Origin of the sequence: Citrobacter sp. Cf116, from assembly GCF_030336505.1 — a bacterium.
GTDB lineage: Bacteria > Pseudomonadota > Gammaproteobacteria > Enterobacterales > Enterobacteriaceae > Citrobacter > Citrobacter freundii.
On record NZ_JAOWEQ010000037.1, the window covers coordinates 347,731 to 405,401 of the forward strand.

Consider the following 57,671-nt stretch of genomic DNA (forward strand, 5'->3'; position numbering starts at 1 on the left):
CGGTCAGGCCAGAATCGCCTGAGGAGAGAAGATGAAAACGACAGATAGCATTAAAGTCGTACCGGCGCGTTACCCCATGCGCACCGTTGGTGCGGTCATTGCTTTGTTTGCCCTGGCAGTGATTCTCCAGTCCGTGGCGTTTAATCCGCGCTGGGAATGGAGCGTGTTTGCCCGCTGGTTCTTCGATCCGGTGATTTTGTCTGGTCTTGGACAAACGCTGTTACTGACACTTATCGGGACGCTGTTGAGTATTCTCATCGGCGGTCTGCTGGCGCTGGCGCGGCTTTCATCTTCCTGGCTGTTGAATGGACTGGCATGGGGATACATCTGGCTGTTTCGTTCGTTACCGCTGATTGTGGTGCTAATCGTTCTGTACAACTTCTCCTATCTGTACGACACGCTGACGATTGGTATTCCGTTCACTCCCATTCAGTGGGGGAGTTTTGAGACCATCAATGTACTCGGTCAGTTTTCCACTGCGGTGGTTGGCCTGACGCTGGTGCAAAGCGCCTATACCGCTGAGATTATACGTGGTGGATTTTTAGGGGTCGATCACGGTCAGTACGAGGCAGCGGCAGCACTGGGCTTACCGGCAGGGCGACGTACGCTGCGGATTATTCTGCCGCAGGCGCTGCGCACCATTTTGCCTGCTGGCTTCAATGAAATTATCAGTCTGGCGAAAGGGACAGCGATGGTATACGTGCTGGCAATGCCGGAGCTGTTCTACACCATCCAGATGATCTACAACCGCACGCAGGAGGTGATCCCGCTGCTGATGGTCGGCGCGGTGTGGTATCTGGTGATCACCAGCGTCTTAGCGCTAATTCAGCACCTGGTCGAACGTGCGCTGGCACGCAGCGAACGACGTTCAGCGATCAACACAGTCCGGGTGAGTCGTGCAGAAAAACGTAGTCGTCAACGTCCACAGCAGGAGGCCGTCCATGTCCCACTCGCCTGAAGGCCATATTTCTATTACCGGCGTCAGCAAATACTTCGGCCGCCACAAAGCATTGGATAATGTGTCGCTGGAGATCCCTCCCGGAACGGTAACGGTCATTCTCGGACCGTCCGGTTCAGGAAAATCAACACTACTGCGGACTATCAACCATCTGGAACGCGTCGATGAGGGGTTTATTCAAATCGATGGCGATTACATTGGCTATCGTCGGCAGGGAGACAAGCTGTATGAGCTGAAAGAGGCGGAAATTTTGCGCCAGCGCGTTAACGTCGGCTATGTGTTCCAGAACTTTAATTTGTTCCCGCACTTAACGGTGCTGGAGAACCTGATTGAAGCGCCCATCGCGCACGGACTGGCAACGCGTAAAGCCGCCACCGAGCGGGCATTAACGCTGCTTGATGCGGTAGGATTGCGGAATAAAGCCGATGCCTGGTCGCGTCACTTATCTGGCGGTCAGCAGCAGCGTATCGCTATTGCCCGTGCGCTGGCGCTAAATCCGCGCGTCATGCTGTTTGATGAGCCTACATCTGCACTGGATCCTGAGCTGGTGGGCGAAGTCCTGGATGTCATCAAAGCGCTGGCGAAGTCGGGAACCACTCTGGTGGTGGTGACGCACGAGATTGGCTTCGCTCGGGAAGTGGCGGATCAGGTGGTGTTTATGGTCGATGGCAAAATCGTCGAGCAGGGCAGCAGCGAACAGGTGTTGAATCATCCGCGTCATACACGCACCCAGCAGTTTTTGTCGAAAGTGCTTTGAGTTACATTGCGGCACAAGGCTGTGCCGCACGGGGGTTACAGGGTGACGACGATTTTGCCCACCTGACCGTTGGCTTCCATGTATTGATGTGCTTCAACGATATCATCAAAGGCAAAGGTTTTATCAATCAGCGGCTTGAGCTTACCGGATTGCAGTCCTTCAAAGATAAACCGTTTTGCACGTGACAGTTTTTCCGGGTTCGTGGTGATTTCGAAAATCTCATAGCCGCGGAAGGTCAGATGGCGACCGAGTATCTCAATTACCGGAATCGACAAATCACGCGCATCAAGAGAGCCATACTGGAAAAAGAGTCCGCCGGCAGGCATCACTTGGGCAATTTTTGCCACGCCAGGGCCACCGATCGGATCGAAGACCACGCGGGTACCTTTGCCGTCAGTGATCCGGTTAATCTCCGCCACCAGATCCTGCTCCTGGCTGGCGATAACCTCTGCCGCACCAAGTTGCAGAAGCTGGGCACGTTTCTCACTGGTGCGCGTCATCGCAATCGGTTTTGCTCCCCGCATGTTAGCAATCTGAATTGCCGCCAGTCCGACGCTGCTGGAAGCAGCATTGATCAGCACGTTATCACCTGGCTTAATATCCGCATATTCAACCAGCGCACCGAAAGCGGTCACATACATCATCCAGCTCGCCGCTGCTTCCTCGAAGCTAAGATTCTCAGGATGTTTTACGACAGCATGGGCTGGAGCATTGACGACTTCACCGTACATACCATACTCATGGAAGCTGAAAGCCGGGATGACGCTAACGTAATCGCCAGGTGCAAACTCACGCACGTTGTCTCCCACGGATTCAACAACGCCAGAAGCCTCATAGCCCAGACGAGCCGGAAATTTGGGTTGGTAAATATACTGGCCGGTACGATACATAATTTCCGCACGGTTAATGCCGATTGCGCGTACGCGTATCTGAACTTCATCCGCGCGAGGAGCAGAAACTGGCATATCCTGGATTGTCAGGACGTCAGCGTCGCCTGGTTGATTAAAAACCACGACCTTAGACATAGCAAACCTCTGTAAATTGTTCTGTATTGGGTCTGCACAATTTAACGGCTCAGATGAGGGTGAAAAACCGCCGTTGCGGAACTTCACTATTACTTAGATTATAATAATCCCTGTAGGCGCGATTTTTGCTCGGTAAAAAGCGCACACAGCCAGTCAATAAACACCCGAACGCGGGGGGCAAGATGGCGCCTGTCCGGGTAGAGCACGGAAACGGGTTTTGATTCCCCAGCATAATCAGCCAGCACCTCAACGAGCTGGCCCGACTGGATCCAGGGGGCCAGTACCGCGTGCACACCGTGGATGATACCGAGTCCGGATAAACAGCCTGTCAAAAGGATGTCGGAGTTATCAACGCTGATGTGACCTGCGGGGATAAACGACACGGTTTCACCCTCGCGGACGAAGGACCATTCCAGTGCTTCACGATGACGTTCACTGAAAAAGTTAATTGCCTGATGTCGGGATAAATCCTCTGGTGTCTGCGGTACGCCATGTTGTTGCAGATAATCCGGTGACGCGCATGTCACCATTTTTACCTCGCCAAGCCGCCGTGAAATCAGAGAAGAGTCTTGTAACTCGCCAATGCGAATCATGCAGTCGATACCTTCGGCAAGCAGATCGATTCTGCGGTCGGTGGAGGTGAGGACAATCTCAATATCCGGGTAGCGCGACTGGAAATCGTTCAGGGCCGGGACTAATACCGAGTGAGCCAGCGACAGGGGGGCATTCACCCTGAGTTTTCCGCGCGGAGGGCGAGTGGGTGAGAAAGAAGCCATGATGTCATCAACGTCACTGAGCAGGATTTTTGTGCGTTGGTAAAAAGCGTCACCTTCTTCTGTCAGACTCACTTTACGAGTCGTGCGGTTAAGCAACTTTACTCCCAGATCGTCTTCAAGATGTTGGATAGCTTTGGTCACTGCAGGGCGGTGCAGGTGTAACACGTCTGCTGCTCTGGCAAATCCACCTTGCTCAACAACCTGTACAAAAATGTTCATATATTCAAACATACTGGAACGCATTGCTTATTCTCCCCCGGTATTCGACCATTGTTATTATGAAAGTAATAATCACGTCTGCATAGGTTGCCGAATGCTGCTCTACACTTAGGGTTTTAACTTTGGGGATTGCAGCATGATTAAGGTCTATGGGGTACCGGGCTGGGGATCGGCCATCAGTGAAGTGATGCTCACACTGGCGGAGATCCCTTATCATTTTATTAATGTCGACGGTTTTGACAGTGACGGCCCTCAGCGGGAGTTGCTTAAGACGATGAATCCACTATGCCAGGTGCCCACGCTGGTACTGGAAAATGGCAGTGTGATGACGGAAACGGCGGCGATCGCGCTGATGATCCTCGATCGTCGCCCTGAACTTTCACCACCCGTTGGACACGCCGAACGCCAGCAGTTTCAGCGTCTGTTGATATGGCTGGTGGCAAATGTCTATCCCACGTTTACCTATGCCGACTATCCAGAACGCTGGGTACCGGACTCCCCGGCGCAGTTGAAAAAGAACTGCATTGAGTACCGTAAATCCCTCTATATGTGGCTGAACGATCAGCTAAACGCCGAGCCGTACGCATTCGGGGATCAGCTAACACTACTGGACGTATATATTGCTGTTATGCGCACCTGGGGACCAGGGCATGACTGGTTTCAGGACAACACGCCGAATATTAGCGCTATCGCTGATGCAGTTTGTCAGCATCCGAGGCTGCGTACTGTACTGAAAAACAATAAGATTATTTGAATAAAAAAACGCTGTTCCGCAGGAGTGCAAATCCCGGAACAGCGGGCGAACTCCGACGGGCCATTGGACAACGCGTCGCCTCTCTGTTTGCCGATCGTATCGAACAAATTCCACGTGAAGACGATATTATTGATGTCGGATTTCACCTGGTTGAAGAGAGTCCGCATAAGTTACCTGCATCCCAAAACAATAAGGAACCTGTCATGCCGCACGTTGATATCAAATGTTTTCCTCGCGATTTGAACGAAGAAGAGAGGGCCGCGTTGGCGGCGGATATTACCGAAGTCATTATTCGTCATTTACAAAGCAAAGAGAGTTCAGTGAGCGTGGCGCTGAATGAAATTGAGCCGGATGCCTGGCAGGCGGTATGGGATGCGGAAATTGCGCCACAGATGACGAGGCTGATTAAAAAACCCGGCTACAGCATGTGAAAGAGAACGGGCGATTATTGCGCCCGTATTATTCAGCCGCTGTTATGCGTTTCCCGCTGGTGACAAACGTTCCGGCACCAAGATGATGCAGGGTATTGAGTTGGCCATCATCAAACTGCCAGCGTCCTTCCACGAAAGCTCGCTCATCAGCGGCAGCCGAGACCACTTCCCCAAACAGGGTGTCATATTTTTCCTGTGCTGCCGTTGCAGGCAGCAGACGACACTCCATCCAGGCCAGACATTTCGCTTCTATTAACGGTAATCCCAGCACCGGACCTTTTACCACCGGAATACCGTAGCAGTTAAATTTATCTTCCACGCGACCGGAAACGCTGCCCACCGCGTAAGTCCAGTTGGTAGCGGCCACGCCCGGAATAACAATACCGAACTTGCCGCTACGCTCAATCAGTTCACGCGACCAGGCAGTCTTATCAACAACAATTGCAATCCGCGGCGGTTCAAATTCCACCGGCATTGACCATGCCGCCGCCATCACATTGCGCCGCTCGGTATGCTCATCCCGGCTGGTGATCAGTATCGTAGGGCCGTGGTTAAGCAGCCGACTGGCATGTTTTAATTCGATTGAACGGAAATGGCTCATGGATGCTCCTGGGCTGAGAGATAACACACCACAATAGATATAGATATTAACGGTATTAGCGATTTTGTCGCCTCGTCTGGAGGAACAACGCACAAAATCGACGGCGTAAAATTAAAAATGCGTTATAAGTACTGCATTAATCGAACAGGAACTCCCTATGACGCCTTTTTTAACCGTTTATTTTGCCCGTATTGGCTGGTCAGATTCGGCCAGCGTCGACATTGAAACTTTAAAAGCGCTGCATTTACTGCACAACGGCGCGATTCCGTTTGAAAACCTGGATGTATTACTGCCAAGAGAGATGCAGCTTGACGATTTGTCGCTGGAAGAGAAGCTGGTGACGGCGCATCGTGGCGGTTATTGCTTTGAACAGAATGGAGTGTTTGAGCGCGCGTTACGCGAAATCGGTTTTAACGTACGCAGCCTTCTCGGTCGTGTGGTACTGGCAAATCCGTCAAGTCTGCCGCCGCGCACGCATCGTCTGTTGCTGGTTGAATCACAGGGAGAGCAGTGGATCGCCGACGTTGGCTTCGGCGGGCAAACGCTGACGGCGCCGATTCGTCTGCAGGCCGACATTGAGCAGCAAACGCCACACGGCGAATATCGTCTGGTTCAGGAGGGGGACGATTGGATCCTGCAGTTCCGCCATCACGATCACTGGCAATCAATGTACCGTTTTGACCTGGTCGTGCAGCACCAGAGCGATTATCTGATGGGCAATTTCTGGTCCGCGCACTGGCCACAATCGCATTTTCGTCATCATTTGCTGATGTGTCGTCATCTTCCGGACGGCGGCAAGCTGACGTTGACCAATTTTCATTTCACCCGTTATCAGGATGGTCGTGCGGTAGAGCAGATTAATCTGCCCGATGTCGCCAGCCTGTATGCCTTGCTGCAGGAACAGTTTGGACTGGGCGTGGATGACGTGAAGCATGGGTTTACCGAAGATGAGCTGGCGACGGTCATGGCGGCGTTTGATACGCATCCGGAGGCGGGGAAATAGGGGCATCGGAAGTCATGCCGGATGCGGCGTTATCGCCTTATCCGGCCTACGGGAACAATTAAAAATCTATCGCCCATTCGGCGTGAAACAGGATCACTGCCGAACCGGTAATAGTCACTTTTTCCGGCAGGTTTTCACGGATAGCCACCGTCACATCAACAATACCGTCACGCCCGAGCGCGCGGCCCTGATGCCCCTGAACACGTAGCGTTTTTCCGTCATGCGGCATCAACCCATGTTGAACCAGCCACGCGCCCATTGGACCGTTGGCATTGCCGGTAACCGGATCTTCCACAATACCAATAGCAGGCGAGAACATGCGGCCATCGGTGGCGTTTTCGCCCTTGCGAATTTGAAAAGGGAAGAAACCGTTACAGCCAATTTGCTGGCTGATAGCGGTCAGGGCAGGAAAATCCGGGGAAAGGGCGTCGAGGTCCACCTCAGGCTTCAGCGCAATCATTACTTTAGAGTGTCCGGTGGTGGCTACCTGAATGGGTAATCCGGGCAGCATATCGTCTTCGCTCAGGTGCAGTGCATCGATTATCGCGGCACGTACAGCACCTTCCAGCGGAGCTTCGAATCCGGGCTCACCTTGTTCAAGACTGATACGATAGTCATTGTCGCTCACTTCAATATCGACCCGATGACGACCTGCAAGCGAGGTTTGCCAGACGGTGCTGTTGCCCAGACCCAGCACCTTGGCCCGCACGTAATGTGCGGCGACGGTAGCATGCCCACAGATAGGAACTTCGACCGTCGGCGTGAAATAACGAATGCGAACATCGCTGTCGTCACTGGTCAGCAGGAATGCGGTTTCCGAATGACGCAGCTCGCGAGCAATAAGTTGCATCTGTGCTTCGCTCAATCCGTCAGCATGCAACACCACTCCCGCTGAATTGCCGCGAAAGGCTACTGAAGTAAAGGCATCGACGTGATAAACCTGTGGTTTCATTAGCGTTCTCCCTGGGATGGAGAAGCATCATAACGTACAAAAAGCGGGATAGCGATCCAGGCCCGGTAAGCGCTAGCGCTACCGGGCAGCAGAGAAAATTAGCGGCGCGAACGCACTATCTGATAACGGCGGGTAAAGTACTCAAATGGCGCACTCCACACGTGGACCAGTCGGGTGAACGGGAACAGCAGGAAAATGGTCATCCCCAGAACCAGATGCACACGGAAAATCCACGCCACGCCATCCAGATGCGCAGACGCACCGCCCTGGAAGGTCACCACCGACTGCGCCCAACCGACCAGTTTTAGCATTTCACTGCCGTCAGGATGCTGTGCAGAGAACGGGATAGTGGTTAAACCGAGGATGCATTGAATCAGCAGAACGCAGAGGATCAGAATATCGGCGGTCGAGGAGGTTGCGCGAATGCGCGGGTTAGTCAACCGGCGCACCAGCAGGCCAGCGCCACCCACCAGTGTGAGCACACCACAAAGTCCGCCAGCAATCATCGCCATCTGCTGTTTTACCGCAATCGGCAGGAACCAGGCATACATCCAGTGCGGCGTTAACATGCCAAACAGGTGCCCGAAAAAGATCCCCAGAATGCCGATGTGGAACAGGTTTGACCACAACACCATGCCGCGTTTGTCCAGCATCTGGCTGGAAGACGCGCGCCAGGTGTATTGTCCGTAGTCGTAGCGTAGCCAACTGCCGAGGATAAACACCGTACCGCACAGGTACGGATAGATATCGTAAAAAAAGACGTTCAGGTACTGTATCATTTCGGGCCTCCCGCGCTGACGTCGACATACTGAGGTGCCACGTCCTGGCTAAAGCGTCGTTGATAGTTTTGTAACGGTGAACTGTCACAGGCGGTGGCATTATCTTCGATAAACTTCACCTGTTCCTCTTCCCAGACTGCATCCAGCGCCTGTCGGGTATCATCGCGCGTTTCCGCGCCAACCTGCTTAGTGACACTGTCACTCGAAAGAGGACTTCCGGCAAGCTGCAACAGGGCATCAAACAGTTGATACCACGGCGTATCGCGCTGTTTTAAGCGCCCGCCAAGCAACGCCAGAATCGGTGCGACGTTCTGCAGTCCTTCTTTGGCCTCCGCTTCCGGTAACACGCTTAAGTACTCAAGATATAAAGGCAGGTGATCCGGCAGTTCGCGACAGTTTAGCTGCAGCCCGACCTTTTCATACTGCGCCAACAAATCAACCATCGCCTGGCCCCGGTCACGGGACTCGGCGTGCACATGCTCAAACAGCAGCAGTGAGGTGGCTCGACCCCGGTCAAAGATTTCGCACCATTCGGCTTGTTTATCCAGTAACGGCGCATTGAGCAGCTCCTGGCTAAAATCACTCAGGGTGGGGGCATCGCTGGCCACAAGCGCCAGCGCGTCGTCTTTACACTCCCATAGCAGCTCGTCGGGATACTCCATCAGCAGGCCGATAACCTTCAGGATTTGCATTATTCACCCTCCGCTTTATCGCGCACTTCGGTGATGTCGATGGCATCAATACGGCTGCTGTTGAACAGGTTGAATTTGGTGTCGGAACCATGACAACCGTCGCCGAAGGTAAAGCCGCAGCCGTTTTTCTCCGGGAAGGCATCACGCGCCATTTCGCGGTGACTGGTCGGGATCACGAAACGGTCTTCATAGTTGGCGATGGCCAGATAACGATACATCTCCTCGACCTGCTCAACGCTCAGACCCACTTCCTCAATCGCGCGGGTGTCCGTGACGCCTTCTACGGTTTGCGCACGCATATAGTGGCGCATGGCCATCATCCGTTTGAGCGCCCTCAGCACCGGACCGGTATCACCCGCACTGAGCATATTGGCGAGGTACTGAACCGGAATTCGCAGCGACTCAACCGCAGGCAAAATGTTGCCATTGTGCGGCAGTCCGCCCGCGTCGGCGACCGACTGTATCGGTGACAATGGCGGCACATACCAGACCATCGGCAGGGTGCGATACTCCGGGTGCAGCGGTAGCGCCAGCTTCCAGTCCATCGCCATTTTGTAAACCGGCGAGCGCTGGGCTGCTTCGATGACGTTATGTGGAATACCTTGTTTTAGCGCCTCTTCAATCACCGCTGGATCGTTCGGGTTGAGGAACACATCGCACTGACGCTCGTAGAGATCGGTTTCATGCTCGGTGCTCGCTGCTTCCTCGATACGGTCGGCGTCGTACAGCAATACCCCGAGATAACGGATACGCCCAACGCAGGTTTCTGAACACACCGTCGGCTGGCCGGACTCAATACGCGGGTAGCAGAAAATGCACTTCTCTGACTTACCGCTCTTCCAGTTAAAGTAGATTTTTTTGTACGGACAGCCGCTGATGCACAAGCGCCAACCGCGACATTTGTCCTGGTCGATCAGCACAATGCCGTCTTCTTCACGCTTATAGATAGCACCGCTCGGGCAGGTGGCGACACAGCTTGGGTTCAGACAGTGCTCGCACAGGCGCGGTAAATACATCATGAAGGTGTTTTCGAACTGACCGTACATCTCCTTTTGCATCTTCTCGAAGTTACGGTCGCGGGCACGTTTTGAAAATTCGCCGCCAAGCAGTTCTTCCCAGTTTGGACCCCAGATAATCTTGTCCATCCGTTTACCATCTATCAGCGAACGCGGACGCGCGGTGGGCTGATTCTTGCTCTCCGGCGCGCTATGCAGATGCTGATAATCGTAGGTAAACGGTTCATAGTAATCATCGATTTGCGGGATCACCGGGTTGGCGAAAATTTTGGTGATTACGCCCATCTTACCGCCCAGACGCGGTCTTATCTTGCCGTTAACATCGCGAACCCAGCCGCCTTGCCACTCTTCCTGATCTTCCCAGTTTTTCGGATAACCAATCCCCGGTTTAGTCTCGACGTTGTTAAACCACGCATATTCCATCCCTTCACGCCCGGTCCAGACGTTTTTACAGGTGACGGAGCAGGTGTGGCAGCCGATGCACTTATCCAGATTAAGAACCATGCCTACCTGTGAGCGTATTTTCATTTTTTCGCCTCCTGTACCTGATCGCGACCTTCATCATCCAGCCAGTTAATGTTTTTCATTTTTCTAATCATGATGAACTCATCGCGGTTAGAGCCGACCGTCCCGTAATAGTTGAAGCTGTATGCCAGTTGCGCATAGCCGCCGATCATGTGCGTGGGTTTCGGGCAGACGCGGGTGACCGAGTTATGGATCCCGCCACGCATCCCGGTGACTTCCGAGCCTGGGATATTCATGATTCGCTCCTGAGCGTGATACATCATGGTCATTCCCGGCGGCACGCGTTGACTCACCACTGCACGCGCGGTGAGCGCACCGTTGGCGTTGAAGGCTTCAATCCAGTCGTTATCCTCAATGCCCAGCTCTTTGGCATCGGTCTCGCTGATCCAGACAATGGGGCCGCCGCGCGAAAGCGTCAGCATCAGCAGGTTTTCACTGTAGGTAGAGTGGATCCCCCATTTCTGGTGCGGCGTCAGGAAGTTGAGGGCTTTTTCCGGGAAGCCGTTAGGCGGAACTTCGCGCATTTCACTGACGCTGCGGGTATCGATAGGCGGACGATACGCCACCAGACTTTCACCGAACGCTCGCATCCACGCGTGATCCTGGTACAGCTGCTGGCGACCGGACAGGGTACGCCATGGGATCAACTCATGAACGTTGGTATAGCCTGCGTTATAGGAGACATGTTCGCTTTCAAGGCCGGACCAGGTAGGACTGGAGATGATTTTGCGCGGCTGCGCCTGGATATCGCGAAAACGAATCTTTTCGTCTTCTTTGTTCAACGCCAGATGCGTATGGTCGCGTCCGGTCATCGCCCCCAGCGCTTCCCAGGCTTTTACCGCCACCTGACCGTTGGTTTCCGGCGCCAGTGCGAGGATCACCTCAGAGGCATCCAGCGCGGTGTCAATCAGCGGTCGGCCTTTTGCCGGGCCTTCGCGTTTGGTGTAGTTCAGCTTGCCGAGGAAATCGACCTCCGCCTGGGTATTCCACGCAATGCCTTTCCCACCGTTACCAAGCTTGTCCATAAGCGGACCGAGTGAAGTAAAGCGTTCGTAGGTAGCGGGGTAGTCACGTTCCACAACGGCGATATTTGGTGCCGTTTTCCCCGGGAGGAGATCGCATTCGCCTTTGCGCCAGTCCAGAATGTCAAACGGCTGCGCCAGCTCTGCCGGAGAGTCGTGTTGCAGTGGTTGCAACACCACATCCGTTTCTTGTCCAAGGTGTCCCACACATACCTCGGAGAACATTTTGGCGATGCCTTTATAAATTTCCCAGTCACTCTTCGATTCCCATGCCGGGTCGACCGCCGCGGACAACGGGTGAATAAACGGATGCATATCCGAAGTGTTCATATCGTCTTTTTCATACCAGGTAGCGGTTGGCAAAACGATATCGGAGAACAAACAGGTGCTGGACATACGGAAATCGAGCGTGACCAGCAGATCGAGCTTGCCCTCTATCGCCGCGGATTGCCATTCAACCTCTTCAGGTTTAATACCCTCACTTGAACCGAGCGCTTCCCCCTGGATCCCGCTTTCGGTACCCAGTAAATACTTGAGCATGTATTCATGCCCTTTACCGGAGGAACCGAGCAGGTTAGAGCGCCAGACGAAGAGGTTGCGTGGGTGGTTTTTGCCGCTATCCGGCTGCTCACAGGCAAAACGAATATCACCCGACTTCAGCGCTTGGGCAGTGTATTGCGCAGGAGATAACCCAGCTTGTTCTGCCTTCGCTTTGACGGTCAATGGGTTAAGGTTAAGCTGCGGCGCAGAGGGCAGCCAGCCCATTCGTTCAGCACGTACGTTAAAGTCAATCAAATGTCCGCTAAACTTCGACGCATCGGCCAGCGGAGAGAGGAGTTCTTGAGCGGTGAGTTTTTCATAACGCCACTGACTGGAGTGATTGTAGAAAAACGAAGTGCTGTTCATCTGACGCGGTGGGCGGTTCCAGTCCAGGGCAAAGGCCAGCGGCAACCAACCGGTTTGCGGACGCAGTTTCTCCTGACCCACATAGTGCGCCCAGCCGCCGCCGCTTTGTCCCACGCAACCACAGAACACCAGGATGTTAATCATCCCGCGGTAGTTCATGTCCATGTGATACCAGTGGTTCACGCCAGCCCCGAGGATGATCATCGAACGGCCATGCGTTTTGTGCGCGGTATCGGCAAACTCACGGGCGATTTGTTCGATATGACGGCGTGGCACGCCGGTAATTTGCTCACCCCAGGCCGGGGTGTAGGCTTTTACTTCGCTGTAATCTTGTGCGCTATGAACATCATCCAGACCACGGTCGAGGCCGTAATTCGCCAGCACTAGATCATAGACGCTCACCACCGGGCAACGGCTACCGTCAGCGAGGGTAAGATATTTCACCGGTAGTTGACGGACCAGCACCGGTTCTTGTTTTACACTGCGAAAATGTGGGTTTTCGTTGCCGCCAAAATAGGGGAATGCCACGCCGGTCACGTCATCATGCTGACCAAGCAGCGAGAGGGAAAGTTCAGTTTCAGCGCCAGCCGCCAGGGGTTCCAGGTTCCATTTGCCTTTCTCGCCCCAGCGAAAACCGATAGATCCGTTCGGGACAACCAGTTCGCCTTCGCGGTTGAAAGCCACCGTTTTCCACTCTGGATTGTTGCTTTCACCCAGACCATCGACAAGGTCTGAGGCGCGCATCATGCGCCCAGGCACGTAGCTGCCATCTTCGCGGGCATCCAGCAGCACCAGCATCGGCATATCGGTATAGCGACGACAGTAATTGAGGAAATAATCGCTGGGATTGTCGAGATGGAACTCTTTCAGGATGACGTGGCCCATCGCCATTGCCAGCGCGCTGTCTGTCCCTTGTTTCGGTGCCAGCCACTGGTCGCACAGTTTGGCGACTTCCGAGTAATCTGGCGTAATGGCAATTGTCTTGGTGCCTTTGTAGCGAACTTCAGTAAAAAAGTGCGCGTCCGGGGTACGGGTCTGCGGCACGTTAGAGCCCCAGGCGATGATATAGCTGGAGTTATACCAGTCGGCGGATTCAGGAACGTCGGTCTGCTCGCCCCAGGTCATCGGTGACGCGGGCGGTAAGTCGCAGTACCAGTCATAGAAGCTCAGACAGGTTCCGCCCAGTAGCGAGAGATAGCGCGTACCTGCGGCATAGGAGACCATCGACATTGCGGGGATGGGAGAGAATCCGGCCACACGATCAGGGCCGTAAGTTTTCACCGTCCAGACGTTGGCAGCAGCAATCAGTTGATTAAGTTCTTTCCAGTTGGAACGGATAAACCCACCGCGCCCGCGTACCTGCTTGTAGCTCTGGCATTTTTGCGGGTCGTTCATAATGGATTCCCAGGCCAGCACCGGATCGGGCTGGCGGGACAGGGCGTCGCGCCACAATTCGATTAAGCGTTTACGCACCAGTGGATATTTCAGGCGGTTAGCGCTGTAGAGATACCACGAGTAACTTGCGCCGCGTGGGCAGCCACGGGGCTCATGATTTGGCAGGTCAGGGCGGGTACGCGGGTAGTCGGTTTGCTGAGTTTCCCAGGTTACCAGCCCGTTTTTGACGTAGATTTTCCAGCTGCATGAGCCGGTACAGTTAACGCCGTGGGTAGATCGCACAATTTTATCGAACTGCCAGCGCTGACGATAGCTGTCTTCCCAGTCCCGGTTGGTGTGCATTACTTGCCCATGCCCCTCGGCAAACGTATCGCCCTTTTGTTTAAAGTAGCGAAAGCGGTCTAACAGTTTACTCATGACATAACTCCTGCTTCGAATAACGTTGCCTACACAGGCCAAAAGATGACTATTTTTTTTGTGATTTACGGCCGTAAACCAGCCAGGTCACCAGCACGCAGACGATGTAGAACACAAGGAATATTTTCATGGCGCCTACCGGAGATCCGGTCAGCGCCAGCGATGAACCAAACGCTTTCGGGATGAAGAAGCCCCCGACAGCGCCAATTGCGGAGATAAATCCCAGGGCGGCGGCGGTATCGGTTACCGCCTCACGCTGGGCCTGTTCTTCAGTACCACCGTGCAGCTTCACCCGGTAAATGGTGATTTTGCGAAAGATCACCGCAATCATCTGGAAGGTCGAACCGCTTCCCAGACCCGCGGTCAGGAACAAGCCCATAAACACCAGGTAAAACGCGATAAAGCTTCCTTCGCCCGAGCCGGGCAAAGTGAGAAACAGCAGGGCGCTGAACAGTGCCATAAAGATGAAGTTAATTAAGGTGACACGCACACCACCAAACTTGTCAGAGATAACGCCGCCCGCCGATCGCGCAAGCGCACCGATGAAGGGCCCAAAGAACGCCAGTTGCAGAATATTCACGTCAGGGAACTGTGTTTTCGCCAGCATGGCAAAGCCTGCTGAAAAACCGATAAACGAACCGAAGGTGGCGAGATACAGCAGACTTAATAACCACAAATGAAAACGCTTGAGGACCGGTAGTTGGGAGGCAATTGAGGCCTTCGAACTGGCAATGTCGTTCATTCCTATGCCCGCTGCCACGGTCGCTATCAGCAGTAGCGGCACCCAAATCCATGCGGCATTGGCCAGTGACAGTAACGATCCGTCAGCTTGTGGTACGCCCTGCACGCCCAGGAAGGTAAAAATGGGGAGAAAGATCACCAGCGGCGCGATCAACTGCATCACGCTGACACCGAGGTTGCCGAGGCCACCGTTAATGCCTAGTGCGCTGCCTTGCTTCGCTTTGGGGAAGAAAAAACTGATATTGCCCATGCTGGAGGCAAAGTTAGCGCCAGCAAACCCACACATCAGCGCAATGATAATAAATACGCCAAACGGAGTAGCGGTATTTTGCACGGCAAAACCGAGCCAGACGCAGGGAATAACCAGAATGACGGTGCTAAAAATGGTCCAGCGACGCCCCCCAAATATAGGTACCATAAAGGAGTAGGGAACGCGCAATATTGCACCAGAAAGAGAAGGTAATGCCGTTAATAAAAACAGTTGATCGGTGGTAAAATTAAAACCAATTTTATTCAGATTGACAGCAACAGCGCTGAACAACATCCAGACGCAAAACGCAAGCAGCAAGCAACTCACTGATATCCAGAGGTTTCTTCGGGCAATGTGCTTACCTTTGTTTTCCCAAAAGGCAGGATTTTCGGGTTTCCAGTCAGTTAAAAGATAACGATTATTTTTCTCATTTGATGCTGACATATTATTCTCCATGCACATGCCGTTCATGAAAAAGAAATAAACGCATACAGCGCCGCGCGAGTTCTTTTAGAAACTATTGAAAAGTTTTGGGAATATTGACTGAAAGAATAGATAAAAAAGCGCAATAACGCGGCGTGATGAGGGAATTACACGTTGCTTAAGTGTTACCAATTGTAAATATAAAAGATGTATTATTAATTCATCTATAACATCAATTAACTAACTCTAACGTAATCATACGATCCAGGTGGCGTTCGAATGCAGGATCGGCCATTTCCTCAATGCCTAATACATAGATGCCATCCAGACCGCATACCAACGCAATTAAACGCCACGCCACATCGGCAGCATCCGGGCCTGGAGAAAACTCACCGGCTTTCTGTCCCTGAGAGATGATAGCGGCGGTTTCTTCGTGCCACATCCGCATGGTCAGCAGGTAAGCGCTTTTGATTTCCGGATCTTTATCCGCCAGAACCTGCGCTTCACGCCATAGTTTTATATAGGGTTCGAACCCGCCATCTTCGCTGCCCAGCATGGCATGCAGCCGTTCACGGAAGCTGGCGTTTGCGCTGACCAGTTCGGCATCCAGAAGAGTACGGATCAGTTGCACAAAAGCGAGGGATTTTAACTCGCCGGCAGACGTAAAGTGATGATGCACCTGGCCGGTTGACACCTGAGCTTCCGTGGCAATACGCCGCACCGTCATGGCGGTAAATCCTTCCTCAAGCGCGACGCGCATTGCCGCCTGCAGAATCACTTCCCGACGTTCATCCCGATTTAGATAGCTCATCGTTCCTCCCATATCCGTTTAGCACGCAGTCTAACAAAAAGTTGGACATACGTTCAAATTTCCGTAGGATCGCCGAACCTGGACGTGTGTCCAGTTTCAGTTTTGAAGGGAGTTTTATGTTTCGTCAGTGGTTAACGTTAGTGATTATTGTGCTGGTCTACATCCCTGTTGCGATTGATGCAACGGTGCTGCACGTTGCCGCGCCCACGCTGAGTATGACGCTGGGCGCCAGTGGCAACGAGCTGCTGTGGATCATTGATATTTATTCCCTGGTAATGGCCGGTATGGTATTGCCAATGGGCGCGCTGGGCGATCGCATCGGCTTTAAACGCCTGCTGCTGTTAGGTGGAGGCTTGTTTGGTCTGGCATCACTGGCGGCCGCTTTTGCTCATAGCGCCAGTTGGCTGATTGTCACCCGGGCCGTGTTGGCTATTGGCGCGGCGATGATTGTGCCGGCAACGCTTGCGGGGATTCGCGCCACGTTCGCTGAGCAACGGCATCGTAATATGGCGCTCGGTGTCTGGGCCGCGGTTGGTTCCGGCGGTGCGGCGTTTGGCCCACTGGTTGGCGGGATGCTACTGGAGCACTTCTACTGGGGATCCGTATTCTTAATTAATGTACCGATTGTCCTGGTGGTAATGGCCTTAACCGCACGCTTAGTGCCGCGTCAGGCTGGACGTCGCGATCAATCGTTAAATTTTGGTCATGCGATAATGCTGATTGTCGCCATTCTGCTGCTGGTTTACAGCGCCAAAACCGCGCTGAAAGGGCATACGGCGACCGTTGCCATCGCCCTGACGCTGTTAACCGGCGCTTTGCTGCTGTGGCAGTTTGTCCGCATCCAGCTTGCGGCAGCCCGCCCGATGATTGATATGCGGTTGTTCACACATCGCATAATCTTAAGTGGCGTAGTGATGGCGATGACCGCGATGATAACGCTGGTGGGTTTCGAGTTACTGATGGCTCAGGAGCTACAGTTTGTCCACGGCTTAACACCGTATCAGGCAGGGTTGTTCATGCTACCGGTGATGCTGGCAAGTGGTTTCAGCGGACCGATTGCCGGTATGTTGGTTTCACGTCTGGGATTACGTTGTGTGGCGACGGCGGGTATGGCGCTGAGCGCTGTTAGCTTTTACGGCCTGGCGATGACGGATTTCAGTAGCCAACAGGTACAAGCCTGGATGTTGATGGCTTTGCTCGGCTTCAGCGCCGCCAGTGCGCTTCTGGCTTCAACAGCGGCTATCATGGCAGCAGCACCTGCGGAAAAAGCCGCGGCCGCGGGTGCCATCGAGACAATGGCTTATGAACTGGGAGCCGGACTTGGGATCGCTATCTTTGGTTTGCTGTTGAGCCGTAGCTTTTCTGCATCGATTCTGCCGCCAGCCGGACTTAATGCGCAGGAAATGGAACGTGCCTCATCGTCAATGGGGGAGGCGGTACAACTGGCGCACTCGCTCCCGTCGTCACTGAGTGAGGCATTGCTGACGGCTGCCAGAGAAGCGTTCACCTGGTCACATAGCGTGGCCTTAAGCAGCGCCGGCAGCATGCTTATCGTATTAGCGATAGGAATGTGGTTCAGTCTGGCAAAGGTACAACGTTAATAACTAGTGAGCTAAATGACAGGGGTAATCCATCTCTTCGACTTCTTTCCCACTCAGTCGAGCGTATTGCCCCGTCAATCTCCAGAACGCAGGCTGTGTTTCCGTATAGATTTCTGCCGCTAATATCAGGCGGCGGCGATCTACCTCATTAAGTTCCAGAAGTGTCCATGGAATAAAGTAGCGATCGCTGTCCGTCAACGTAAACCACAGTGGGCATCCGCAACCGGAACAGAAGAACCGTTCACCACGATTTGAGGAAGGAAAGTGCGAAGGTTCTACCGATTCTGGTGACATCAGCGGGTGAGCGCTGGCTTCCAGATACATGGCGATGCCGCCAGACCATTTCTGACACAGCGTACAATGGCAGGCATAGACATCCAGCATTTCGACGTCGACGGTAAAATGACTCTGTCCGCAAAGACAACGACCAGTGAATGTCTGCACGGCATACTCCTTATGACCGAGTCTACATCAAGAGAAAAAGCCAGCCCTTGAAGGACTGGCTTTATATTCAGACTACAACAAAATTAGAACTGGTAGTTCAGACCGACAGCCACGATGTTGTCAGTTGACACTTTCGCTGCATTGGTGAAGTTGTTGTCATCCAGCAGGTTGATTTTGTAATCAACGAAGGTGGACATGTTTTTGTTGAAGTAGTAAGTAGCACCCAGGTCTACGTATTCAACCAGATCCTGGTCGCCGTAACCGTTGATGTCTTTACCTTTGGATTTCAGGTAAGCAACGGACGGACGCAGACCGAAGTCGAACTGGTACTGAGCAACTACTTCAAAGTTCTGTGCTTTATCTGCAATACCAGTAACACCGGAGCCACCATAGGTGGTCATGTTGCGGGTTTCAGAGTAGGTGGTTGCCAGGTAGATGTTGTTCGCATCATATTTCAGACCAGCGGCCCATACTTCAGCGTTTTTACCGGAAGCCATGAAACCGCCGTTACCGACAGACTGTTTGTCGGTACGGTCAGATTTCGCATAGGTAGCACCTACGCCAAAGCCTTCATACTCATAAGTGGTAGACAGACCGAAGCCGTCACCGTTAGCTTCTTTCAGGTTGTCACGGTCGTTTTTGCCCTGGTACTGAGCAGCAAAGTTCAGACCTTCAACCAGACCGAAGAAATCGGTGTTACGGTAGGTTGCAACGCCAGTAGTACGGCCAGTCATGAATACGTCAGTCTGGGTCCAGGTATCACCACCGAACTCAGGCAGGACGTCGGTCCATGCGCCGATGTCGTAGGCCACGCCGTAGTTACGACCGTAGTCGAAAGAACCGTATTCAGCGAATTTCAGACCAGCGAATGCCAGACGAGTTTTGTCTGCTTCAGAGCCCTGGGATTCAGAACGGTTGCCTTTGAATTCATATTCCCACTGACCAAAACCAACCAGCTGGTCATTGATCTGAGTTTCACCTTTGAAGCCCAGACGCGCGTAGGTTTTGTCGCCATCGCTGCCGTTGTCGTCAGAGAAGTAGTGCTGAGCGTGAACTTTTCCGTAGATATCCAGTTTGTTTGCGTCTTTGTTATATACCTCAGCTGCGTTTACCGCACCTGCCGCCAACAGGCTAGTCACTGCCACTGCAACTAATTTAAGTTTCATTCTAAATAATCCTTATAATTTTTTCTTGGTGTGTTTCCTAAACCATTGCTAAACGAAGGGGTTCGTCAATGGCAAACTATTTTTAAATGACGCAGTGGCATAAGTTCAATAATAAGTTTCATAATATTGCGAAATATTTGAAGTTGTGTGATCCAGATCTACATAATATAGCTGATTGTATTAATCTTTATATGTGACAAATATGAATGGGTATATTTACGTAGGGGACTATTGTCAGGACTATGATTTAAATGGCGTTAGTTCCGCATGTGTAATATATGCATATGAAGGGATATAGATAACCGCATAATATTTTCGTGTGTTAACTAATTACCATATATTTAACATTTAATTAAACAAATACAAACATAAATCGCAAGTGGAATGAACAATTATTATTCATCAATTTGTCTAAAGTATAGCCGGGTTTTATTTGTTTGTGATAAAACCCGGCTTTTTTTTCAGGCGCGGCGCGTTGCCAGCCAACAAAGTAGCGAACCCGCGCAGACCATCAGTGCGCCCTGCCAGAAAGATAGCGAAAGCGGTGCACTGAGTAACACAGCAGCCAGTGCAGAAGAGAGCACAGGGGTAAAATAGGATCCTACGGCCATGATGGTCACGTTGCCATGCAAAATGCCAATATTCCACGCCGCATAGGCAAATCCTAACGTTAATGCCGCTGAGAACATTTTAATAGTCACCGAAGTGCTGAAAATCATTTCTGGTTGCGGAGTCATAAAATAGTAAATCCACAAACTTGCGGCTGTTAGTAAAACGAACACGGTGATGCCGTTAAAGCCTTTTGCATATTTATTGGTCACCGTGCAATACGTTGCCCAGATAAAAGCGCCGAGAAAGGCGAGAAAATAGCTCAGCGGACTGCTGGCAACATTGCTGATAATTTCATCAAGGTTAAGACCGTTTTCACCACCCAATACCCAACAAACCCCGGTCAATGCGATAATTAATCCAGGGATCACCAGCCAGGTTGTTTTTTGACCATTAAATAAAATAGCAAACAATATCGTCAAACTCGGCCAGAGATAATTGACCATACCGACTTCAATAGCCTGGTGACGAGTAGCCGCATAACCGAGAGCCAGCGCTAAACATATTTCATAAGTAACAAAAAGCACGCTACCAGCGATTAAATAGCGCACAGGAATTTTTCTGATATTCGGAAAGCCGACGGTAAAAATCAGCAACAGACCACTTAACGAAAAAATCATTGCTGCGCCGCCTGCAGGACCCAGTCCTTCACTTACCCCACGCATGAGTCCGACCATCGTGCTCCAGAGCACGATGGCAATGAGCCCAATTAACGTTGCCTTTTGTTTTGTCATTCTGATTGTCTGTCCATGGTACTGGCAAAAATTTAAGCTGAAATTTATAGCACTTTTATACCGTAGCGCGCTAATTAATTGCCTTTCCAATACTCCCTTATGGGTACAAGAGTTAAACAAAGCGCACTATTTAGTAGCGGAACCGTTTCGTTATTGATTTGACGCAAAAAAAATATGGATATAGCTGATAGTTTCGTCGCGAAGTTGTACATGGCATCTTTCAGACTGCCGCGCTGGCGCAATTTGAGAGATTTCCTGTACGAACCCCTGCAAAAAAGAGGAAAGCAATGGACGTCAGCCGCAGACAATTTTTTAAAATCTGCGCGGGCGGTATGGCGGGAACAACAGTGGCCGCTTTGGGTTTTGCACCCAAAATGGCACTGGCTCAGGCGCGAAACTATAAGCTGTTACGCGCCAAAGAGATCCGAAACACCTGCACATACTGTTCCGTAGGTTGCGGGCTATTAATGTATAGCCTGGGAGATGGAGCAAAAAACGCCAAAGAGTCGATTTACCATATTGAAGGGGATCCGGATCATCCGGTGAGCCGCGGGGCATTATGTCCTAAGGGCGCAGGATTACTGGATTACGTGCACAGTGAAAACCGTCTGCGTTACCCGGAATATCGCGCCCCTGGTTCCGACAAATGGCAGCGTATCAGCTGGGATGAAGCATTCACCCGTATCGCGAAGCTGATGAAAACTGACCGTGACGCCAACTTTATCGAGAAGAATGAGCAGGGCGTAACGGTAAACCGCTGGCTTTCAACCGGGATGCTGTGTGCATCTGCGGCAAGTAATGAAACCGGTATGCTGACGCAAAAATTTGTGCGCTCACTCGGCATGCTGGCAGTAGACAACCAGGCGCGCGTCTGACACGGACCAACGGTAGCAAGTCTTGCTCCAACATTTGGTCGCGGTGCGATGACCAACCACTGGGTTGATATTAAAAATGCTAACGTCGTGATGGTGATGGGCGGTAACGCCGCTGAAGCACATCCGGTGGGATTCCGCTGGGCGATGGAAGCAAAAAACAACAATGATGCCACGCTGATTGTTGTTGACCCTCGTTTTACACGTACAGCTTCGGTGGCGGATATCTATGCGCCAATTCGTTCCGGCACGGACATTACGTTCCTGTCCGGCGTCTTGCTGTACCTGATTGAAAACAACAAAATCAACGCTGAATACGTTAAGCATTACACCAACGCCAGCCTGCTGGTGCGGGATGACTTTGCTTTCGAAGACGGTCTGTTCAGCGGTTATGACGCAAACACACGCCAATATGATAAATCGTCCTGGAACTACCAGTTCGATGAAAATGGCTACGCGAAACGCGATGAAACGTTAAGCCATCCTCGCTGTGTCTGGAACCTGCTAAAACAGCACGTTTCCCGCTACACGCCGGATGTGGTGGAAAACATTTGTGGTACGCCGAAAGAAGACTTCCTGAAAGTCTGCGAAGTGCTGGCTTCCACCAGCGCAGCCGATCGCACCACCACGTTCCTGTATGCGTTGGGTTGGACTCAGCATACCGTCGGGGCACAGAACATCCGCACCATGGCGATGATCCAGTTGCTGCTCGGCAACATGGGGATGGCAGGTGGCGGTGTCAACGCCTTGCGCGGTCACTCCAACATTCAAGGGTTAACCGACTTAGGTCTGCTCTCTACCAGCCTGCCGGGCTACCTGATGCTGCCGTCAGAGAAACAGACAGACCTGCAAACCTATCTGGCCGCGAACACGCCAAAAGCGACATTGGCCGATCAGGTTAACTACTGGGGCAACTATCCGAAGTTCTTCGTCAGCTTGATGAAATCTTTCTACGGCAATGCTGCACAGAAAGAAAACGACTGGGGTTTTGAGTGGCTGCCGAAGTGGGATCAGTCCTATGACGTCATCAAATACTTCAACATGATGGATAGCGGAAAAGTCACCGGCTACATCTGTCAGGGCTTTAACCCGGTTGCGTCCTTCCCGGACAAAAACAAAGTGGTGCAGAGCCTCAGCAAACTGAAGTATCTGGTGGTTATCGATCCGCTGGTGACCGAGACCTCAACGTTCTGGCAGAACCACGGTGAGTCAAACGACGTTGATCCTGCGTCGATTCAGACCGAAGTCTTCCGTTTGCCTTCTACCTGCTTTGCGGAAGAGGACGGCTCCATCGCAAACTCCGGCCGTTGGCTGCAGTGGCACTGGAAAGGTCAGGACGCACCGGGCGAAGCCCGCAACGACGGCGAAATTCTGGCCGGTATTTACCACCGTCTGCGAGACATGTATCGCACTGAAGGCGGTAAAGCTGTAGAACCCGTTCTGAAAATGAGCTGGAACTATAAGCAGCCGGACGAACCGCACTCAGAGGAAGTGGCGAAAGAGAACAACGGCTATGCGCTGGAAGATCTCTATGATGCCAACGGTGTACTGGTTGCGAAGAAAGGTCAGTTGCTCAACAGCTTTGCGTTGCTGCGCGATGATGGTTCTACGTCATCATCCTGCTGGATTTATACCGGTAGCTGGACCGAGCAGGGCAACCAGATGGCCAATCGTGATAACGCCGATCCGTCAGGTCTGGGTAATACGCTGGGCTGGGCCTGGGCATGGCCGCTGAACCGTCGCGTGCTGTATAACCGCGCTTCGGCGGATCCACAGGGTAAACCGTGGGATCCAAAACGCATGCTTATCCAGTGGAACGGTACGAAGTGGACGGGTAACGATATCCCGGACTTCAATACCGCGGCACCGGGCAGTGGCACCAATCCATTTATCATGCAGCCGGAAGGGCTGGGGCGTCTGTTTGCTATCGATAAGATGGCGGAAGGTCCGTTCCCGGAACACTACGAGCCGATGGAAACGCCGCTGGGTACTAACCCGCTGCACCCGAATGTGATCTCCAACCCGGCAGCGCGTCTGTACGAGGCGGATAAACTCCGTATGGGTACAAAACAGGACTTCCCGTACGTCGGGACGACCTATCGTCTGACCGAACATTTCCATACCTGGACCAAGCACGCATTGCTGAATGCGATTGCCCAGCCAGAGCAGTTTGTGGAAATCAGCGAAACGCTGGCGGCAGCGAAAGGGATCAACAACGGCGATCACGTGAAAGTTAGCAGCAAACGTGGATTTATTCGTGCAGTTGCCGTGGTGACCCGTCGTCTGCGTACCCTGAACGTCAACGGTCAACAGGTTGAAACGGTTGGGATCCCAATCCACTGGGGCTTTGAAGGAGTCGCGCGTAAAGGCTTTATCGCCAACACCCTGACGCCGAATGTCGGTGATGCAAACTCGCAAACGCCGGAATACAAAGCGTTTTTAGTTAACATCGAGAAGGCGTAAGGGAGGCGAACATATGTCTATGGAAACGCAGGACATCATCAAACGGTCCGCAACAAACTCCATCACGCCGCCGCCTCAGGCCCGTGATTACAAAGCCGAGGTCGCGAAGCTGATCGACGTTTCCACCTGTATAGGCTGTAAGGCCTGTCAGGTGGCATGCTCAGAGTGGAACGATATCCGCGATGAAGTTGGCCACTGCGTCGGGGTGTATGACAACCCCGCCGATCTCAGCGCCAAGTCCTGGACGGTGATGCGGTTTACCGAAACCGAACAGAACGGCAAGCTGGAGTGGTTGATTCGTAAAGATGGCTGTATGCACTGTGAAGATCCGGGCTGCCTGAAGGCATGCCCGTCTGCCGGGGCAATCATCCAGTACGCCAACGGGATTGTCGATTTCCAGTCAGAACACTGTATTGGCTGCGGCTACTGTATTGCCGGGTGTCCATTTAATATTCCGCGCCTCAATAAAGAGGATAACCGCGTGTATAAATGTACGCTGTGTGTCGACCGGATCAGCGTCGGGCAGGAACCTGCCTGCGTGAAGACCTGTCCGACCGGGGCAATACATTTCGGTACCAAGCAGGAAATGCTGGAAATGGGCGAACAGCGTGTGGCAAAACTGAAAGCACGCGGTTTCGAACACGCCGGTCTCTACAACCCGGAAGGTGTGGGTGGTACGCACGTTATGTACGTTCTGCATCATGCCAACCAGCCGGAGCTGTATCACGGCCTGCCGAAAGATCCGCAGATCGATACCTCTATCAATCTGTGGAAAGGGGCGCTGAAACCGCTGGCCGCTGCCGGATTTATCGCCACCTTCGCCGGGCTGATTTACCACTACATTGGTATCGGTCCGAATAAGGAAGTGGACGACGAGGAGGAGGATCATCATGAGTAAGTCGAAAATGATTGTGCGCACGAAGTTTATCGACCGCGCCTGTCACTGGACGGTGGTGATCTGCTTCTTCCTGGTGGCGCTGTCGGGGATTTCGTTCTTCTTCCCGACTCTGCAATGGCTGACGCAAACCTTCGGTACGCCGCAGATGGGACGCATTTTGCACCCGTTCTTCGGCATACTGATCTTCGTCGCGCTAATGTTCATGTTTGTGCGCTTTGTGCACCACAACATCCCGGATAAAAAAGATATTCCGTGGCTGAAAAACATTGTGGAAGTGCTGAAAGGCAATGAACACAAAGTGGCGGATGTGGGCAAGTACAACGCCGGGCAGAAAATGATGTTCTGGTCGATCATGAGCATGATTTTCGTGCTGCTGATTACCGGTATTATTATCTGGCGTCCATACTTTGCACAGTTCTTCCCAATGCAGGTCGTGCGCTATAGCCTGCTGATCCATGCGGCGGCGGGGATTATCCTGATGCACGCCATCCTCATCCATATGTATATGGCATTCTGGGTGAAAGGTTCGATTAAAGGCATGGTTGAAGGGAAGGTGAGCCGTCGCTGGGCGAAGAAACATCACCCACGTTGGTATCGCGAAGTTGAAAGACAAGAAGCGAAAAAAGAGAGCGAGGAAGGGGTTAACTAATCCCTGATGTTCCCTCTACGCAATGGCGCTACATCGGTAGCGCCATTTTTTTGCCAAAAAAACGTCATGTTTCTGTCATCTGCTGAACGTAAGGTGTTGTCTTTCCAATAATAGAAGAGTTAAAAGACAATGCATCTGGTGAAAAAACTACTCGCGGTCAGCGTGTTTCTTTGTGCTTCAGCTCAGGCGCAGAACATCCTCGAATTTCCTCAGCCGGAAAATAACCCGGAAGAGTTTTATGCCGTAACCGAAATCCCGGCAGGTGGAATGATTAAATATGAAACCGACGCCAAAACCGGGTTTATTGTTGCCGATCGCTTCCAGTCAATGCCTGTTGCCTATCCCGCCAACTACGGTTCACTAACCCAGTCTTTAGCCGGTGACGGCGACCCGCTGGATGTTATCTTTTATACTCGTGCGCCGCTGGCTCCAGGGACGTTAATTAAGCTGCGCGCAATAGGCGTCCTGAAGATGATCGACGGCGGTGAAAAGGACGACAAAATTGTCGCCGTGCCGGCCAGTAAAATTGACCCCACTTATGACAACATCAAAGAATTGAGCGATCTGCCCAAGATTGAAGTTCAACGTCTGGAATCTTTCTTCCGCGTGTACAAAGATCTGCCGGAAGGGCGCAAGAAGGTCGAATTAAACGGTTTCAACGACGCCGCTACGGCAAAGCAAGAGATCAAACAGGCCTGGGATGCCTGGAAAGAGAAAAAACCGCAGCAATAAATGGTATGCCGGATGGCAGGCCTACACGCGCATTTTGCTGGTGTAGGCCGGATAAGCTTGCGCCATCCGGCAATAAAGATTACTTCAGTTGTGAGTTCAGACGCTCAATCTCTTTACGCCATTGCGCCTGTAACAGCGGTTTTTGATGTTTCGGCTTGCGGGCGAGATCGTCGGCCAGACGCTGTTCCAGATCGAGGAGTTGTTCCAGCAATCCATCGCTGTCACAGCTTATTTCAACTTTCGCTTCGACCACCGTTTTGGGAACGGTTATCTCCGCGGACGTTTCCCTAATACGTGCATTAACCGCCTCCAGATCGTGCCATTCACTGAGTTCGCCATTGTCGATTAACCAGAACCGGTTACAGCTTTGGCTGATAAGCTGCCGGTCGTGACTGACCAGCAACACGCCGCCGTTATAGCTTTGTAGCGTTTCTGCCAGCGCCTCTTTACCTTCCATATCCAGATGGTTGGTCGGTTCATCGAGCATCAGCAGACTGTAGCGCGCAAGCGTCAGCCCCACAAACAGCAGCCGGGAGCGCTCACCGCCGCTTAATGTACTGACCCTCTGCGTATGACGAATCCACGGAAAACCCGCGCTAATCAGCGCCATCTTGCGAATCTCTGGCTGCGGGGCAAACGCTTCCAGCGCGTCAAACAATGAATCGTTATCGGCAAGCTGATGCAGCGTCTGATCGTAATAGCCCAGCGTAACGCGCGGGTGCAACACCAGTGAAGGCGATGCCAGCTGTGATTGAAACTGTTGCCAGATAAGCCTTAACAGCGATGATTTACCGCAACCATTACGCCCGACAATTGCCACGCGATCGCCGCTTTTTAACCGGATACCGGCAATGGAAAACAGTGTATCTGCGTCGGGAGCAGGGGCTACAGACAGATTGGTCATCTCCAGCAAACGATCTGCACGAAGGGAATCACCCTGCAATGTTAGTGTCCACTGACTTCCTGCCGTCACTTCTGTCTGCACCTCTTTCAGGCGCTGCACCTGTTTTTCCATCTGCTTGGCCTTGCGGGAGAGATCTTCGTTGTCGTAGACCCGCCCCCAGGTTGCCAGCCGTTTGCCGCTGGCGGTAACCCGGTCTATCTCTTTTTGCTCAGCCTTGTGGCGCAGAGCATCGCTGACGTCTCTTTCTGCCAGCGCCTGACGTGCGGCGCTACAGGGCAGATCAAAGGCATGGAGAGTGCGATCGCGTAGGATCCACGTTCCGTGAGTGACTGCGTCCAGCAACTGCGGGTCGTGGGAAACCACTACAAAACTGCCAGACCAGTTCTGTAAGAACTGCTCCAGCCACAGTAATGTTGGCAAATCCAGATGGTTACCCGGTTCATCCAGCAGCAGCAGGTCAGGATTACGCATCAACGCCCGCGCTAATAGTAAGCGTGTGTGCTGGCCACCGCTCAACGTTTGCGCTGTCAGAGATAAATTCTCTGGTGTGAAACCCATTTCGGCAAGCAGCGCTTCAACTCGCCATTGTTGAGCCGCACGCTCATGCTCAGGAAGTTGAGCGAGAACGGCTTCCTGCAGTGTAAGAGGCAATATATCGTCAGGTAGATGTTGTTCTACACGCGCGAGATGGCAGTGATTCGCTTGCGCGATTGCTCCACTGGTGGGCGAAATCGTGCCATCGAGCAGTTTTAACAGCGTGCTTTTGCCGCAGCCGTTGTAACCGATAAGCCCGATGCGATCGCCTTTTTTCAGGGTAAAGGATAGATCGTCGAATAGCGTGCCGAATGCCGTATCAACGTGTAAGGATTGTGCGGTTAGTAATGTGCTCATTGTTGCTTACTCAAGAGTTACAGGCGCGAGAACGCCTCGTCAAACATCGCTGACGATAACCCGGTAAGCCCGAGAGAAGGGGATTTAGAAGTTAGCTTCGCTCAAGCAGAAGTTATCGCAGCACGATACCGATAACGCTTGAGCACTGGCGATCGCCAAAAGCATGTGAAACGATAAAACGTTCACAGTACAGCATAAGTATCCTCCTTTTATTTTTCAGAGTGTTGATCGGTAGTGAAAGTGTAATCGCAAGTTATACTTTCGCGCAAACTTTGCACGCCCGGCAGCAGTGTGCCGCCGGGCAAACCGTCAGATAGACGTACGACGGTAGTCGCGATATTCCGCCTGCCAGAAATTATCGTCAATAGCCTGTTGCAACGCTTCGGCGGAGGTTTTCACCGCCACACCTTGCTGCTGGGCCATTTTACCGACGGCAAAGGCAATGGCACGAGAAACCGTCTGAATATCTTTCAGTTCCGGTAGCACCAGTCCTTCACCGTTGAGCACCAGCGGTGAATACTGTGCCAGCGTTTCACTGGCCGACATCAGCATTTCATCAGTGATGCGCGACGCGCCAGAAGCAATCACGCCAAGGCCAATACCCGGGAAGATGTACGCATTATTACACTGGGCGATCGGGTAAGTTTTCTCTTTCCACAGTACCGGTGCAAACGGGCTACCGGTCGCAACCAGCGCGTTACCTTCGGTCCAGGCGATGATATCCTGCGGCGTGGCTTCTACGCGAGAAGTCGGGTTAGACAGCGGCATGACAATCGGACGCGGACAATGCTTATGCATTTCGCGGATGATCTCTTCGGTAAACAGACCAACCTGTCCGGAAACCCCGATCAGGATGTCAGGTTTAACGTTGCGAACCACATCGAGCAACGACAGGACATCTTCTTGTGTATCCCAGTGCTGCAGATTTTCGCGTTTTTGCACCAGTTTGGTCTGGAAGGAGAGCAGGTTCGGCATTTTGTCGGTTAACAGGCCAAAGCGATCGACCATGAATACGCGTTGACGCGCCGCTTCTTCGCTTAAACCTTCTCGCTGGATTTGCGCAATGATCTGCTCGGCGATCCCGCATCCTGCGGAACCCGCGCCGAGGAAGACGATGTTTTGTTCGCTCAGCTGGCTTCCGGCCGCGCGGCTAGCCGCAATCAGCGTACCGACGGTAACCGCCGCGGTGCCCTGAATATCGTCGTTAAATGAGCAAATTTCATCGCGATAACGGGTCAGCAGTGGCATAGCGTTTTTCTGGGCGAAATCTTCAAACTGCAACAGCACGTCCGGCCAGCGATGCTTCACGGCCTGGATGAATTCATCAACGAATTCGTAGTATTCATCATCAGTGATACGCGGATTGCGCCAGCCCATATACAGCGGATCGTTCAGCAGTTGCTGGTTGTTGGTCCCCACGTCCAGTACCACCGGAAGTGTATAGGCCGGGCTAATTCCGCCACATGCGGTATACAGCGACAGTTTACCGATTGGAATGCCCATCCCGCCGATCCCCTGATCGCCAAGACCTAAAATACGTTCGCCATCGGTGACAACGATGACCTTGATATTGTGGTTAGGGACGTTTTGCAGGATATCGTCCATATTGTGGCGGTTCTGATAAGAGATAAACACGCCGCGCGCACGACGATAAATCTCAGAGAAACGCTCACAGGCTGCGCCGACCGTTGGGGTATAGATAACTGGCATCATCTCATCCAGGTGATTATGCACCAGTCGGTAAAACAGGGTTTCGTTAGTGTCCTGGATGTTGCGCAGGTAAATATGCTTGTCGATTTCGGTTTTGAAGCCCTGATATTGGATCCAGGCGCGTTCAGCCTGTTCTTCAATCGTTTCGACGACTTCCGGCAGTAACCCCAGCAGGTTGAAGTTACGGCGTTCTTCCACACTGAAGGCGCTCCCTTTATTCAGTAAAGGGAATTCCAGCAGTACCGGGCCAGCGTAAGGGATGTAAAGGGAACGCAGTTTTTTAGTTTCGTTTTCCATGTCACTCACTCTTTTTTGAATAACCGTCCCTGGCGCTCTTTATGATCGTATGTGGCCTGTCCGCCAGGGAAACGGGCGAAGTATAAAGCATTGTGAATGGGTTAAGGGGTTTTATAAGCAAAAACACCACTGCGGTTGCAATGGTGTTTATCTCGTTACTCAGTCAGACGTGCGAAAGGCTACTTGCCGTCAGCGCGGCGCTTTCTTCCAGTAGGATTGTTGACCACGTTGGTTTTGTCACCTTCGGTCACGATTTTACGTTGATTTGAGATTTTGTGGTCCAGTCCGAGAATATGACGGGCCTGACGGTTCGATTTCATTCTAACTCCTTAATCCTGTTACTGGTTTCAAGGGCGAGCCCGTATGAGAACGGACGAAATACAACCTGATATAAAGCCGATGTTCAACATAACGACTTTCTGGATGGTCGGTCATTTTATCTGAAAGGTCAATGCTTAAGCGGCAAATGAGAACTATCCCGTATGTAACATGCTTTTTCCCGGGCGTCCTATACTAGTAACTCCGACGACAACACAGGAGAGCGGTAATGACTATCCATAAGAAAGGTCAGGCACACTGGGAAGGCGACATTAAGCGCGGCAAAGGCACTGTGTCGACCGAAAGTGGCGTGTTGAATCAGCAACCGTATGGGTTTAATACACGATTTGAAGGTGAGAAAGGTACCAATCCTGAAGAGTTGATTGGCGCGGCCCATGCAGCCTGCTTCTCGATGGCGCTTTCACTGATGCTGGGTGAAGCAGGGTTTACCCCAGATGCCATTGATACCACTGCCGATGTTTCTCTGGATAAGGTAGATGCCGGGTTTGCGATCACTAAAGTCGCGTTGCATAGCCAGGTGAGCGTGCCGGGGATAGACGCCGCCACGTTTGACGGCATCATCCAGAAAGCAAAAGCCGGATGCCCGGTATCTCAGGTTCTGAAAGCGGAAATAACGCTGGATTACAAACTGAAGTCTTAATAAAGTCGTGCCGGATGTGACCAGTTCTTATCCGGCACCTGATGATGTTATTGCGCTACCCAACCGCCATCCATATTCCACGCTACGCCACGCACTTGCGCCGCACCGTCTGAACATAAGAATAACGCGAGATTCCCTAACTGCTCTGGAGTAACGAATTCGCGCGACGGCTGCTTTTCAGCCAGCAGGGCGTCACGGGCAGCCTCAGGCTCTGCGCCTTCGGCAATACGCTTATCGATCTGCTGCTGGACCAGCGGCGTTAGCACCCAGCCGGGACACAGCGCATTGCAGGTGATTTCCGTCTGCGCGGTTTCCAGCGCGATGGTCTTGGTTAATCCCACCACACCGTGCTTCGCTGCTACGTACGCAGATTTCTCTTTTGAAGCCACCAGGCCGTGAACAGAAGCGATATTAATGATGCGCCCCCAGTTTCGCGCGCGCATACCGGGAAGCGCCAGACGCGTGGTGTGAAAAACGGAGGAGAGGTTAATCGCGATAATCGCGTTCCATTTATCAACCGGGAAGGTTTCTATCGGTGAAACATGCTGGATCCCAGCGTTATTGATAAGAATATCCACACCGCCGAATTCGCTCTCTGCATAGCGCATCATGTCGGCAATTTGCGCTTCATCGCTCAGATCCGCGCCATGATAGCCTGGCGTTTTGCCATACTGCGCAACAGCGTCTTTGGCGGCATCAACATCACCAAACCCGTTGAGGATCAGGGTGGCGCCAGCTTGCGCCAGCACCTGTGCGATACCTAATCCGATACCGCTGGTCGAGCCGGTAACCAGGGCGGTTTTTCCCGTTAAGTTCATGATGATTCTCCTTAAACAATTCCGGTGGTGTAGAAGACGCCGATGACAAACAGTACGGCCAGACTTTTAATGATGGTAATAGCGAAAATTCCGCCATACGCCTGGCGATGGCTAAGGCCGGTGATAGCCAATAAGGTAATGACCGCGCCGTTATGCGGTAGGGTGTCCATACCGCCGCTGGCCATAGATGCCACGCGGTGGAAGACTTCAAGTGGGATATTGGCGGCATGTGCGGCAGCGATGAAAGTGTCAGACATGGCGGCAAGCGCAATACTCATCCCGCCAGACGCCGAACCGGTGATCCCGGCAAGCGTGGTAATGCTGATAGCCTCATTGAGCAGCGGGTCAGGAATAGCCGCCAGCGCTTTTGACAGCACGAGGAAGCCCGGCAGGGCGGCGATTACTGCGCCAAAACCATACTCTGACGCGGTGTTCATCGCCGCGAGGATCGCGCCGCCAACTGCCGTTCTGCTGCCTTCCGCCAGGCGACCTTTAATGTTGCGGTAGCCGAAGAGCACCACCAGCAGGATCCCAGAAATCAGTGCTGCTTCCACTGCCCAGATAGCGGTGATTTTACCGACTTCGGTGGTAATCGGTTTGGCAAGACCCGGAAGTTCAAGTTGATGCGTGGCGCCGTACCACTGTGGGATCCAGCGGGTAAACAACAGGTTAAATACCCCAACCAGGATCAGCGGAGAGATCGCGATGATCGGGTTCGGCAGATTAATGTTATCCGGCGTTTCCGGCTCGTTTAACAGTTCAGTGCCATAGCCTTCATTCTTTGCCTGCGCTTTACGACGCTGACGTTCGAGATAAACCAGACCGACGAAAATAATAAACAGCGAGCCTATCAGCCCCAGCCACGGCGCGGCCCAGGCGTTAGTCCCAAAGAAGCTGGTCGGAATAATGTTCTGGATCTGCGGCGTGCCTGGCAGAGCGTCCATCGTGAAGGAGAACGCGCCCAGCGCAACGGTGGCCGGGATCAGGCGCTTAGGAATATTACTCTGGCGGAACAGCTCCGCCGCAAATGGATACACCGCAAACGCCACGACGAACAGCGAAACCCCGCCGTAGGTTAACAGCGCGCACACCAGCACGATCACCGGAATAGCGTGACGACGGCCGAGGATGTTGATAGCGGCGGCAACAATGGAACGTGAGAATCCAGATAACTCGATTAACTTGCCAAACACTGCACCCAGCAAGAACACCGGGAAGTAAAGCTTCACAAAACCGACCATTTTTTCCATAAACAGGCCGGTGAAAGCAGGGCCGACGGCGCTGGGTTCAGTGAGTAATACAGCACCTAATGCCGCGATGGGGGCAAACAGAATGACGCTGTATCCGCGATAGGCTGCAAGCATCAGCAGGCCCAGCGCTGCCAGGGCGATTAATACACTCATCATGACTCCTTATTATTATATTGGGGTACAGAAAGAGACGTTATGGTTTCAGGGCAAAACGCAGTTGATGCTCTCTGCGTTGCTGGATGTACTCCTTGCGCGAATCATCCCAGCGATAAAATCCCTGACCGCTGCGTAAACCGGTATCACCGTTGGCTACCTTGTCAGCGACCAACGACATCATCTCGCTGCCGGTTGCCAGTTCCGGGAGCAGATGCCGACAAATATCCTGCACCGTAGAGAGTCCGGTCATATCTGCCGCTTCCAGCGGACCAACCATCGCATAGCGACGTCCGAGCGAGGCGCGCATGACCTGATCCACCACCTCTGCGCTGGCGATGCCGCTTTTAACGATATGAAGCGCTTCACGAAGCAAAGCAAACTGCAGTCGATTGCCGACAAACCCTGGTGCGGCGCGATCGAGCACGACGGCTTCCAGTTGCATCGAGAGCAGCAACTGTTGCAGCTCACGCAGGTATTCCGCTTTGGTGGCGGTGCCGGGGACAATTTCGACCAGCGGAATAAAATGTGGCGGGTGCCAGAAATGGGCGATGAGCAGCCGCTCAGGATGGACGAGCTTTTCTGCCAGCGCATCCGGCGGCAGGCCGCTGGTATTACTGGCAATGACGGCCTCAGGCGCGATCAGATCTTCCAGTTGCGCATACAACGCGTGCTTGAGCTCGAGCCGCTCCGGGATCGCTTCAATCAGTAACCCGCACGCAGCAATCTCCGGTAGCGAAGTCGTACCGTGCAGACGACTCACAACCTGGTCTTTTTCGTCTACGGCAAACTGTTCGGCGGTAATCAGCTCATCCAGAATACCGCTGGCAACGGCGCTAATTTCTGCAATTCGGCTGCTATCGGTGTCATACAGCCAGACATCGTGACCATAACGGGCGAAGTGGGTGGCAATACCGACCCCCATTAACCCCGCTCCCAGAACGCAGACAGGCTTACTTTGCATGAGAGACCTCCTGCAAACGCTCTACCGCCAGCGCTACGCCCTGACCGCCGCCTACGCACAGCGTAGCCAGCCCTTTGGTCGCGTTACTGCGGGCCATTTCGTGCAACAGTGTCACCAGGATTCGGCAACCAGATGCGCCGATGGGATGGCCCAGCGCAATCGCGCCGCCATTTACGTTCACCCGGTCGCTGTCCCAGTTCAGGGATTCGCCAACCGCCAGCGCTTGTGCGGCAAAGGCTTCGTTGGCCTCAATGAGATCGACATCATTCAACGTCCAGCCCGCTCGCTTCAGGCACTGGAGTGACGCTTCTACCGGCCCAAGGCCCATAATGGCGGGATCGACACCAGAAACCGCGTAGCCTGTTACCCGGGCAAGCACTGGCAAATTGAGTTCTGCGGCTTTGCCGGCGCTCATCAACATCACCGCGGCGGCACCATCATTGATGGATGATGCATTTCCGGCGGTCACCGTGCCGTTTCCTGACCGAAATGCTGGTTTAAGTTGCGCCAGCTTGTCGGCCTGAGTATCCGGGCGAGGCTGTTCGTCACGGTCCACCACACGTGGCGGCTTTTTGCCTTGTGGGACGCTAACCGGCGTGATTTCCGCGCTAAAACGACCCGCTTCAATGGCAGCGGCGGCTTTTTGCTGGGAGCGCAGGGCAAAAGCGTCCTGCTGCTCACGACTGATTACGAACTTATCCGCCAGATTTTCGGCAGTAATACCCATGTGATAGTCGTTGAACGCATCCCACAGGCCGTCATGGACCACGCTGTCTTTCATACTGGCATGACCCAAACGCAGGCCGGCCCGCGCGCCGTCGAGAAAATAGGGCGCATTGCTCATGCTCTCCTGGCCTCCGGCAATCACGATTTGCGCATCGCCACAGCGAATTGCCTGTACCGCCTGATGCACCGCCTTCAGGCCAGAACCGCACACCAGATTAATGGTTAACGCCGGTGTGGTTGACGGCAGTCCTGCGCGTAACGCCGTTTGTCTGGCCGGATTCTGGCCACAGCCTGTCGTCAGAACCTGACCTAAAATCACTTCATCAATTTGTTCAGGCGCCACAGCCGTTTTTTCCAGCAGCGAACGGACAACCGCTGTACCTAACTCCACGGCGGAAAGTGGTGCCAGCGCACCATGAAAACTGCCAATCGGGGTGCGCGTTGCCGCGACAATTACAACATCCTGCATGGTCAGCTCCTCAGTTAAATTGCATTTCGGGGACAGTTTCGGGCACGATCAGCTTGCCGGCGGTTCTGGCGACGATTTCATCCACACTGATACCCGGGGCGCGTTCACGCAGAATGAACGCCCCGTCGGCAATTTCCAGCAGAGCCAGGTCGGTAAGCACGCGTTTGATGCAGGCCACGCCGGTCAACGGTAGGGTGCAGGCGGGAAGCAGTTTGGACTCACCGCTTTTGGAAGCATGGGTCATTACCACGATGATGTTGTCGGCTCCGGCAACCAGGTCCATCGCGCCGCCCATGCCTTTCACCATTTTTCCGGGGATCATCCATGAGGCGATATTGCCGTTAACATCGACTTCAAACGCACCGAGCACCGTCAGATCAACGTGGCCGCCGCGGATCATGGCGAAGGATTGCGCAGAGTCGAAAATCGCCGCGCCTTTGCGCGCCGTCACGGTCTGTTTCCCGGCGTTAATCATGTCGGCATCAATTTCGTCTTCTGTGGGAAACGGCCCCATACCCAGCAAACCGTTCTCTGATTGCAGCATCACGTCCATGCCATCAGGGATATAATTTGCCACCAGAGTGGGAATGCCGATCCCAAGGTTGACGTAATAACCGTCGCGCAGCTCTCGGGCGACGCGCATCGCCATTTGTTCACGCGTTAACATGGTCAGGCTCCTTTCTGGCGCAGGGTGCGTTGTTCAATACGTTTTTCAAACTGCCCCTGAATAATGCGGTTAACGAAAATTCCGGGAGTGTGAATCGCTGCAGGGTCCAGTTCTCCGGGAGGGACAATCTCTTCGACTTCCACGACGGTAATGCGCCCGGCGGCAGCCATCAGCGGATTAAAGTTCTGTGCGGTGTGGCGATAGATGACGTTGCCGTACCAGTCGGCTTTCCAGCCTTTAACCAATGCAAAATCACCGGTTATCGCCTGTTCAAGGATGTAAGGGCGTCCGGCAAACTCGCGAACCTCTTTCCCTTCCGCTACGGGGGTTCCATATCCGGTCGCGGTAAAAAATGCCGGGATCCCCGCGCCGCCCGCGCGCAACTGCTCTGCCAGCGTACCCTGTGGCGTCAGGATGGCTTCCAGTTCGCCGCTAAGCACCTGCTTCTCAAACAGGGCGTTTTCCCCTACATAGGACGCGACCACTTTGCGCACCTGGCGCGTTTCCAGCAGTACGCCAAGGCCAAAGCCATCCACGCCACAGTTGTTTGATACAACGGTAAGTCCCTGTACTTCTCGACGGCGTACTTCGGTAATCAGGTTTTCAGGGATCCCACATAAACCAAAACCGCCCGCCAGCAGCGTCATGTTGTCGGTCAGTCCTTCCAGCGCCTCTTGATAAGTGGCAACACGTTTATCCAGTCCAGCCATACACTTGCCTCCCCAGTTGTCCTTGCCGACATCATTGGGGGTGAAAAATGATTTGTTAATTTTAAATTTGTGACTCACTCATTGGGTTTTTTTATCAATTTAATGTTAATTAAAGGTATTCAACAAGTTAAAGGAATGCGAAATGGGAATGAGCATCAAACAGTTACGCGCGTTTTTAGCGGTAGCTCACACTCTGAATTTTGCTCATGCCAGTGAAAGACTGAACATGTCGCAACCCGCATTAAGCCTGGCGATTAAAGGACTGGAAGATTCGCTGGGCGGGGCGTTACTGTTGAGAACCACCCGCAAAGTGACTCTGACGCAGGAGGGAGAAACGCTGCTGAATATGGGGAGACAGTTGCTGGCGGACTGGGAGAATACGGAAGAAGCCATGCGCCAACGCTTTACGCTGCAGCGTGGTAAAATCTCGATCGCCGCCATGCCCTCATTTGCCGCTAACGTCCTGCCATCGGTACTGAAAACGTTTCGTGATTCTTATTCCGGTATCAACGTAACGGTTCATGATGTGATCAATGAACACGTGATTGAAATGGTCAGTGAAGGGCGGGTCGAGATGGGTATAGCCTTCGAGCCGGACTATTCGGGACATCTGCATTTCACGCCGCTCGGTGTGGATCGTTTTATCGCGATTGTGCCGCCAACCTGTCGGCTGGCAGACAGGGATCGTATTGCATGGCGCGAACTACTGACGCTGGATTTCATCACCTTGCAACGTCCGTCAGCCGTGCGGCTGATGCTGGAAGAACAACTTGTGCAAAGCGGACATACGCTGGAAGTGGCGCTGGAGAGCCATCAATTAGTAACCGTTGGCCGTCTGGTGGCTAACGGTCTGGGCGGTAGCGCCGTACCTGCACTATGCCGCACGCAAATGACAGAGTTAGGCGCAACCTGTATCGATCTGGATACGCCGGTGATCCAGCGTCGGATCGGGGTTTTGCGTTCAGCACATCATAAATTATCTACTGCTTCCGAGGTGCTGGTGGATTCACTGAAAAAGGCGTATCGCACCTGACTTTTCTCAACGGCTCAAGTCATGTAACCGCCCGCCAGCATCGAACATCACATCCGGCATCACTTTTCAGTAATGCCTGTTTTTTCTCACAACCGTGGGTTGCCAATGGACATCTGTCACGGAAAAAGCATCCCTGGGGCAACGTTCGGTTTCCCGGTAGCTCGGTTTTACGTAACACCAAATCTTCCGTCAGTGGCGCGCCCGTTTTAGGGACAGAGTCCAGCAATAACCGTGTGTACGGATGGGCGGGGTGAGTGAGAACGTGTTGAGCATCGCCCAGCTCAACAATTTGCCCTAAGTACATCACCGCCACACGGTCGCTCATATGGCGGACCACCGACACGTTATGCGATATCAATACGTAGGTCAGATTTCTGCGCGCCTGTAGTGACACCAGAAGATTGAGAATTTGCGCCTGCACAGAGATATCCAGTGCTGAAGTGGGCTCATCGAGGACGATAACATCCGGTTCTGACGATAGTGCCCGGGCGATGGCGATACGCTGGCGTTGTCCACCGGAAAACGCATGCGGCAGACGGTCGAGATATTCCTCGCGGATGCCTACCTGTTGGGCCAAATCTTCAGCAAGCATGCGGCGCTCACGTTCCGGACTTCGTTTTTGGATCCATACCGGCTCAGTGATCGTGCGCCACACCGGTAAGCGAGGATCCAGCGATGAAAGAGGGTCCTGAAAGACCATTTGCATACCGTTATGTTGTTTATTACCACGGCGAGAATAGCTTCCCTGGCTGGGTTTCAGCATGCCCATCAGCAGTTGCGCCAGCGTACTTTTTCCACAACCGGATTCGCCAACAATCCCCAGCGTTTCACCCTGGCGAATCTGTAAATCCAGGCCGTTGAGCGCATGCACCCGTTCCGTAACCTTGCCAAGCCAGTTTTTACGCGCAGGAAAGTTGACATGAACATCCTGCAGCGCCAGTAAAAAATCAGACATGTGTTGTCTCCAGTTGTGGATACCAGCAGGCAGATTGTTGATCTACGCCTCCCTGACTACTTAACGCAGGCGTTTCTTCACAACGAGGACCAGCGGCAAAGCAGCGCTCACGAAATGCGCATCCGGCAGGTAAGCAGGTTAGGTTCGGCACGGTGCCGGGGATCGCAGGTAACAATGCGCGCGGCTCGCCGTGTTCCGGCGCGCATTTCAGCAAGCCGATGGAATAGGGATGCGTCGGACGTTGAATAACGGTTTGCGTCGGGCCACTCTCAATCACGCTCCCGGCATACATGACGTACAACCGGTCGCATAACTGTGAAACCACCGCCATATCATGACTGATAAATAGCACGGCTGTTCCGCTGGCCCGTGCTTTTAACTTCAGCAAACGCAGCACCTGCAGTTGCACCGTGACGTCCAGCGCGGTGGTCGGTTCATCGGCAATAATAAGCTCTGGCTCGCACGAAAAGGCCAGCGCAATCATCACGCGTTGGCGCATCCCGCCGGAAAGCTCAAACGGAAATCGTTTCATGACCTCCGGCGCGTCCGGGATTTGCATCTCTTCGAGTAGAGCGACGGCTTTATGACGGGCATCCGTGCGGCTTAACGCCTGGTGATGGCGGATTACCTCCACCATTTGCTGGCCGATACGCCGGGTCGGATTCAGTGCCGTCATGGGCTCCTGAAAGATCATCGCGACGCGTGCGCCGCGCCATTGGCGCATTTGTTTCTCACTGGCGTTGAGCACATCTTCACCCAGCAGTGAAACGCGTCCCTGGTGAATACGATAGCTTCCCTCCGGAAGCAGACGCATGGTGAGCATGGCGGTCACGGACTTACCGGAACCGGATTCACCCACCACACCAACGATTTCTCCACGGTTGATGTGCAGTGATACATGGTTCAGCGCATGCACATCAGCTTTATAGCCGGGGAAACTCAGATGTAAATCTTCGATTTCCAGTACGGGTTGTGTCATGACTGTTTTCCTCCGGCTTTCGGATCAAGCAGATCGCGAATACCATCGCCAAAGAGATTAAAGCCCACGGCGGTAATCAGAATGGCGGCGCCGGGAAAAGCACAATACCACCACTGATCAAGCACGTAATTGCGGCCAATTGCGACCATCGCGCCCCACTCAGCGCTGGGTTGCTGCGCGCCCAGACCGATAAACCCGAGCGTGGCAGCCATCAGGATCGCACTGCCGATATCCAGCGAGGCCTGCACAATGAGTGGCGGCAGAGAATTGCGTAAAATGTGCCAGCTAATCAGATGCCAGCGTGAAGCGCCGTAGGTCCGGGCAGCCTGTACATAGCTAAACTGGCGCACCACTAACGTCTGACCGCGGGCGAGGCGCACATAGAAAGGGATACGGACGATGGCAATCGCCAGCATAGCGTTAAACAGGCTGGGGCCCAGCGCGGCGGCCAACGCCATCGTCAGCACCAGCGAAGGAATGGACAGCATAATGTCCATCATCCGCATAATTATCGCGTCGGCGCGCCCGCCCATAACACCCGACAAGCAGCCCAGCAGTGATCCCAATCCCCCGGCGATACCCACCACCACCAGACCCGCAACGACCGACTGCTGACTTCCTACCAGAACGCGGCTGAACAGATCGCGACCGACTTCATCGGTACCAAACCAGTGAGCGGCTGACGGGGGCAGCAGGCGCGCACTCAAATTGATGGCATTAGGATCGTGTGGCGTTATCCACGGCGACAGCACCATCAGCAGCAGTATCAATACGATGATGACCCCGCCAACCAGCGTCAGCGGGCTACTTTTCATCATCCAGAACAGTTTGGCCCAGTCCGTGCGGCGGCGTGCTGTCTGAGGGGCGGTCGGCGTTTCTTGTGTGAGCATCATTCAGCACCTCCACGTCCAATTCGAGGATCTACCCACAAATAGAGCAAATCCACCACCAGGTTGACCAGCACATAGGCGAACGAGACCACCACGGCAAATCCCATTACCGCCGGGAAATCGAGCGCCTGAATTGAGGTCACCACCCAAGCGCCCATGCCTGGCCAGGCAAAGACCGTTTCGGTCAATACCGCACCGTAGAGCAGATCGCCCAGCGCCAGGCCGAGGACGGTGATTGATGGGATGAGTGCGTTAGGCAATGCATAGCACAGCACGATGTACCAGCCCCGTAACCCGCTGGCGCGGGCGGTACGAATGTAATCTTCACTCAGTTGCTCCAGCATGGCGGAACGAATCTGGCGGGCAACGATCCCAAGATGTACAAAAGCCAGTGTCAACGACGGTAAAATCAGGTGCTGAAGCGCATTGAAAAAGACTTCGCCGTTGCCTTCCAGCAGTGCATCAATCAGGTAGAACCCGGTGACGTGAGCAGGTGGATCCAGCCAGTCGTCTAAACGTCCACCGCCGGGTAAAATTTGCAGATGACCGTAAAACAGCACGATAACCCCCAGCCCCAGCCAGAATGCAGGCGTGGAGATACCGGTAATTGCCATTAGCCGAACAAGGTGATCAAGCCAGCGGTTACGCCAGACCGCAGATAAAATACCCAGCGGGATACCTATCACCAGCGCCAGCAACAAAGAGCAGAAAGCCAGCTCAAGGGTAGCGGGGAAGAAAATGCGCAGTTCATCCAGTACCGGACGCCCGGTGCGAATGGAGGTGCCTAAATCGCCGTGAAAAATGTCGCTGACATAGCGAAAAAACTGGACATACAGCGGTTGATTCAGCCCCAGCTGTTGGCGAATATTTTCGACAATTTCATCGCTGGCGCGGTCGCCCGCCAGCAGCCGTGCGGGGTCGCCAGGTATCAGATGTGAAATAATAAAGGTGATTACGCAAACACCGATAACCACCAGAATAAGTCCCCAGCATCGCTGGCGCAAAATACTCCAGAACGTCATTAGCTTCCCCTTGCGGAGCCAGAGCGGCTCCGCGTAAACGTGGCTTATTTACTCATGGTGGAGATATTGAAGACCTGTTCCAGCATGGGGTTGAATACAAATCCTTTGACGTCTTTGTTCATCGCCAACTGATAGTTTTTCTGGAATAAATAGACGTAGGCCGCTTCATCAATCACGATGGTTTGCGCCTGCTGGTAGTCATTGGTTCTGGCCACCTGATCGGTCGTGGCCAGCGCGCTACGCAGCAGCTTATCGACCTCACTGTTTTCATAGAACGAACGGTTACCCGGCAAGCCTTTCTTATCTGACTCAAACCAGTAGTTCATAAACATGTACGGGTCGGCAAAATCCGGACTCCAGTTGCCAATGGCAATGTCGTAATCGCCTTTGCCCACGCGGTCACGCATGGTGGCGTTCGCCAGTTTTTCCAGCTTCACCTTAATGCCCAGTTTGCCAAGGCTTGCCTGGGTAGCGAGCGCGATAGGTTCCCAGTTAGGATCATTATCTGAGTACAGGAAGCTCAGGCTTTCAGGTTTGGTGGCAACTTTGTCCCACGCGGCTTTGGCTTTGGCTTCATCGAAGCTGTACTGCATGGCCTTATCGTCAAAACCCCACATGCCTTCGGGGATTGGGCCACGCATTTGCTTTCCATTGCCGCTCAGGATCCCGTTGACCATCCCTTTATAATCGGTGGCCCACGAGATAGCGCGGCGTAAATCCACCTGATTGAGCGGGGCCTTACTGTTGTTGAGATACAGATAAGTCACGCGCAATGAGGGATAATCCGCCACGTTCACTTTGCCTTCCTGTTTTAAAGCAGCAAGCTGGTCAACAGGAAGCGCATCGGCAATGTCGATATCGCCACGCGATAGTTGCAGGCGACGGGAGGCGCTTTCACCAATGATTTTGACTGAGACGCGCTTAAACGTCGGTTTTGTACCGGCATAATGCGGGTTAGGCACCAGCACCAGTTGTTGCCCCTTTTGCCAACTCTTCAGCATGAAGGGACCAGATCCTGCCGTGTTCTGCGCCAGGAATCCGCGGGCGTCGTCTGCGGCATGCTCTTTTAAGATGGCCGGGTTAATGATTGAGGCACCGTCATTTGCCAGCGTATACAGAAACGGAGCAAACGGCTGGCTGAGGGTAAACTTCACCGTGGTGTTATCAATAGCCTCAACCTTCAGATCTTTCGGGAAAGCCTCCGCAGGTCCCTGACCAATCTTGAGCAAACGTTCGAAGGATTGCTTTACCGCATCAGCCGTCACCGGTGTTCCGTCGGCGAATTTGGCATCGTTTTTCAGGGTAAACGTCCACTCTTTCTGGTCGTCCGAGGCTTTCCAGCCGCTGGCTAAATCGCCTTCAACTTCCGTGGAACCTTTACCACCATCGGTTTTGTACTGAACCAACCGCTGGTAAGAGGGATAGGTGACCGTCCAGTCATTGTTATCTATGGTCACAGCGGGATCGAGCGTCTGCGGATCGGCGGCTTTACCAATCACTAACATATCTTTGGGAACGGCAGCCTGCGCGGCGGGCAGGGCAACCGCTAACGCAACGGCTATCAGAGCGGGGCGGAAAAAAGCGTTTAACGCAGGTGTAGTCTTCATAACCAGGCTCCAGAATTAAAGGGGATGTTGTGTTGTTATAGACGTGACAGTGTAACAATCAATTTGATCGTCAAGCAGCGGGTAACGGGCGGCATCAGGTAATTCAAAATGCCACCATTCGCTGTTAATACCGACAAAACCACCACCAAACATAATGGCATTGAGCAGCAGGCGGTTACGCTGCGCTGCCGGAGGAACAGACGGATGCCAGGCATGGGAACGGTCGTGCATTTCATCAAAACCGGCCCCCATATCAAGGAGATGGCCACGATCGTCCATCAACGTGACATCAATGGCCGTACCCCGACTGTGATTGGAACCAATCGCGACATCGACAACATATTGCGGGTCGGGACAGGCATTCCACAGTATCGCCTGCGCCTGCTGGGGGCGATACGCGTCGTACACCACCAGCGACAAGCCCGCCAGTTGCGCAATGCTGATGCTTTTTGCCAGCGCGGTTACCGCCTCGGTGTGCAACAGGCAACGCGCTTCCCTGTAGATAGGTGCGCCGGTAATGTTGTCGGCAGTAGCGTATTTAAGATCGATATGCAGCGACGGAAATATCACCGACAGATCGACCAGTTCTGGGAGTTCTGACATAGCACGTTTCCTGTTTATTGTTCGAATTGACCAAATTGTTGTTGTAACTGGCGATTAGTTTGCAGGCGTCCTGCGAGGGCGTCACCCAGTTGCGCCACCACCGCAGAAAGTAATAAGTTGAACAGACAGCTCACCGGTGCCAGTGAGTCCCAGAAATGTCCGGTGTCGGTTTTTACCTGAAGCAAATCAATGGAATAATCCCTGGCCCATGGGCACCACACATCGGTAATTAGCGCCAGCGGAATGCAGCGTTCAGTGGCGACACGGCAATATTGTCGCGAAATAGCGGAGTAGGCGCGCATATCGGTAATAACCACGTAAGGCTGGCTGAATCCCGAGTTCAGCGACTCTACCCAACTGCCGGAAAGGCCTTCGGAGTAGCTGACTTTAGGTCGCAGATATTCCAGGTGACTAAAAAAGGCGTTAGCGATCCCGCGTGTGGACTGGATCCCGAGGATGTACACGGCTTCCGCATGCGCCAACTGCTGTGCAATGCGTAGAAACGTCTCACCCTGAGCAAGTTGGTAGACGTGGGTAATGGCGTCGATTTCCAGTAACAGCGACTGGTGCGCCCGATCTGGCAGGCTTTGTTGCTGGTGCCAGGAATCCAGTCGTTCATTCATTCCCCAGGGCTGATACGGAACTACAGGCAGCTCACGCAGACTGGCTTTTGCATCCTCCAGGTTACGAAAGCCCAGTTTACGCAGATAACGTCCGACGGTAATGCCGCTGGTTCCGGTTGCTTTCGCGATGCCATCCGCGGTTTCAAATGGGATCTGCACAGCATGGGCTAACAGCCACCCAGCCACGCGCTTTTCGCTGGGCGTCAGCTGGCTAAAGGTTTGCTCTATGCGGGTAAATAACTCTGGTTTGGCTGTCATTACCTTCTCGCTGTTAGTTGTCTGTCAGATTCCGTATCTCTGTTAGCGAATTAACAATGCACGACGCGTGCCATGTCAGTAACAGCAGCATGCTGGCTGTTTTTGTTAAAATTCAGCTCAAATTCGTTAACTAATGATCAACATTTGTGCAGCGTAGTTCAGTTTTGGTGCAACGGCAGAGGAAGCGGGGTATGAATCTGTTGATTTCGTCGGAGCGATCACATTGTGGGCAACATTTATCCCTAAGACATAAGAATCAGTAATTGAAAATATAAATTTCAGCCATATCAATAACACCAATCTTTATTCTTATGACGATAGAGGTATTATTTTTCGCGAGCTACATTAACGGTGTTAAGCGCAAGTGTAGATATTATTTATATTATACATGGAGTACTACAATGAATAAATTCTCCCTTTCTACAGCAGGTATTCTGGTCGCAGCGCTGTTAACCAGTGTCAGCGTCAATGCAGCAACAGATAACGCTAAAACTGAAGTGACTCCGAAAGGCATGAACTGTCAGGAGTTTATTGATTTGAACCCACAAACTATGGCTCCGGTGGCCTTCTGGGTGCTCAATGAAGACGAAGACTTCAAAGGTGGCGATTACGTAGACTATAACGAAACCGTTACGACTGCAGTTCCTCTGACCGTTGAACTTTGTAAGAAACATCCGCAGAGCGAATTAAGTAAAATAAAAGACGAAATCAAAAAAGAATTATCTAAATAAATTTAAGTCGTTATTAAAACCCAGCCAAAGTGCTGGGTTTTGTTATTTGTGACGTTGTCACTTATTTGTTTTGCAATACTTAAGAAAACTTTATAAAGATATAAACGCCTGTGCCGATACTGGATAAAAGTTAGCCTTTTGCAGAAGGAGTTTGTATGGCCTGGTATCCTACTCGTATTTCAACGCGTTTAACCATCGGCGGCATTCTGCTGCTTGCAGTAACGACGATTGTTATCGTGGTGATTATGCTCTGGCGTGGTCAGCCGCGCGTCGTTGAAATCAACACCGCCCTGATCGAAGAAACAGGGCAAGGTTTAACCCGTCAGTTGAGTACCGTATTGTCCCGAATTGAAGGTGAGACAGTCAGCCTGTCGCGACTGGCTGAAGTGTTGCCTAACGATGAATCTCTGTATCAAAGCGTTGTTCCGCATCTGATTGGTGAAGGTAAAGACTCGATTATTACCGGCGGCGGCATCTGGCCAGAACCAGACGCCTTCACCGCAGGTGTGGAGAAAAGAAGCTTTTTCTGGGCGCGTAATGCCGAAGGAAAGCTTGTCTATTCCAACGATTATAACGTCGAAGGATCAAGCGGATACCACAATGAAAGCTGGTATCAGCACGCCAAAGGGCAATCACAAAACAACTGCCTATGGTCTGATGTTTACCAGGATGCTAGTTCAGGCGTCAACATGGTGACATGCAGTGTGCCTTATCAGCAGGCGGGCAAGTTTGCCGGTGTCGCTACCACCGATATCCGTCTGGATAACGTCGCTACTTTCATGCAGCAGCAAGGCAACAGTACTGGCGGTTACGCGTTTGTGGTAGACAAGCAGGGACAAATTCTCTATTTCCCGCAGGCCGACCTGGCCAAACATAAAACCATTAACGATCTGGCGCAAAGCGCGCAGTGGCTTATCCCGGTGCAAAACGGTCTGAAATCTTTGCGCCCGACAGATGGGGTGAAGACCATAACGCTGGAAAATGATCTCGTCCTGAATACAGCGTCACAGGTCATGCTGTTCCCGATGCCAGATACCGGCTGGGTCGTAGGGCTTGTGACACCAGAATCACGTATTGTCGGTCTTGCCAAAGTGATGATGCAGGACGTTCTGGAGGTATTGATCCCTATCATGACGCTGTTGCTGGTGGGATCATGGCTGGTGGTTCGTCGACTAATTTCACGTCTCGATGATACCCGTCAGGCACTTGATGACATCGCGCAGGGAGAAGGCGATCTTACCCGTCGTCTGGATGTTCGCGGCAAAGATGAGATTTCGGCTATCGCCGAGGCGTTTAACCTGTTCGTCGATAAAATCTCGGCCATCCTGATCACCGTCAGAAGCAGTAGCACAGTGGTGGCGAATAACGCCGTTAGCCTGGCTGATAGTAATATGGAGCTTTCATCTCGCGTAACGCAGCAGGCCGCTGCGCTGGAAGAGAGTTCAGCGGCTATGGAGCAGTTAAATGCGACCGTTCATCAAAACGCCAGTAATACACAGTTGGCGGATGAGCTATCCGATAACACAGCGCAAACGGCTAACCGTTGCGGTGATGTGATGCAAGGCGTTATCTCTACGATGGATAACGTCAGCGCCTCATCCGGCAGAATGGTGGAAATTGTCGCTGTCATCGACAGCATTGCGTTCCAGACCAATATTCTCGCCCTGAATGCCGCGGTTGAAGCCGCCAGAGCGGGTGATGCTGGCAGAGGGTTTGCCGTCGTGGCCTCCGAAGTGCGCACGCTGGCTCAGCGCAGTGCCACCGCTGCCCAGGAAATTAAAGCGTTGATTGATGAATCCGTTTCTCATGTTGGTAGCGGAAGTCAGCAAATTCACACTGCCGGCGAACGTCTGGGAGAACTGGTCAGCAATGTGCGTCAGGTACGCCAGTTGATGGGGGAAATACGCGTTGCTGGTGAAGAACAGCGTAAAGGTGTTTCCGAAGTTACGCTCGCCGTTACCGAAATGGACAGCACCGTTCAGCAAAACGCATCATTAATTGATGATGCCGCCGCACGTACACAGGCATTGAAAGAGGAGGCGGAGCAGTTGGCGTTGCTGGTCTCGTCATTCAGATTGCCTGAGCCTTCAGTGGCCTGATAACGACACGATATCCGGGTGCAAACATTGTGCCCGGATAACTCCAGTATAATGGCGCTTAACCACGATTTATCGATTTAACTCCTCTTTATTGTGCCTTACAAAACTTTGAATCATTCTCCACTTAACTCTATAATATTGGGTGTAAAGTCGTTTTTATTCCAATAAGAGCCAATATTATGGATTTAATGCTCAATACAGCAGCCGATATCGTCAAACTACTTTGCGACAGATTGCGTAAGGAACGGCTCGCGCAGCAAATGACGCAGGCAGATGTTGCCGCGCGTTCAGGTGTCGGTGTGAATACCGTTTCGAATCTGGAAGCAGGTAAAAATGTAGGATTTGAGAATCTGGTCAAAGTCGCGATGGTGTTAGGCTATGGTGACGCGCTCGAGGGCTTATTCAAACCCAGGATCGACAGTCTGGATGATATTTTGCGTTACGAGAAGAGCGCGGCACGTCAGCGGGTGAAAAGGAAAAATACTGATGCCTGAGCAAGTCGATATCTTTTATGAAGGCTGGGGTGAAAAATGGTTGTGGGGAAAACTGGTGTCTTCCTCAGCCCTGACCGGACGCCCGTTGATCGCCTTTGAATACAGTGAAGACGCTATACGTAAGGGGCTGGAGCTGTCCCGGCTAAGGTTACCACTGAACGGTCCTCGTTTACGCAGGGATTTCCCGGCTCATCAGTTGGGATTACCAGGACCCGTGTACGATTCGCTACCTGATGGTTGGGGTATGCTGTTGATGGATCGTTTATTTAAACGCCGTGGACTCAACGCAGCGCGCATAGGACCTCTGGAGAGATTAACCTGGGTCGGCAATAACGCAATGGGCGCCATGACGTTCCGGCCCGTTCAGTCAGATGCCGAGACGCTTTCAAAAGAGGATGTTCCTCTCGAACAACTGGCATCTGAGGTTCAGGAAGTCCTGAGCGGCGAAGGCGGGGAATTCTTGCAAAAACTGCTCCAGATGGGCGGTTCACCGCAAGGGGCCAGGCCAAAAGCGTTACTTTATCGTGACAGTGTCACGTCAAAGTTCACCACTGCGCCTCTCCCGGGGAGCGAAAGCTGGTTGATTAAATTTCCTGCCAGGCATGAGCATGCTGAGGTATGTGCCATCGAAGCGGTGTATGCTGAATGTTTGCGGCAATGTGGGATCACTACGCCTGATACCGCGTATTTTAATCTGCCTGACGGGCAGGCGGCATTTGCTACCCGCCGTTTCGACCGTGACCAATCGGTCCGTATTCCTATGCAGAGCCTGGCGGCATTTACCGGTGCAAATTACCAGATACCCGGTGCTTTAGATTACCGGGATTTTCTGCGCGCCACACAGATTTGTACCAATGATGTCAGAGAAAAAGCGAAAGCGTTCGAACGCGTGGTTTTCAACGTGGCATTTAACAACCGCGATGACCATCCCAAAAACTTTGCCTATTTAATGTCAGCCGCAGGAAACTGGACTTTGGCTCCGGCTTACGACGTGACCTGGTGCGAAGGACCCGGCGGGTATCACCAAATGGACGTGCTGGGAGAAGCGCTGGATATCGAAAGAAAGCACCTGCAGCAGCTTGGCGTACAGGAAGCTGAGCTATCAGCTGAGCATGTGAACGCTATAATCGACAAGATCTGCCACCATGCAACAGCGCTAAGCGTTACAGCCAAAGACAAATACGCCGATCAGATAACACAAACTACGCTGAATACGATACAGAAACAGATTAATGATAATGTCCGCCGTTTAATGTCCCAGTAACGCAGATACAGCCGCTACACTTAGCGAAGAATTAAATCTGAGCGAGGCAACGTTATGGCTGAATTTGTCGTGAATATGCTGAAAAACACGCCAGTTTGGGTGTATCTGCTGTTTGCCTTTCTACTGTATCGAGGGATTAGAGCCAGAACACCCGCCACTGTCACGCTGGAAAAGCTGGCGCTGATCCCCGCTATTTTTTTAGTCTGGGATATCTACGATTTAATCACTTATCGCGACCCGACCCTCATTACGTATATTCAGTGGGCGATAGGTATCATCAGCGGCGCAATCATTGGCTACATATTAATTAACCCCGGCCGTTTGAGCCGCAGTAGCGCACCACGGAGTATTCACCGTCCGGCAGATTATTCCGCATTGCCATTTATGCTGCTGGCATTCGGCGTTAAGTACGTACTTGGCGTACTTAACGCCATTTCCCCCGACGTTTTACGTCAACCCGCAATGAGCGCCCTGGCTATCATTACTGGCGGCATGTTCGCCGGAATTTTTGTGGGGAAATTTACCCGCTACGTGAGCGTCTGGCTCAGGCTTCCCGCTCAGAACAACCATTAACGTCCCCAACGATTGCGAATATAGGTCACAGCTTCCTGCGTTTGCGGTTGATTAAGATAATCTTCGCGAAACAGGATCGTGCCGTTAATGTACGGTTCGGTCTCGTTTAGATCGAGCTGCTTTTTCAGTTCCGGCACACCGCCTTTGACCGTCCAGTCTGGCTCTTTTCGCGACGGCTCGCCGACTTTATACAGCGCGACACCAATGTAGAGGCGAGTGTTGGTTGATTTCACGACATCTGCCCACCATTTTGCCAGTACATCGTAGCGCGCAGCGTCGCGGGCAAAAGGCCAGTAGAGTTGCGGTGCGATGTAATCCAGCAAGCCTTGTTGCACCCAACGGCGGGTGTCGGCATAAGACTCATCATACGCTGCCGCCCCGCGCGTGTCTGAGCCCGCTGGATCGTGCGAACGGTTGCGCCATACGCCCGCAGGGCTAACGCCAAACTCGACTTCAGGCTTGAGTTTCTTGATGGTCTGCGATACCTGGGCAATTAACCTTTGCGTGTTATCGCGGCGCCAGTCAGCTTTGGAAGCGAATCCCTGGCCGTATCTTCTGAACGTCTGGCTGTCATTGAGCGCAGAGCCAGGAGACTCGGTATAGAAGTAATCATCAAACTGCACACCGTCAACCGGGTAATTCTCAACCACTTCCGCCACGATGCTGGTGATCCAGTCGCGCACTTCGGGAATACCGGGGTCTAACACAAAACGCTCGCCCGCGGTGCGGATCCAGTCCCGATGCAGGACGTATACGCTGGACGGTGTTTGTGACAGCGTGCTGTTTAATTCAGTGACCGTTGAAGGTTTGGTGTTTACAGACACGCGATAGGGGTTAAGCCAGGCATGAACTTTCATTCCGCGCTTATGTGCTTCATCGAGCATAAACTGCAGCGGATCGTAACCCGGATCCTGGCCAATCGTGCCGGTCAGGGTATCTGACCACGGTAGAATCTTTGACTTCCACAATGCGGTCCCATCGGGCTTAACCTGGAAAAAAACGGTGTTAATACCCAGCCGTTTCAGGTTGTCCAGCTTATCCGTCAGCGCTTTTTGCTGCTGGCTGATGCGTACAGCAGGTGAACTGATGTTCACGGATGAGATCGGCGGCCAGTCAAGACGTGAAACCGTCGCCAGCCAGATCCCACGCACTGGTTCCTTGCTCTGCTGGGGTTTGCTCACCGGAGGTTGCGAAGTGGTTTTGGGGCCGGGCGGTTGTGAAGAGCAGCTGCCAAGTAACAACATACTGCCCACAAGTACAGCAAACCATTTCATGTTGGTCAGCGGTAGTCTGGCACGAGAACGGGCGAGAATCTTCGCCAGTTTTTTCTGATAATTTCCTGAAAAGAAACCGGATGCTGCCATCTGATTTTGCTCTTATTTCTTCTTATTGCGGCTGTTAGCCCAGGGATCGAAGGCCGGTTCGGGAGTGTGATTTGAGACCTGGTCATGTAGAGAGTCCAGGTACAGCGCTTCTACTTCTGCCCGTGCCCACGGCGTACGGCGCAGAAACTTCAGACTGGATTTAACGCTCGGTTCATTTTTAAAGCAGTTGATATTAATGCGTTGCGCCAGCTCAGCCCAACCATAACGTTCAACCAGGGCATTGACCTGCATTTCTAGCGTCACGCCATGTAAAGGGTCTTTAGAATTATGAGCATTCATATGAAGTCCAGTTCAGTGGTTCCAGATTTTGTCAGTAGTGAGACGGGAAGAAGGTTACAAGAAAGCAAAGCTGCCAGCAACGGCAGAAAGCGGTATGGCGCGACAAGCCGTACGTCATACCGGCAATGGATGGATCAATACTCTTTAAAAGCCAGTTCCAGACGGGCAATCAACGGTTTAAACAGATAACTCATCAGGGTTCGTTCACCGGTCTTGATCGTCACGCTGGCGGGCATTCCCGCTTTAATTTTGTAATCGCCCAGCAAACGCGCGCCTTCTGCTGAAACCTGTACTTCCGCAAGGTAGTAAGGCTGCTGAGTGGCTTCATCAATTAAGCGGTCCGCAGAGATAGTCAGAACCTGGGCCGGAACCGACGGTAACAGCGCATGGTTAAGGGCAGGGAACAGCACATCAACGGTTAAACCGGGGACCAGTTTATCAATGGCATGTACGGGTATTTTGGCATCAATTTGCATCGGTTGTCCGGCGGCGACGATATCCATCAAATGTTCTCCAGGCTGAATGACGCCGCCCACGGTACTGACTTTAACATCCAGCACAATACCGTTAATCGGTGAGCGGATCTCGGTGTTATCCAGCTCATGACGCGTTGATACCAATTCATCCTCCAGCATTGCCACTTCTTTTTGGTTTTCCGTCAGTTCAGACTCAACTTCACGTAAATATTGATGACGCACCTGGTAGGCTTTAATTTTTAATTCGTTCTGCTGCGATTTCAGTTTGGCAATGTTGAGAATATCTTCTGAAACGCTGCCAGATATTTCTGCTGCCTCGCGCTCCAGCACCAGTAATTGTGCTTTGGGGTAGTAGTTTTTTTCGCTCAGCGCCCGAATAGCCCCTAACTCCCGGTTAATCAGAGAAAACTGGTGGTCGCGATAGCCTTTTATTTTATTGAGATTATCCGTCTGTCCAACCAGACCATCAAGCGTCTCCTGAATCATCGACAGTTCATCCTGAATCGTTTTGCGACGGGTATCGAAAAGTTTAGCCTGCAGATTTCTGACTTCTGATAGCCGTTTATTGCCAGAGAATTGCTGCGTCAGCGTAGTATTAAAGCGGATCACATCCAGGTCATCGCGTTCTGCTAACAGACGATCTTCGATACTTTTTGCAGAAATATACTGGGCATTCAACGCGCTGAAACGCATTTCAAGCTGCATTTTATCCAACCGGACGAGGACCTGATTTTTCTTCACGAAGTCGCCTTCTTTGATAAAGATATCGGTTACCCGACCGCCGCTCAGATGCTGAATGGTTTTGCGGTTACTCGATACGGTTACCGTACCATCGGCGACCACGCCCGCATCTAACGGAGCTTGCACTGCCCAGAGGATAAAACTACCGACACCAAGCACAATGACGATCACGCCCCGGATAATCGGTGACCAGATATTGGTATCTACGCCAGCAGAGGCCGTGTTGTGGGGATTCTTTTTCATCATCAAGCCTCACGTTGCTGTTCAGTCGTGGATGGAGAAGGCGTAGCCACCGGTTTCAATACGTTGGCCTGACGCAAATGGGCAAAAACCTGATCGCGGGTACCAAACTCCTGTATAGCGCCATCGTTAAGCAGCAAAACCTTATTGACCACGCCGAGCAGCGTCGGGCGGTGTGAGATAATGACTGTGGTTTGTCCCTGGGTACGCAGGGTATTGATGGCTTTAACGAGTGCAAATTCGCCCGCGTCGTCAAGATTGGCATTCGGTTCATCAAGCACGATAAACGCAGGATTGTTATACACGGCGCGCGCCAGCCCGATGCGTTGTCGCTGCCCACCGGAGAGCTGGTATCCACCTGCGCCCAGCAGTGTGTCATAACCTTGCGGCAAGCGCAGGATCATCTCATGAACGCCTGCCAGTAATGCGGCGGCAACGATAAGTTCACTGTCATTCTGCGCGAAGCGGGCAATGTTTTGTGCGATGGTACCGTCAAACAGTTCCACATCCTGCGGCAGATAGCCAATAGACGGGCCCAGCAGCGCTTTATCCCACTGGCATATATCTGCGCCATCTAATCTGACTTTCCCTGATAACGGTTTCCAGACACCAACCAGAACCTTTGCCAGCGAGGTTTTTCCTGAGGCTGAAGGGCCGATAATCCCCAGCACTTCACCTTGCTCCAGCTGGAATGAGATATTACGCAGTAGCGGGGAAGGCTGGCCGGGGGCTGCAGCGAAGACGCTTTCGACGCTGATGTTGCCATTCGGACGCGGCAGGGTCAGTACCTCTTTCGGCGCCGGATACTCCTTCAGCAAGGTTGAGAGCTGATGCCACGCGCTACGAAACTGCACGAACTGCTTCCAGCTGCCAATGACTTGCTCTACCGGGTTGAGGACGCGGCCAAGAATGATCGAGGCGGCAATCATCAAGCCCGGGGTAATATGGCCGCCGATCACCAGTAAAGCCCCGGCGCCCAGCGCAATCGACTGCAGCAATACCCGCACAAAGCGGCTGAGACTGCTTAACCCGGCCGTTTTGTCGGCAATCTGTGTTTGTAGCGCCAGCACTTTGTTATGTTGCTCCTGCCAGTTGGACTTCAGGGTCGAAAGCATCCCCATCGCTTCAATGGCATCGGCGTTTTGCAGCTGTTTATTCAGTTTGCTGGCATTGTTAATGGTTAAGGCGTGCGCTTGCTGAATCGGGCGCTTGGTGGAGATTTCAGATACCAGCGTCAGAATAAATAATAATGTTATTCCACCGAGAGAAAGATATCCCAGTAGGGGATGGACCAAAAAGGCGATGAACAGATATATCGGCGTCCAGGGAATATCCAGTAAAGCGAACAGACTATTCCCGGAAAGAAACTGACGGATCTGATCCAGTTCGGCTAAAGATTGCGCCGGGTTGTTATCACCGGTAACCATCTTTCTTTTAAAGGCTGCGTTAAAGACCAACTGACTTAGCTTTATATCCAGCCTGTTGCCAAGCCTGACCATAACCTGCGCGCGGGCAGATTCAATCATGGCAATAACGATGTACAAGCCGACAATCAATAAGGTTAACATTAACAACGTGGTGGTATTTTTACTGACCAGCACACGATCGTAAACCTGTAGCATATAAATTGCCGGCGCCAGCATAAGCATATTAATCACACAACTAAAAAACAGCAGCATCAGAAAAGTGGGTTTCGTTCCCTTTAATGCATCATTCAGTTCTGTTGGCGTATGCTGGCGCGACATAGTCTTCTCCTTATACGATCAATGAACTATTGCCATTGTTGCTGGCAAGGGTAGTGGGCATTTCCAGATAAAAGTCACCAATATTCACGGTGGTCGAATTGACGCCCACCAATGTGATGGTGTCTGTACCGATAGTCACAATGGTGTTGCCATTGTTTCCGGTGATAGACACGTTGCTGGCAAAATTACCCGCATTGATACCTAACAAGACGAGATCAAGGAAGTCCTGCCCGCCGTTGGGGTTACTGTCAAAACCGGTAATTCGGTCCTGCCCAAAGTTGGCCCCAAAGGCGAAGATGTCGCTCCCGGTACCACCGTCCAGAATGTCGTTACCTTCCTGACCATTGAGAATATCGTCCCCGCTACCGCCGGAGAGGGTATCAGCGCCCGCACCGCCAATCATGACGTCGTTGCCAACACCACCTTGCAGGTTATCAGCGCCATCTCCACCATCGAGGAAGTCATTCCCGATACCACCAAACAACTGGTCGTTACCGCCCATACCAAACAGATAGTCATTACCAGAACCGCCCGTAATGGTATTTGCAATGGCATTACCGGTACCGATGAAACTGCCGTTGCCGGTAAATACCAGTTCTTCCACGTTATCGGTGAGGTCGTAGCTGCTGAGGCTGGTTCGGACAACGTCCGTGCCGCCATTTACACCTTCGATAACCACATCACCGAAATCATCAACGATGTAGGTATCATCGCCCGCGCCGCCGGTCATACTGTCGGCACCAAGCCCGCCATCAAGCGTGTCGTTACCGGCATCACCTTGCAGAATATCTTGTCCCGCCTGACCAGAGAGATTGTCGTTTCCAGCACCGCCGATGAGCAGATCGTCACCTGCACCGCCAAGTAAGGTGTCATTACCGCCTTCACCGCGCAGGATATCGCTCCAGGCAGTACCGACGAGGGTGTTAGCCCCGTTGGTACCAACAATCAGATCGCCTACAGGCTGGGTGGTGGTCGACGTCAGGACAACAGGGGGGTTGCCTTCATCGTCGACGACGGTAACGACCACCTGCAACGTTCTGCCGACCATAGCCTGGCCCGGCGTATAGGTAGCGGATGTCGCACCGTTAATGTTGACGAATCCGGTTGGCGAACTCATTCTCCATTGATAAGTGAAATTACCGCCGCTCAGACCATCAGCGTCAGAAATGCCTGAAACCACCGCTGTCAGCGTCAGGCTTTCAGTTGGGGTGAGGTCGTTAATTACTGGCACACCGGTCGTGGCCTGATTGCGCGGGAGGATTGCCTGAGTTTGTGCCGACACCAGGGTTTCAGCGTCACCCATGCGGTCGTTAAAACTGGCGACCACACGCAACGGTGCGCCCTGAATAGCGCCAGGCACTCTGAACTCAACGCCTGTTGCCTGATCTCGCCATTGGCCGTTGACGAATGCCTGCCAGGTCATAGTGATGGCCACATCCGCCGCCAGCCCGTTACCATCCAGCAAGTTCGCCACGTTGACGCGCAGCAGGTCACCCACCGAAGGGTTGGGATTGCTGATGGTCAGATCGCCCGTCGCTTGTTGCCCCGTCACCCACAGCTGCTTCCCATCGCCAAACTCCAGTTTTTCGATGTTCAACAGACGATCGATGCCATCATTCAGGTTCAGCGCGGCATCCGGCGTAGCGTGATCGACGCGCAGGCTACCGTCCGCCATACGGGTAAAGACATAGTTGCTGCTGACATCACGGTACACCGCGACGTCAGTTTCCGTGCCGTTACCTTCATGCAGAATTTCGCGCACAATCGACAATTGATTCGGTTTCAGCGTGCCGGCCAGCATGTACGATTTCAGTTCGGCCATACCTTCGGCGCTGGTGAGTCCCGCCATACCCGTAACGGCAATACGGACGTTGAGCCACGCATCACCATCAATGATATCGTTACCAGCTTTACCCATGATGCGGTCGCTACCACCACCGCCGAGTAAAATATCGCTACCATCATCAGGATTCAGTAGCACCGCGTCCGGATTTGTAGAACGCTCTACACCGAGAATAGCCTGTAGACCGTTGATCCGGTCCGCGCCTTCCTGGGTCAGGTTGTTAGAGAGGGGAACGCCCTGAACAGGCGCAGTACCTATCGGCTGTTCTGTTCCGGTCAGGATATCGTCGTGTTTCCAGCCCGACAGCCCTTCAACAAGATCAAAACGGTCGCGTAGAATAAACTCCTGCTGGTTGACGAAAATAGGGATCCCAAGATCAGAGTTAGCGCCATTTGGGTCGCCTTTATGGATAGCCCAGTCGAAACCGGCCATGCCATTATTGCGCTGGATCCCCGCGCCCTGAACCATGATGTCGTCACCGGCTTCGCCATCGTAGTCGGTGTCGTTACCCTGACCGTTGAGGACATCGTGACCGATAATGGTACTGTTGAAGAACAACTCAGAGTTGTCACCCGCCAGCGTGTCAAACCCGTCGCCGCCTTCCAGCCAGTCATCGCCTTCGTTGCCCATCAGGAAATCACCACCCGAGCCGCCAAGCGCAAAGTCGTTATC

At 52.8% G+C, this 57,671-nt stretch carries 51 protein-coding genes and 2 pseudogenes (2 of these 53 only partly in view); 19 read left to right on the forward strand and 34 right to left on the reverse strand.

The window, feature by feature from the left end:
* The 3 genes in view from OGV74_RS11050 to OGV74_RS11060 are tightly spaced (at most 9 nt apart) and all read left to right on the forward strand, a layout consistent with a single transcriptional unit that may run on beyond the window.
* Window positions 1-22, forward strand: partial view of a GNAT family N-acetyltransferase gene (locus tag OGV74_RS11050; RefSeq protein WP_048217555.1) — the end only. It extends 488 nt beyond the left edge of the window; only the last 22 of its 510 coding nucleotides appear in the window; its start codon lies off the left edge, out of view; the stop codon is at window positions 20-22.
* A gap of 9 nt (window positions 23-31) precedes the next feature.
* A complete protein-coding gene (locus OGV74_RS11055; RefSeq protein WP_286520792.1) occupies window positions 32-958 on the forward strand; it encodes an amino acid ABC transporter permease in 927 nt (308 codons plus the stop codon).
* Window positions 942-1,715 carry an amino acid ABC transporter ATP-binding protein gene (locus tag OGV74_RS11060; RefSeq protein WP_003020135.1) on the forward strand — a complete coding sequence of 258 codons (774 nt, stop codon included), beginning with the start codon at window positions 942-944 and terminating at the stop codon, window positions 1,713-1,715. The genes OGV74_RS11055 and OGV74_RS11060 overlap by 17 nt, the downstream gene beginning before the upstream one ends.
* Window positions 1,716-1,750: 35 nt before the next feature.
* Here OGV74_RS11060 and OGV74_RS11065 read toward each other — a convergent pair whose 3' ends face one another.
* Both OGV74_RS11065 and OGV74_RS11070 read right to left on the reverse strand, forming a co-directional pair.
* On the reverse strand, window positions 1,751-2,740 hold the full coding sequence (locus OGV74_RS11065; RefSeq protein ID WP_086504099.1) for a zinc-dependent alcohol dehydrogenase family protein: 990 nt from the start codon (window positions 2,738-2,740) through the stop codon (window positions 1,751-1,753).
* A 98-nt stretch (window positions 2,741-2,838) separates the two neighbouring features.
* Window positions 2,839-3,759 (reverse strand): LysR family transcriptional regulator, encoded by a 921-nt coding sequence (locus OGV74_RS11070; protein WP_003020130.1) that lies wholly within the window; start codon window positions 3,757-3,759, stop codon window positions 2,839-2,841.
* Between the two features lie 112 nt (window positions 3,760-3,871).
* On the opposite strand from OGV74_RS11070, the gene OGV74_RS11075 reads away from it, so the two are divergent.
* The 3 genes and pseudogenes from OGV74_RS11075 to pptA all read left to right on the forward strand — a co-directional run bounded on the left by OGV74_RS11075 (window position 3,872) and on the right by pptA (window position 4,920).
* On the forward strand, window positions 3,872-4,489 hold the full coding sequence (locus OGV74_RS11075; protein WP_003020128.1) for a glutathione S-transferase family protein: 618 nt from the start codon (window positions 3,872-3,874) through the stop codon (window positions 4,487-4,489).
* A 53-nt stretch (window positions 4,490-4,542) separates the two neighbouring features.
* Window positions 4,543-4,644 (forward strand): annotated as a pseudogene (locus OGV74_RS11080) (GntR family transcriptional regulator); the annotation flags it as partial.
* Window positions 4,645-4,692: 48 nt separating this feature from the next.
* Window positions 4,693-4,920, forward strand: coding sequence for a tautomerase PptA (gene pptA / locus OGV74_RS11085; protein WP_086504958.1), 228 nt, complete (start codon window positions 4,693-4,695; stop codon window positions 4,918-4,920).
* A gap of 28 nt (window positions 4,921-4,948) precedes the next feature.
* Here the strand turns inward: pptA and OGV74_RS11090 are convergent, their stop codons facing one another.
* Window positions 4,949-5,521 (reverse strand): flavin reductase family protein, encoded by a 573-nt coding sequence (locus OGV74_RS11090; protein ID WP_032935711.1) that lies wholly within the window; start codon window positions 5,519-5,521, stop codon window positions 4,949-4,951.
* A gap of 157 nt (window positions 5,522-5,678) precedes the next feature.
* Between OGV74_RS11090 and nhoA the strand changes: the two genes are divergently transcribed.
* Window positions 5,679-6,524 carry an N-hydroxyarylamine O-acetyltransferase gene (nhoA, locus tag OGV74_RS11095; protein ID WP_286520794.1) on the forward strand — a complete coding sequence of 282 codons (846 nt, stop codon included), beginning with the start codon at window positions 5,679-5,681 and terminating at the stop codon, window positions 6,522-6,524.
* A gap of 58 nt (window positions 6,525-6,582) precedes the next feature.
* Here nhoA and OGV74_RS11100 read toward each other — a convergent pair whose 3' ends face one another.
* The 7 genes from OGV74_RS11100 to OGV74_RS11130 all read right to left on the reverse strand — a co-directional run bounded on the left by OGV74_RS11100 (window position 6,583) and on the right by OGV74_RS11130 (window position 16,453).
* A complete protein-coding gene (locus OGV74_RS11100) occupies window positions 6,583-7,476 on the reverse strand; it encodes a PhzF family isomerase (RefSeq protein ID WP_286520796.1) in 894 nt (297 codons plus the stop codon).
* 98 nt (window positions 7,477-7,574) lie between these two features.
* The gene (gene narI, locus OGV74_RS11105) at window positions 7,575-8,255 is read right to left on the reverse strand and encodes a respiratory nitrate reductase subunit gamma (protein ID WP_003020109.1); all 681 of its coding nucleotides are present in this window, start codon (window positions 8,253-8,255) and stop codon (window positions 7,575-7,577) included.
* Window positions 8,252-8,947: a nitrate reductase molybdenum cofactor assembly chaperone gene (gene narW, locus OGV74_RS11110; protein WP_032949314.1), complete on the reverse strand. Its 696-nt coding sequence runs from the start codon at window positions 8,945-8,947 to the stop codon at window positions 8,252-8,254. Before narW ends, narI begins: the two co-directional genes overlap by 4 nt.
* Entirely contained in the window at window positions 8,947-10,491 is a 1,545-nt protein-coding gene (gene narH, locus OGV74_RS11115) for a nitrate reductase subunit beta (protein ID WP_003020103.1), read from the reverse strand. The genes narW and narH overlap by 1 nt, the downstream gene beginning before the upstream one ends.
* Complete coding sequence (locus OGV74_RS11120) at window positions 10,488-14,228, reverse strand: nitrate reductase subunit alpha (protein WP_071667093.1); 3,741 nt, start codon at window positions 14,226-14,228, stop codon at window positions 10,488-10,490. Before OGV74_RS11120 ends, narH begins: the two co-directional genes overlap by 4 nt.
* A 49-nt stretch (window positions 14,229-14,277) precedes the next feature.
* On the reverse strand, window positions 14,278-15,663 hold the full coding sequence (locus OGV74_RS11125; RefSeq protein ID WP_003020098.1) for a NarK family nitrate/nitrite MFS transporter: 1,386 nt from the start codon (window positions 15,661-15,663) through the stop codon (window positions 14,278-14,280).
* 211 nt (window positions 15,664-15,874) lie between these two features.
* A complete protein-coding gene (locus OGV74_RS11130) occupies window positions 15,875-16,453 on the reverse strand; it encodes a TetR family transcriptional regulator (protein ID WP_003843697.1) in 579 nt (192 codons plus the stop codon).
* A 116-nt stretch (window positions 16,454-16,569) separates the two neighbouring features.
* Between OGV74_RS11130 and OGV74_RS11135 the strand changes: the two genes are divergently transcribed.
* A complete protein-coding gene (locus tag OGV74_RS11135) occupies window positions 16,570-18,054 on the forward strand; it encodes an MFS transporter (protein ID WP_086504096.1) in 1,485 nt (494 codons plus the stop codon).
* Window positions 18,055-18,057: 3 nt separating this feature from the next.
* On the opposite strand, the gene OGV74_RS11140 is transcribed toward OGV74_RS11135, so the two are convergent.
* The 3 genes from OGV74_RS11140 to yddG form a co-directional block, all read right to left on the reverse strand.
* On the reverse strand, window positions 18,058-18,498 hold the full coding sequence (locus tag OGV74_RS11140; RefSeq protein WP_003836219.1) for a GFA family protein: 441 nt from the start codon (window positions 18,496-18,498) through the stop codon (window positions 18,058-18,060).
* Between the two features lie 83 nt (window positions 18,499-18,581).
* On the reverse strand, window positions 18,582-19,664 hold the full coding sequence (gene ompD, locus OGV74_RS11145) for a porin OmpD (RefSeq protein WP_003836220.1): 1,083 nt from the start codon (window positions 19,662-19,664) through the stop codon (window positions 18,582-18,584).
* A gap of 461 nt (window positions 19,665-20,125) precedes the next feature.
* A complete protein-coding gene (gene yddG, locus OGV74_RS11150; protein WP_003020082.1) occupies window positions 20,126-21,007 on the reverse strand; it encodes an aromatic amino acid efflux DMT transporter YddG in 882 nt (293 codons plus the stop codon).
* Between the two features lie 287 nt (window positions 21,008-21,294).
* Between yddG and fdnG the strand changes: the two genes are divergently transcribed.
* The 4 genes and pseudogenes from fdnG to OGV74_RS11170 all read left to right on the forward strand — a co-directional run.
* Entirely contained in the window at window positions 21,295-24,342 is a 3,048-nt protein-coding gene (gene fdnG, locus OGV74_RS11155; RefSeq protein ID WP_086504095.1) for a formate dehydrogenase-N subunit alpha, read from the forward strand.
* A 13-nt stretch (window positions 24,343-24,355) separates the two neighbouring features.
* A complete protein-coding gene (gene fdnH, locus OGV74_RS11160; RefSeq protein WP_286520800.1) occupies window positions 24,356-25,240 on the forward strand; it encodes a formate dehydrogenase N subunit beta in 885 nt (294 codons plus the stop codon).
* Window positions 25,233-25,889 (forward strand): formate dehydrogenase-N subunit gamma, encoded by a 657-nt coding sequence (gene fdnI, locus OGV74_RS11165; RefSeq protein WP_003020054.1) that lies wholly within the window; start codon window positions 25,233-25,235, stop codon window positions 25,887-25,889. Before fdnH ends, fdnI begins: the two co-directional genes overlap by 8 nt.
* Before the next feature lie 129 nt (window positions 25,890-26,018).
* Window positions 26,019-26,619: pseudogene (locus tag OGV74_RS11170) on the forward strand (inorganic diphosphatase); the annotation flags it as partial.
* An 81-nt stretch (window positions 26,620-26,700) separates the two neighbouring features.
* Here the strand turns inward: OGV74_RS11170 and OGV74_RS11175 are convergent.
* The 3 genes from OGV74_RS11175 to sra form a co-directional block, all read right to left on the reverse strand.
* Entirely contained in the window at window positions 26,701-28,416 is a 1,716-nt protein-coding gene (locus OGV74_RS11175) for an ABC-F family ATP-binding cassette domain-containing protein (protein ID WP_071685574.1), read from the reverse strand.
* Window positions 28,417-28,725: 309 nt separating this feature from the next.
* A complete protein-coding gene (gene maeA / locus OGV74_RS11180; protein WP_003020042.1) occupies window positions 28,726-30,423 on the reverse strand; it encodes a malate dehydrogenase in 1,698 nt (565 codons plus the stop codon).
* Window positions 30,424-30,602: 179 nt separating this feature from the next.
* Window positions 30,603-30,743, reverse strand: a complete 141-nt coding sequence (gene sra, locus OGV74_RS11185) for a stationary-phase-induced ribosome-associated protein (protein ID WP_003020039.1) — start codon at window positions 30,741-30,743, stop codon at window positions 30,603-30,605.
* Window positions 30,744-30,970: 227 nt separating this feature from the next.
* On the opposite strand from sra, the gene osmC reads away from it, so the two are divergent.
* Window positions 30,971-31,402, forward strand: coding sequence for a peroxiredoxin OsmC (gene osmC / locus OGV74_RS11190; RefSeq protein WP_003020036.1), 432 nt, complete (start codon window positions 30,971-30,973; stop codon window positions 31,400-31,402).
* Between the two features lie 47 nt (window positions 31,403-31,449).
* Here osmC and OGV74_RS11195 read toward each other — a convergent pair whose 3' ends face one another.
* From OGV74_RS11195 to OGV74_RS11220, 6 genes are read right to left on the reverse strand one after another with little or no spacing between them, the layout of a single operon-like run.
* Window positions 31,450-32,220, reverse strand: coding sequence for a 3-hydroxybutyrate dehydrogenase (locus OGV74_RS11195; RefSeq protein WP_003843689.1), 771 nt, complete (start codon window positions 32,218-32,220; stop codon window positions 31,450-31,452).
* A gap of 11 nt (window positions 32,221-32,231) precedes the next feature.
* Window positions 32,232-33,626: a GntP family permease gene (locus OGV74_RS11200; protein ID WP_196491835.1), complete on the reverse strand. Its 1,395-nt coding sequence runs from the start codon at window positions 33,624-33,626 to the stop codon at window positions 32,232-32,234.
* Window positions 33,627-33,663: 37 nt separating this feature from the next.
* A complete protein-coding gene (locus OGV74_RS11205; RefSeq protein WP_003843687.1) occupies window positions 33,664-34,587 on the reverse strand; it encodes a 3-hydroxyacyl-CoA dehydrogenase family protein in 924 nt (307 codons plus the stop codon).
* Window positions 34,577-35,782 carry an acetyl-CoA C-acetyltransferase gene (locus tag OGV74_RS11210; protein WP_086504094.1) on the reverse strand — a complete coding sequence of 402 codons (1,206 nt, stop codon included), beginning with the start codon at window positions 35,780-35,782 and terminating at the stop codon, window positions 34,577-34,579. The genes OGV74_RS11205 and OGV74_RS11210 overlap by 11 nt, the downstream gene beginning before the upstream one ends.
* 10 nt (window positions 35,783-35,792) lie before the next feature.
* Window positions 35,793-36,449 (reverse strand): CoA transferase subunit B, encoded by a 657-nt coding sequence (locus tag OGV74_RS11215; protein WP_003020022.1) that lies wholly within the window; start codon window positions 36,447-36,449, stop codon window positions 35,793-35,795.
* Window positions 36,450-36,451: 2 nt separating this feature from the next.
* Entirely contained in the window at window positions 36,452-37,159 is a 708-nt protein-coding gene (locus OGV74_RS11220; RefSeq protein ID WP_003020020.1) for a CoA transferase subunit A, read from the reverse strand.
* A gap of 142 nt (window positions 37,160-37,301) precedes the next feature.
* On the opposite strand from OGV74_RS11220, the gene OGV74_RS11225 reads away from it, so the two are divergent.
* Entirely contained in the window at window positions 37,302-38,192 is an 891-nt protein-coding gene (locus OGV74_RS11225) for a LysR family transcriptional regulator (RefSeq protein WP_003020016.1), read from the forward strand.
* 19 nt (window positions 38,193-38,211) lie between these two features.
* Here OGV74_RS11225 and OGV74_RS11230 read toward each other — a convergent pair whose 3' ends face one another.
* Genes OGV74_RS11230 through OGV74_RS11260 form a run of 7 tightly spaced genes read right to left on the reverse strand, consistent with a single transcriptional unit; the run spans window position 38,212 to window position 45,129 of the window.
* Window positions 38,212-39,147: an ABC transporter ATP-binding protein gene (locus OGV74_RS11230; protein ID WP_086504093.1), complete on the reverse strand. Its 936-nt coding sequence runs from the start codon at window positions 39,145-39,147 to the stop codon at window positions 38,212-38,214.
* Window positions 39,140-40,126 carry an ABC transporter ATP-binding protein gene (locus tag OGV74_RS11235; protein ID WP_003020012.1) on the reverse strand — a complete coding sequence of 329 codons (987 nt, stop codon included), beginning with the start codon at window positions 40,124-40,126 and terminating at the stop codon, window positions 39,140-39,142. The genes OGV74_RS11230 and OGV74_RS11235 overlap by 8 nt, the downstream gene beginning before the upstream one ends.
* The gene (gene ddpC, locus OGV74_RS11240; RefSeq protein WP_003020010.1) at window positions 40,123-41,019 is read right to left on the reverse strand and encodes a D,D-dipeptide ABC transporter permease; all 897 of its coding nucleotides are present in this window, start codon (window positions 41,017-41,019) and stop codon (window positions 40,123-40,125) included. The genes OGV74_RS11235 and ddpC overlap by 4 nt, the downstream gene beginning before the upstream one ends.
* Complete coding sequence (locus tag OGV74_RS11245) at window positions 41,016-42,038, reverse strand: ABC transporter permease (RefSeq protein ID WP_086504091.1); 1,023 nt, start codon at window positions 42,036-42,038, stop codon at window positions 41,016-41,018. The genes ddpC and OGV74_RS11245 overlap by 4 nt, the downstream gene beginning before the upstream one ends.
* A gap of 44 nt (window positions 42,039-42,082) precedes the next feature.
* Window positions 42,083-43,645 carry an ABC transporter substrate-binding protein gene (locus tag OGV74_RS11250; RefSeq protein WP_003843680.1) on the reverse strand — a complete coding sequence of 521 codons (1,563 nt, stop codon included), beginning with the start codon at window positions 43,643-43,645 and terminating at the stop codon, window positions 42,083-42,085.
* Between the two features lie 15 nt (window positions 43,646-43,660).
* Window positions 43,661-44,248: a D-alanyl-D-alanine dipeptidase gene (ddpX, locus tag OGV74_RS11255; protein ID WP_003020004.1), complete on the reverse strand. Its 588-nt coding sequence runs from the start codon at window positions 44,246-44,248 to the stop codon at window positions 43,661-43,663.
* A 14-nt stretch (window positions 44,249-44,262) separates the two neighbouring features.
* Window positions 44,263-45,129, reverse strand: coding sequence for a MurR/RpiR family transcriptional regulator (locus tag OGV74_RS11260; protein ID WP_003020002.1), 867 nt, complete (start codon window positions 45,127-45,129; stop codon window positions 44,263-44,265).
* A gap of 401 nt (window positions 45,130-45,530) precedes the next feature.
* On the opposite strand from OGV74_RS11260, the gene hdeB reads away from it, so the two are divergent.
* The 5 genes from hdeB (at window position 45,531) to OGV74_RS11285 (ending at window position 50,290) form a co-directional block, all read left to right on the forward strand.
* Window positions 45,531-45,860, forward strand: coding sequence for an acid-activated periplasmic chaperone HdeB (hdeB, locus tag OGV74_RS11265; protein ID WP_003019999.1), 330 nt, complete (start codon window positions 45,531-45,533; stop codon window positions 45,858-45,860).
* Between the two features lie 155 nt (window positions 45,861-46,015).
* Window positions 46,016-47,959 carry a methyl-accepting chemotaxis protein gene (locus OGV74_RS11270; RefSeq protein ID WP_003019994.1) on the forward strand — a complete coding sequence of 648 codons (1,944 nt, stop codon included), beginning with the start codon at window positions 46,016-46,018 and terminating at the stop codon, window positions 47,957-47,959.
* Window positions 47,960-48,138: 179 nt separating this feature from the next.
* On the forward strand, window positions 48,139-48,453 hold the full coding sequence (locus OGV74_RS11275) for a helix-turn-helix domain-containing protein (RefSeq protein ID WP_044710761.1): 315 nt from the start codon (window positions 48,139-48,141) through the stop codon (window positions 48,451-48,453).
* Window positions 48,446-49,717, forward strand: a complete 1,272-nt coding sequence (locus tag OGV74_RS11280) for a type II toxin-antitoxin system HipA family toxin (RefSeq protein ID WP_086504090.1) — start codon at window positions 48,446-48,448, stop codon at window positions 49,715-49,717. Before OGV74_RS11275 ends, OGV74_RS11280 begins: the two co-directional genes overlap by 8 nt.
* Window positions 49,718-49,771: 54 nt before the next feature.
* Complete coding sequence (locus tag OGV74_RS11285) at window positions 49,772-50,290, forward strand: hypothetical protein (protein ID WP_086504089.1); 519 nt, start codon at window positions 49,772-49,774, stop codon at window positions 50,288-50,290.
* On the opposite strand, the gene OGV74_RS11290 is transcribed toward OGV74_RS11285, so the two are convergent.
* The 5 genes from OGV74_RS11290 to OGV74_RS11310 all read right to left on the reverse strand — a co-directional run.
* Window positions 50,287-51,654 carry a glycoside hydrolase family 10-like protein gene (locus tag OGV74_RS11290; RefSeq protein WP_086504088.1) on the reverse strand — a complete coding sequence of 456 codons (1,368 nt, stop codon included), beginning with the start codon at window positions 51,652-51,654 and terminating at the stop codon, window positions 50,287-50,289. The genes OGV74_RS11285 and OGV74_RS11290 overlap by 4 nt on opposite strands.
* A 12-nt stretch (window positions 51,655-51,666) precedes the next feature.
* On the reverse strand, window positions 51,667-51,954 hold the full coding sequence (locus OGV74_RS11295; protein WP_071696105.1) for a VF530 family protein: 288 nt from the start codon (window positions 51,952-51,954) through the stop codon (window positions 51,667-51,669).
* A gap of 134 nt (window positions 51,955-52,088) precedes the next feature.
* Window positions 52,089-53,417: an HlyD family type I secretion periplasmic adaptor subunit gene (locus tag OGV74_RS11300; protein WP_170926215.1), complete on the reverse strand. Its 1,329-nt coding sequence runs from the start codon at window positions 53,415-53,417 to the stop codon at window positions 52,089-52,091.
* Window positions 53,417-55,156, reverse strand: coding sequence for a type I secretion system permease/ATPase (locus OGV74_RS11305; protein ID WP_086504087.1), 1,740 nt, complete (start codon window positions 55,154-55,156; stop codon window positions 53,417-53,419). Before OGV74_RS11305 ends, OGV74_RS11300 begins: the two co-directional genes overlap by 1 nt.
* Window positions 55,157-55,166: 10 nt before the next feature.
* On the reverse strand, window positions 55,167-57,671 hold the 3' end of the coding sequence (locus tag OGV74_RS11310; RefSeq protein ID WP_286520810.1) for a peroxidase family protein. 2,826 nt of this gene lie beyond the right edge of the window; the window shows 2,505 of its 5,331 coding nt (coding positions 2,827-5,331); the start codon falls outside the window, past its right edge — the gene reads right to left on this strand; the stop codon is at window positions 55,167-55,169.

Coding starts and splice junctions, on each gene's coding strand:
- OGV74_RS11055 (WP_286520792.1), top strand. CDS start 32: ATGAAAACGACAGATAGCATTAAAGTCGTACCGGCGCGTTACCCCATG.
- OGV74_RS11060 (WP_003020135.1), top strand. CDS start 942: ATGTCCCACTCGCCTGAAGGCCATATTTCTATTACCGGCGTCAGCAAA.
- OGV74_RS11065 (WP_086504099.1), bottom strand. CDS start 2,740: ATGTCTAAGGTCGTGGTTTTTAATCAACCAGGCGACGCTGACGTCCTG.
- OGV74_RS11070 (WP_003020130.1), bottom strand. CDS start 3,759: ATGCGTTCCAGTATGTTTGAATATATGAACATTTTTGTACAGGTTGTT.
- OGV74_RS11075 (WP_003020128.1), top strand. CDS start 3,872: ATGATTAAGGTCTATGGGGTACCGGGCTGGGGATCGGCCATCAGTGAA.
- pptA (WP_086504958.1), top strand. CDS start 4,693: ATGCCGCACGTTGATATCAAATGTTTTCCTCGCGATTTGAACGAAGAA.
- OGV74_RS11090 (WP_032935711.1), bottom strand. CDS start 5,521: ATGAGCCATTTCCGTTCAATCGAATTAAAACATGCCAGTCGGCTGCTT.
- nhoA (WP_286520794.1), top strand. CDS start 5,679: ATGACGCCTTTTTTAACCGTTTATTTTGCCCGTATTGGCTGGTCAGAT.
- OGV74_RS11100 (WP_286520796.1), bottom strand. CDS start 7,476: ATGAAACCACAGGTTTATCACGTCGATGCCTTTACTTCAGTAGCCTTT.
- narI (WP_003020109.1), bottom strand. CDS start 8,255: ATGATACAGTACCTGAACGTCTTTTTTTACGATATCTATCCGTACCTG.
- narW (WP_032949314.1), bottom strand. CDS start 8,947: ATGCAAATCCTGAAGGTTATCGGCCTGCTGATGGAGTATCCCGACGAG.
- narH (WP_003020103.1), bottom strand. CDS start 10,491: ATGAAAATACGCTCACAGGTAGGCATGGTTCTTAATCTGGATAAGTGC.
- OGV74_RS11120 (WP_071667093.1), bottom strand. CDS start 14,228: ATGAGTAAACTGTTAGACCGCTTTCGCTACTTTAAACAAAAGGGCGAT.
- OGV74_RS11125 (WP_003020098.1), bottom strand. CDS start 15,663: ATGTCAGCATCAAATGAGAAAAATAATCGTTATCTTTTAACTGACTGG.
- OGV74_RS11130 (WP_003843697.1), bottom strand. CDS start 16,453: ATGAGCTATCTAAATCGGGATGAACGTCGGGAAGTGATTCTGCAGGCG.
- OGV74_RS11135 (WP_086504096.1), top strand. CDS start 16,570: ATGTTTCGTCAGTGGTTAACGTTAGTGATTATTGTGCTGGTCTACATC.
- ompD (WP_003836220.1), bottom strand. CDS start 19,664: ATGAAACTTAAATTAGTTGCAGTGGCAGTGACTAGCCTGTTGGCGGCA.
- yddG (WP_003020082.1), bottom strand. CDS start 21,007: ATGACAAAACAAAAGGCAACGTTAATTGGGCTCATTGCCATCGTGCTC.
- fdnH (WP_286520800.1), top strand. CDS start 24,356: ATGTCTATGGAAACGCAGGACATCATCAAACGGTCCGCAACAAACTCC.
- fdnI (WP_003020054.1), top strand. CDS start 25,233: ATGAGTAAGTCGAAAATGATTGTGCGCACGAAGTTTATCGACCGCGCC.
- OGV74_RS11175 (WP_071685574.1), bottom strand. CDS start 28,416: ATGAGCACATTACTAACCGCACAATCCTTACACGTTGATACGGCATTC.
- maeA (WP_003020042.1), bottom strand. CDS start 30,423: ATGGAAAACGAAACTAAAAAACTGCGTTCCCTTTACATCCCTTACGCT.
- sra (WP_003020039.1), bottom strand. CDS start 30,743: ATGAAATCGAACCGTCAGGCCCGTCATATTCTCGGACTGGACCACAAA.
- osmC (WP_003020036.1), top strand. CDS start 30,971: ATGACTATCCATAAGAAAGGTCAGGCACACTGGGAAGGCGACATTAAG.
- OGV74_RS11195 (WP_003843689.1), bottom strand. CDS start 32,220: ATGAACTTAACGGGAAAAACCGCCCTGGTTACCGGCTCGACCAGCGGT.
- OGV74_RS11200 (WP_196491835.1), bottom strand. CDS start 33,626: ATGATGAGTGTATTAATCGCCCTGGCAGCGCTGGGCCTGCTGATGCTT.
- OGV74_RS11205 (WP_003843687.1), bottom strand. CDS start 34,587: ATGCAAAGTAAGCCTGTCTGCGTTCTGGGAGCGGGGTTAATGGGGGTC.
- OGV74_RS11210 (WP_086504094.1), bottom strand. CDS start 35,782: ATGCAGGATGTTGTAATTGTCGCGGCAACGCGCACCCCGATTGGCAGT.
- OGV74_RS11215 (WP_003020022.1), bottom strand. CDS start 36,449: ATGTTAACGCGTGAACAAATGGCGATGCGCGTCGCCCGAGAGCTGCGC.
- OGV74_RS11220 (WP_003020020.1), bottom strand. CDS start 37,159: ATGGCTGGACTGGATAAACGTGTTGCCACTTATCAAGAGGCGCTGGAA.
- OGV74_RS11225 (WP_003020016.1), top strand. CDS start 37,302: ATGGGAATGAGCATCAAACAGTTACGCGCGTTTTTAGCGGTAGCTCAC.
- OGV74_RS11230 (WP_086504093.1), bottom strand. CDS start 39,147: ATGTCTGATTTTTTACTGGCGCTGCAGGATGTTCATGTCAACTTTCCT.
- OGV74_RS11235 (WP_003020012.1), bottom strand. CDS start 40,126: ATGACACAACCCGTACTGGAAATCGAAGATTTACATCTGAGTTTCCCC.
- ddpC (WP_003020010.1), bottom strand. CDS start 41,019: ATGATGCTCACACAAGAAACGCCGACCGCCCCTCAGACAGCACGCCGC.
- OGV74_RS11245 (WP_086504091.1), bottom strand. CDS start 42,038: ATGACGTTCTGGAGTATTTTGCGCCAGCGATGCTGGGGACTTATTCTG.
- OGV74_RS11250 (WP_003843680.1), bottom strand. CDS start 43,645: ATGAAGACTACACCTGCGTTAAACGCTTTTTTCCGCCCCGCTCTGATA.
- ddpX (WP_003020004.1), bottom strand. CDS start 44,248: ATGTCAGAACTCCCAGAACTGGTCGATCTGTCGGTGATATTTCCGTCG.
- OGV74_RS11260 (WP_003020002.1), bottom strand. CDS start 45,129: ATGACAGCCAAACCAGAGTTATTTACCCGCATAGAGCAAACCTTTAGC.
- hdeB (WP_003019999.1), top strand. CDS start 45,531: ATGAATAAATTCTCCCTTTCTACAGCAGGTATTCTGGTCGCAGCGCTG.
- OGV74_RS11270 (WP_003019994.1), top strand. CDS start 46,016: ATGGCCTGGTATCCTACTCGTATTTCAACGCGTTTAACCATCGGCGGC.
- OGV74_RS11275 (WP_044710761.1), top strand. CDS start 48,139: ATGGATTTAATGCTCAATACAGCAGCCGATATCGTCAAACTACTTTGC.
- OGV74_RS11280 (WP_086504090.1), top strand. CDS start 48,446: ATGCCTGAGCAAGTCGATATCTTTTATGAAGGCTGGGGTGAAAAATGG.
- OGV74_RS11285 (WP_086504089.1), top strand. CDS start 49,772: ATGGCTGAATTTGTCGTGAATATGCTGAAAAACACGCCAGTTTGGGTG.
- OGV74_RS11290 (WP_086504088.1), bottom strand. CDS start 51,654: ATGGCAGCATCCGGTTTCTTTTCAGGAAATTATCAGAAAAAACTGGCG.
- OGV74_RS11295 (WP_071696105.1), bottom strand. CDS start 51,954: ATGAATGCTCATAATTCTAAAGACCCTTTACATGGCGTGACGCTAGAA.
- OGV74_RS11300 (WP_170926215.1), bottom strand. CDS start 53,417: ATGATGAAAAAGAATCCCCACAACACGGCCTCTGCTGGCGTAGATACC.
- OGV74_RS11305 (WP_086504087.1), bottom strand. CDS start 55,156: ATGTCGCGCCAGCATACGCCAACAGAACTGAATGATGCATTAAAGGGA.